General features: G+C 40.7%; 37 protein-coding genes (1 of these 37 running past the window's edge). 16 read left to right on the forward strand and 21 right to left on the reverse strand.

From position 1 onward, the window contains the following. The 4 genes from BM291_RS14790 to BM291_RS14805 all read left to right on the forward strand — a co-directional run. Nucleotides 1-833, forward strand: the 3' portion of a protein-coding gene (locus BM291_RS14790; protein ID WP_092898781.1) for an AMP-binding protein. The gene continues 232 nt to the left of window position 1, outside the view; the window shows 833 of its 1065 coding nt (coding positions 233-1065); its start codon lies beyond the left edge, outside the window; the stop codon is at nt 831-833. 56 nt (nt 834-889) lie between these two features. Next, nucleotides 890-1258 (forward strand): DUF2141 domain-containing protein, encoded by a 369-nt coding sequence (locus BM291_RS14795; RefSeq protein WP_175499715.1) that lies wholly within the window; start codon nt 890-892, stop codon nt 1256-1258. A gap of 34 nt (nt 1259-1292) precedes the next feature. Beyond that, nucleotides 1293-2054: a hypothetical protein gene (locus tag BM291_RS14800; RefSeq protein WP_092898785.1), complete on the forward strand. Its 762-nt coding sequence runs from the start codon at nt 1293-1295 to the stop codon at nt 2052-2054. A 70-nt stretch (nt 2055-2124) separates the two neighbouring features. Beyond that, nucleotides 2125-3189: a toll/interleukin-1 receptor domain-containing protein gene (locus BM291_RS14805; protein ID WP_092898787.1), complete on the forward strand. Its 1065-nt coding sequence runs from the start codon at nt 2125-2127 to the stop codon at nt 3187-3189. On the opposite strand, the gene BM291_RS14810 is transcribed toward BM291_RS14805, so the two are convergent. Both BM291_RS14810 and BM291_RS14815 read right to left on the reverse strand, forming a co-directional pair. Then, nucleotides 3186-3959 carry an XRE family transcriptional regulator gene (locus BM291_RS14810; RefSeq protein ID WP_092898789.1) on the reverse strand — a complete coding sequence of 258 codons (774 nt, stop codon included), beginning with the start codon at nt 3957-3959 and terminating at the stop codon, nt 3186-3188. The two genes, BM291_RS14805 and BM291_RS14810, sit on opposite strands and share 4 nt — an antisense overlap. Beyond that, nucleotides 3956-4213, reverse strand: a complete 258-nt coding sequence (locus BM291_RS14815; RefSeq protein ID WP_092898863.1) for a hypothetical protein — start codon at nt 4211-4213, stop codon at nt 3956-3958. Before BM291_RS14815 ends, BM291_RS14810 begins: the two co-directional genes overlap by 4 nt. A 501-nt stretch (nt 4214-4714) precedes the next feature. On the opposite strand from BM291_RS14815, the gene BM291_RS14820 reads away from it, so the two are divergent. After that, on the forward strand, nt 4715-7456 hold the full coding sequence (locus BM291_RS14820; RefSeq protein WP_092898791.1) for an outer membrane beta-barrel protein: 2742 nt from the start codon (nt 4715-4717) through the stop codon (nt 7454-7456). Nucleotides 7457-7551: 95 nt separating this feature from the next. Here BM291_RS14820 and BM291_RS14825 read toward each other — a convergent pair whose 3' ends face one another. Next, nucleotides 7552-7788, reverse strand: a complete 237-nt coding sequence (locus BM291_RS14825; protein ID WP_092898793.1) for a hypothetical protein — start codon at nt 7786-7788, stop codon at nt 7552-7554. 498 nt (nt 7789-8286) lie between these two features. Here BM291_RS14825 and BM291_RS14830 point away from each other — a divergent pair, with 498 nt between their 5' ends. From BM291_RS14830 to BM291_RS14850, 5 genes are all read left to right on the forward strand, one after another. Then, nucleotides 8287-11103, forward strand: a complete 2817-nt coding sequence (locus BM291_RS14830) for a TonB-dependent receptor domain-containing protein (RefSeq protein WP_092898795.1) — start codon at nt 8287-8289, stop codon at nt 11101-11103. A 276-nt stretch (nt 11104-11379) separates the two neighbouring features. Continuing rightward, on the forward strand, nt 11380-12123 hold the full coding sequence (locus BM291_RS14835) for a GLPGLI family protein (protein ID WP_092898797.1): 744 nt from the start codon (nt 11380-11382) through the stop codon (nt 12121-12123). 1072 nt (nt 12124-13195) lie between these two features. Further along, nucleotides 13196-14188, forward strand: a complete 993-nt coding sequence (locus BM291_RS14840) for an LLM class flavin-dependent oxidoreductase (protein WP_092898799.1) — start codon at nt 13196-13198, stop codon at nt 14186-14188. Nucleotides 14189-14411: 223 nt separating this feature from the next. Continuing rightward, nucleotides 14412-15002 carry a Crp/Fnr family transcriptional regulator gene (locus BM291_RS14845; protein WP_092898865.1) on the forward strand — a complete coding sequence of 197 codons (591 nt, stop codon included), beginning with the start codon at nt 14412-14414 and terminating at the stop codon, nt 15000-15002. 236 nt (nt 15003-15238) lie between these two features. Further along, nucleotides 15239-16117 (forward strand): pirin family protein, encoded by an 879-nt coding sequence (locus BM291_RS14850; RefSeq protein ID WP_092898801.1) that lies wholly within the window; start codon nt 15239-15241, stop codon nt 16115-16117. A 264-nt stretch (nt 16118-16381) separates the two neighbouring features. On the opposite strand, the gene BM291_RS14855 is transcribed toward BM291_RS14850, so the two are convergent. Both BM291_RS14855 and BM291_RS14865 read right to left on the reverse strand, forming a co-directional pair. Beyond that, nucleotides 16382-18799, reverse strand: a complete 2418-nt coding sequence (locus BM291_RS14855; RefSeq protein WP_092898803.1) for an ABC transporter permease — start codon at nt 18797-18799, stop codon at nt 16382-16384. Between the two features lie 1167 nt (nt 18800-19966). Beyond that, the gene (locus tag BM291_RS14865) at nt 19967-20704 is read right to left on the reverse strand and encodes a YoaK family protein (protein ID WP_092898807.1); all 738 of its coding nucleotides are present in this window, start codon (nt 20702-20704) and stop codon (nt 19967-19969) included. Between the two features lie 547 nt (nt 20705-21251). Between BM291_RS14865 and BM291_RS21940 the strand changes: the two genes are divergently transcribed. After that, complete coding sequence (locus BM291_RS21940; protein WP_139229105.1) at nt 21252-21398, forward strand: lmo0937 family membrane protein; 147 nt, start codon at nt 21252-21254, stop codon at nt 21396-21398. A 298-nt stretch (nt 21399-21696) separates the two neighbouring features. On the opposite strand, the gene BM291_RS14870 is transcribed toward BM291_RS21940, so the two are convergent. From BM291_RS14870 to BM291_RS14880, 3 genes are read right to left on the reverse strand one after another with little or no spacing between them, the layout of a single operon-like run. Then, nucleotides 21697-23961, reverse strand: a complete 2265-nt coding sequence (locus BM291_RS14870; RefSeq protein ID WP_092898809.1) for an ATP-binding protein — start codon at nt 23959-23961, stop codon at nt 21697-21699. Between the two features lie 2 nt (nt 23962-23963). After that, a complete protein-coding gene (locus BM291_RS14875) occupies nt 23964-24569 on the reverse strand; it encodes a biliverdin-producing heme oxygenase (RefSeq protein WP_092898811.1) in 606 nt (201 codons plus the stop codon). A 6-nt stretch (nt 24570-24575) separates the two neighbouring features. Further along, nucleotides 24576-25013, reverse strand: a complete 438-nt coding sequence (locus tag BM291_RS14880; protein WP_092898813.1) for a response regulator — start codon at nt 25011-25013, stop codon at nt 24576-24578. Nucleotides 25014-27227: 2214 nt separating this feature from the next. Between BM291_RS14880 and BM291_RS14885 the strand changes: the two genes are divergently transcribed. Then, the gene (locus BM291_RS14885) at nt 27228-28682 is read left to right on the forward strand and encodes an MBOAT family O-acyltransferase (RefSeq protein ID WP_092898815.1); all 1455 of its coding nucleotides are present in this window, start codon (nt 27228-27230) and stop codon (nt 28680-28682) included. Between the two features lies 1 nt (nt 28683). After that, a complete protein-coding gene (locus BM291_RS14890; protein WP_245786889.1) occupies nt 28684-29577 on the forward strand; it encodes a hypothetical protein in 894 nt (297 codons plus the stop codon). 1533 nt (nt 29578-31110) lie between these two features. On the opposite strand, the gene BM291_RS22160 is transcribed toward BM291_RS14890, so the two are convergent. Further along, the gene (locus BM291_RS22160; RefSeq protein WP_217647325.1) at nt 31111-32724 is read right to left on the reverse strand and encodes an eCIS core domain-containing protein; all 1614 of its coding nucleotides are present in this window, start codon (nt 32722-32724) and stop codon (nt 31111-31113) included. A gap of 161 nt (nt 32725-32885) precedes the next feature. On the opposite strand from BM291_RS22160, the gene BM291_RS22065 reads away from it, so the two are divergent. Continuing rightward, entirely contained in the window at nt 32886-33110 is a 225-nt protein-coding gene (locus tag BM291_RS22065; protein WP_175499716.1) for a hypothetical protein, read from the forward strand. 129 nt (nt 33111-33239) lie between these two features. Here BM291_RS22065 and BM291_RS14915 read toward each other — a convergent pair whose 3' ends face one another. From BM291_RS14915 to BM291_RS14955, 9 genes are all read right to left on the reverse strand, one after another. Beyond that, on the reverse strand, nt 33240-34082 hold the full coding sequence (locus BM291_RS14915; protein WP_092898823.1) for an endonuclease/exonuclease/phosphatase family protein: 843 nt from the start codon (nt 34080-34082) through the stop codon (nt 33240-33242). A gap of 76 nt (nt 34083-34158) precedes the next feature. Next, nucleotides 34159-35925 carry a RagB/SusD family nutrient uptake outer membrane protein gene (locus tag BM291_RS14920; RefSeq protein WP_092898825.1) on the reverse strand — a complete coding sequence of 589 codons (1767 nt, stop codon included), beginning with the start codon at nt 35923-35925 and terminating at the stop codon, nt 34159-34161. Between the two features lie 11 nt (nt 35926-35936). Next, on the reverse strand, nt 35937-39479 hold the full coding sequence (locus BM291_RS14925; RefSeq protein WP_245786890.1) for a SusC/RagA family TonB-linked outer membrane protein: 3543 nt from the start codon (nt 39477-39479) through the stop codon (nt 35937-35939). A 146-nt stretch (nt 39480-39625) separates the two neighbouring features. Next, nucleotides 39626-40639 carry a FecR family protein gene (locus BM291_RS14930; RefSeq protein WP_092898827.1) on the reverse strand — a complete coding sequence of 338 codons (1014 nt, stop codon included), beginning with the start codon at nt 40637-40639 and terminating at the stop codon, nt 39626-39628. A gap of 107 nt (nt 40640-40746) precedes the next feature. After that, the gene (locus tag BM291_RS14935) at nt 40747-41391 is read right to left on the reverse strand and encodes an RNA polymerase sigma factor (RefSeq protein WP_092898829.1); all 645 of its coding nucleotides are present in this window, start codon (nt 41389-41391) and stop codon (nt 40747-40749) included. Nucleotides 41392-42349: 958 nt separating this feature from the next. Then, nucleotides 42350-42592 (reverse strand): hypothetical protein, encoded by a 243-nt coding sequence (locus BM291_RS14940; RefSeq protein WP_092897962.1) that lies wholly within the window; start codon nt 42590-42592, stop codon nt 42350-42352. Between the two features lie 110 nt (nt 42593-42702). Continuing rightward, entirely contained in the window at nt 42703-42921 is a 219-nt protein-coding gene (locus BM291_RS14945; protein WP_175499718.1) for a hypothetical protein, read from the reverse strand. Continuing rightward, a complete protein-coding gene (locus BM291_RS14950; protein WP_092898833.1) occupies nt 42921-43367 on the reverse strand; it encodes a DUF5675 family protein in 447 nt (148 codons plus the stop codon). Before BM291_RS14950 ends, BM291_RS14945 begins: the two co-directional genes overlap by 1 nt. Nucleotides 43368-43369: 2 nt before the next feature. Further along, the gene (locus BM291_RS14955) at nt 43370-44116 is read right to left on the reverse strand and encodes a hypothetical protein (protein WP_092898835.1); all 747 of its coding nucleotides are present in this window, start codon (nt 44114-44116) and stop codon (nt 43370-43372) included. Nucleotides 44117-44887: 771 nt separating this feature from the next. On the opposite strand from BM291_RS14955, the gene BM291_RS14960 reads away from it, so the two are divergent. Continuing rightward, the gene (locus BM291_RS14960) at nt 44888-47497 is read left to right on the forward strand and encodes a lantibiotic dehydratase (protein ID WP_092898837.1); all 2610 of its coding nucleotides are present in this window, start codon (nt 44888-44890) and stop codon (nt 47495-47497) included. Between the two features lie 27 nt (nt 47498-47524). Here the strand turns inward: BM291_RS14960 and BM291_RS14965 are convergent, their stop codons facing one another. The 3 genes from BM291_RS14965 to BM291_RS14975 form a co-directional block, all read right to left on the reverse strand. Beyond that, nucleotides 47525-48253 carry a LytR/AlgR family response regulator transcription factor gene (locus BM291_RS14965; RefSeq protein WP_092898839.1) on the reverse strand — a complete coding sequence of 243 codons (729 nt, stop codon included), beginning with the start codon at nt 48251-48253 and terminating at the stop codon, nt 47525-47527. Further along, entirely contained in the window at nt 48216-49334 is a 1119-nt protein-coding gene (locus tag BM291_RS22530) for a histidine kinase (protein ID WP_092898841.1), read from the reverse strand. The genes BM291_RS14965 and BM291_RS22530 overlap by 38 nt, the downstream gene beginning before the upstream one ends. A 334-nt stretch (nt 49335-49668) precedes the next feature. After that, nucleotides 49669-49872 carry a hypothetical protein gene (locus BM291_RS14975; RefSeq protein ID WP_092898843.1) on the reverse strand — a complete coding sequence of 68 codons (204 nt, stop codon included), beginning with the start codon at nt 49870-49872 and terminating at the stop codon, nt 49669-49671. Between the two features lie 908 nt (nt 49873-50780). Here BM291_RS14975 and BM291_RS14985 point away from each other — a divergent pair. Continuing rightward, on the forward strand, nt 50781-51170 hold the full coding sequence (locus tag BM291_RS14985) for a MauE/DoxX family redox-associated membrane protein (protein WP_175499719.1): 390 nt from the start codon (nt 50781-50783) through the stop codon (nt 51168-51170). Nucleotides 51171-51294: the final 124 nt, after the last annotated feature.

The following is a 51294-nucleotide window of genomic DNA, read 5'->3' on the forward strand; positions in this document are numbered from 1 at the left end:
AAACCGACAAAGAAACCAGTTTACTTTGCTGTCTAGATCCAAGCTATATCGCCGGAAAAATGATGCTGGTTCGGGCACTCGTTTGGCAGAGTACGATTCAACTGATAGAGCCTACGTCAAATCCTCTCCTAGATCTCAATGTTATTCCCGACTTTGTAGCCATGGTGCCACTACAAGTAGAAGCTTGTTTACAGGATAAAGCGACTGCACAGAAACTTCAAAAAGTCAAGCAACTAATTATAGGTGGAGCCCCTATTAGTTCTGGTTTGAAAAATCAGCTTATCGCCACCGGCATCCAAGCTTACCAGACTTATGGCATGACTGAGACCGTTTCCCATATCGCCTTGGCTAAAATCCAACCTGGAGAATCAACCTACAAAATGCTTCCTGGAGTTGAATTTGGTGTGGACAGAAGAAAAGCACTTTGGGTAAAATCAGCTGCAAGTAATAATGAGGTGGTGCAGACAAATGATTTGGTTGAATTTATTGAACAAGATTCCTTTCGCTGGTTAGGACGAGCAGACTTTGTGATTAATTCCGGAGGAGTAAAGCTCCACCCAGAACTATTGGAAGCAAGGGCAGAGCAGCTTATTCATACTTTTTACCCTAACTCAGCATTTTTCTTTTTTGGTATGAAAGATGAGAAACTAGGAGAGAAACTATGCTTGGTGATAGAACATCAGGATTCATTAATAAATGAGAATCAGCTTCTAGCAAAGCTAAAATTGGAAATGGAAAAATATGAAGTACCTAAAAACATTTTCGTAATCCCAGAGTTCACTAGGACAAGCAATGGAAAAGTAAACAGACCTAAAACCGTAGAAAAGCTATGAGACTGGCATTCTTAAGCCTTATATTTTTTATAAACATCTCCCAAGTTCAAACTAATTTGGGAACTATAGAGATGGTGATTTCAGAAACTTCTACCGATAATGGCGTGATTCAGATTCTGATTTTTGATGAGGATAAGGGCTGGCCAGAATCACTTGATGATGCATGGAAGATGGTAACTATTCCAGTGAAAAACGGAATAGCAAAGAAGTCTATCCTGGATGTGCCAGCTGGAAATTATGCGATAACGGTTTTTCACGATCAGGATGAGGATGGGCAAATCAGGAAAAACAAGATAGGATATCCGCTAGATGGCTTTGGCTTTTCCAACAATCCAAGCCTAATTTTTGGCGTTCCTTCCTTTGCAAAGTGCAGCAAAAAAGTCAATCCAGGTAGAACGACAGTTTTCGAAATTAGCCTACGCTAAGAAATTTTGAGGTAAAAGACCTACTTTTGCAGCAATGAAAAAGAGTAACGACCACACAAGCGGAATCGTAATTGAATTCGACTCAGGAATTATCCCAGCTCCTTATAGCCATGTATATAGACTAGCGCTTGACTGGAGCGGCTCTGAGCTGAACGCAGAATTGGAACTGCATTATACGGATAGAGAGGATTTGACCATTGACGAAATCGTCGATGAAGGATTCACGGCAAAGGATGATTTCAGCTATAAAGGAACACTTGACTACGTTTGGAAAAAGGTAGTATCCATAGAATTTGAGAAAACTAAATGGAGCGGTAGGCACTTAGACGAGGGCGGACTGACACTTGCAGCTTTGGAAGATGGTAAAACTGGCACTGCTAAAGCTCCTACAGATCAAGAAGCTTGGCAAATGCTGGCTCAAGATGTGATTCAAGCGATCTATGAGACTTCGAAGAAAGAAGCTCCACTTACTGTGAATTACCGTCAGGTAACAAATGAAGAAAGCTTAGACTGCTCTATTACCATGAATTTCTCAAACCGTGAGGCTATATTAGTTTCCAAAGGAAATTCTAGAATTATCAATTGGGAATATGCAGTTCAGCTGATGAAATTGGTGTTCTCACCAGACTATAATTATGATATTGCTAAAGAATCGGCAGGCATCAAACGTGGTTCTTTTATAGAATGCGGAGATGGCTACTGGCATGAGCTCGGCAAGGGAGTAATCAACACTGACAATTCCTTTGACGCAGTTGGAAAGATAAAAGAGGGGTTTGAAAATCTTTTAGAAGAATAAAAATAACCCATTGCATTGCAATTAAGAACCTGATTCGCTTAACTTTAACTAGCTAGAATCAGGTTTTTTTATGGAAAAGAATAAAATTTTTCTCAGTCACAGGCATTCGGACACTCAAAGTGATTGTCATAGAATACGAGAAACATTAGAAGAGGAATTCGGGGAAGACGCTGTTTTCCTGGATATAGAAAACCTTGAACCCGGTATTCGTTTTGCCGATGCAATTGATAAAGCGCTAAAGGAAAGCAAAGTCGTTTTAGTAGCCATAGGACCTGATTGGTTTGGAGATCCAGATGAAGATGGAATTACCCGGCTTTTCAAGGAAAAAGACTGGGTTAGAAGAGAAGTTAGCGCAGCCTTGGCCAAGCCTGACACACGAGTGATTCCATTGTTACTCAAAGGAGCAACTAGACCCACGGCTGATCAATTACCCGCAGAACTTAAAGAACTTGCAGACCTTCAAACTTTTGAAATCTCTATTACTCGGTGGAAGTATGATTTGGGAGTATTGGTAGAGGCTCTGGCCAAGCTGATTCCAAGAAAAAAGAAACCCGTCAACCCTAATCCTTACAGACCTAATCCAGTTGCCAAACCTAAAAGCTGGTGGGCAAAAAATTACATCTGGGTCCTCCTAGTATTGATAGTCATAATTATTATAAGCTTGATTCCTGATGAGGAAACCTACTATGATGAAAACTATGATGATGGTGGTGTACAGGTGGAGAATGAGCTTAGCCAAGCAGACATTAATCAACTAAGAGAAGAGAACCCTACTGGCAACGAGATTTTTGAGAGTCTTCAACTTAATGATGAAGATGCTCCTCCTCCAGTGGAACAAGCTGTTTTTGATTATTCAGGCAAATGGTGGGTATGGCAAGATGGGGTAAGAATGGGCTATATTCTAATCAAACAGAATGGTTACTTTTTCACCTTTGACTATTACTATTTTGATCAGAAAACAGGTGAAGGCACGGGAGAATTCGATGGGACCTATCTTTACACAACCCAATTTAGAATGTATGGAGACTCTAATAACTACGGATTTTCATTTGGATCTAATGACGGCGGAGTAAACTGGTTTGGCCAGACATTCAATAACGGTTCGCCAGCAAATGCAGAGTTGAGAAAAAATTAACCCTTCAAAGTCCTTAGATCTGCCCGAATATCAGAGATCATTTCTCCAAGATCTTCCATGGTCAAGGGCTTTTTCTTATCGCCGGGATTTGGGAAATCTGTGCTGATAAAAGCTTTGGCCTCCCAAACCTCCACAACTTCCTCTCCCTTTACCTCATAGGGCTTGTATTGCTCATTATCAGAAACCAGAAAAAGCTTACCATTGTCACTCAGGTAGTTGAATACTCTTTTATAGACAACACCTTCGGAATCAGTCACGAGCACGTAGGTTTTGCCGCTTTTGATGTCTTTTAATTGGTCCACATAGGCTCCGATCACAATCGTACCTGAGGTAAGTGGAAGCATGGAATCTCCAGCCAACTCGAAGGCTCGGTAGGTAGCCTGCTTGGATAAGGTAGGGATTTGAAACTGAGGCAGGCTTTCCATGTATTCCGTATCTGCATAGCCATTCAGGTATCCTGCTGAGGCCTTATGTCCTACTAGGGTGATATTCTCTTTCTCATCCGCGTCGCAGGCAATCGTGAGAATACTGACACCTCTTTTCTGTATGGCTTTTCTACCTAGGTTCTCGATATCATGATTCAGAAGTTCCTCCAACCCTATTTCTAACACATCAGAAATCTTCCCTAGTGTCAAAAGCTTAGGTTCGGATCTACCATCTTCATAGGCAGAAATCATCGTGCGTTGCACATTCAGCTGATCCGCCAGTTCATTTTGGGTAATTCCTTTTTGCTTGCGCAAAAACCGAAGGTTGGAAGCAAGGTATTTCATGCGGAATACAGGTAAAAGTTATGATCCTCGGGAGTAGCAGGGATAGGAAAAAATGGATTCATGTTCAATGAAGCACTTCTTCTTCTCTCCATTCGTTGTTTTATCTCGTCAATGATTTCTCCAACCGGCTTTGGGCCATTTACGAGTAAGTAACCGTACTGTGGTTTTGCCTCATCTTCGATGAAAAATTTCACTTGGCAATTACCTGATGCCAAGGTTTTTGTAGTGATGCTGATCTTTTCTTGATTTTCCATAACTGATTCTTTTAACATCAGCTAAGATAGAAATGTTGTTTTTATAAACATATCAATGTTCTAAAAATTAACATTATTTTATGACGCTTACTGTCAAAGAGTAGTATTTGGAGAAGGAAATAGGTTTTGGGAAACGGGAGACAGGAGACGGGAGACGGGAGACGGGAGACAGAAGATGGAAGACGGGAGACGGGAGGCGGAAGATAGCTGCCCGTTTGCAGGCGGGGAAGACCGGAGACTGAAGTGGCCTAAATCTTAGTATTTACCAAAGTCTCTAGTGCTTAAGTCCCGCTACGGGCAGACCTGTTACTATAGAGAAACAGATAGACAAATGGCCTATGTACTACTCAGTACAGCATATGACCGCTTAGCCAATTATTGCTCCTTTTCCTGCCTAGAACTTCCTTCCTTTGATGTAAGGTTCACTTCGACCCTGCCACCAAATTTCTCCCTATAAATGAGAGAAGCGCTTTTTACAGAAGCTCCCAACTAGCCTACACAATGAAATATTACCTTTACCTATTCTTTACGCTATTATCAATTTCTCAATTATCTGCCCAGAACTATTCTATTAAAGGAAAAGTAAAACAAGCAGGTACGGAGATCACCATTCCCAACGCAACCATTTTGATTCAAAATCTACCCGACTCTGTGCAGGTGGAGGGCATGATATCAGATTTAGATGGTGAATTTGAAATTAAAAACATCAAATCCGGAGAGTATCTTCTTAAGATTCAATATCTGGGTTACCAAAATTTCTATAAGAGCATCCATATCACTCAAGACTTAGATTTAGGCGTTTTGGGTATAAAGGAGCAAGCCACAGATCTGGATGAGGTAACTATCAGTGCTGCTAGGTCCCAAGGAGAACAAAGAGGCGACACTACTCTATACAACGCTGATGCTTTCAAAACCATGAGAGATGCCAGTGCACAGACCTTAATTCAAAAACTTCCAGGTGTAATTTCCCAAGATGGAACTCTACAAGCTCAGGGCGAAGCGATCACTCAGATTTTAGTGGATGGCAAGCCGTTCTTTGGAGGTGATATTAATACAGCTTTGCAAAATCTCCCTGCGGAGGTAATACAGGGAATAGAAATCTTTGATCAAAAAAGTGACAAAGCCCTACTAAGTGGATTCGATGATGGTGAGCGTATGAAGACCATCAACATCATCACCAAGCCAAATAGAAGAAAAGGCCAATTTGGAAAAACTACTGCAGGATTCGGAACAGATGAACGCTACCTAGCTGGAGCAAGTATCAACTCCTTCAATGAAGACCAACGAATTACCTTCACTGGTCTTAGTAATAACATCAATGTGCTGGATTATTCCAGTGATGCAAATGCTCAAAGCAACAACCGCCCTCAAAACGGACTTATCACCACGAATATTTTGGGCTTAAACTATTCAGATAATTGGGGAGAGAAAGTAAAAATCAGCGGTAGTTATCTCTACAACAACCGGAAAAACACAAGTCAGTCCAGCCTCATCAGAGAATATGTAACCGGATCCTCTTCAGATCAATTCTATACGGAGGAAAGTAGAGAAACACGAACTAGCCAGGATCATAGATTTGACATGAGACTGGAATACAACATCAATGAAAACAACAGGATCTTGTATAGACCTAGATTCTCTGCATCTCGAGAAAACGAGAATTCCGGATTCTTTGGACAAAGTGTAAATGATGCAGGTCCATTGAACCAAACAGAAAATACGCGTACCGCAAATAATAAGGATTTTGACATGTTCCATAGGCTTTTCTACAGTCATAAGTTTGGAAAAGAAGGAAGAAGTCTAACACTAAGTGCCAATACAGGACTTCATGGAGACAATGATGCTTCCTTCCGTAATGCGACTAATTTTTATTATCAGCCAGAGGAGCGTAAGGAATTAATTAATCAGGAGATCACTCGAGACAGATCAGGATCTGACTGGGAAACAGGTATCTCCTACACAGAACCACTTGGTAAAAATGGCCAGCTGGAATTGGAATACGAAATAGGAAATAGGATTAACGAGTCAGATCAGTTGACATTTAACATCTTAAATGATGAAGTAAGCAACCCTGACCTATCTCTGGACACAGCTTTGAGTAACTCTTTTGAAAGCAAATATCTTCGTCAGGAATTGGAGCTAGGCTATCAGTACACACTGGAGAAAATTAAGTTTCAGGCCGAAGTTCAATATCAAAACGCTACGCTTAAAAACGAGCAGTTCTTTCCAGCTACGGAATCACTGGATAGAACATTCCAAAGCTTCCTTCCAACCGTTCGATTTGACTACACCATTTCAGACAATACCAATTTTGAACTCGACTATGATACTGATGTAGATGCTCCTTCTGTGGGTCAACTTCAAAATGCCATAGACAACTCCAATCCACTGCAGTTGAAAACAGGTAACCCTAACCTAAATCAATCCTACTCAAATAGATTAAGGCTTCGTTTCAGAAGCAATAACCCTGAGAACGATAGATCTTGGTTTGTTTTTGCTCAATACAACTTGGTAAATGATGCCGTTTCCAACAGCACATTCACCGCAGAGGAAGCGACTGAACTTCCGGGAGGAATTATCCTGGAAAAAGGATCTCAGCTTTTCAAGCCTGTCAATTTGGATGGATCCAAGGACTTCAGGTCTTGGGTGAGTTATGGCATTCCACTGAAATTCATCAAGTCAAATTTCAATCTGAATGGTGGATATAGCAGCACCATAAGACCAGGACAGGTAAACAATCAATTGAGCTTTAACAACTCTTCCAGAATCAGCACTGGGATATCCTTGAGTAGTAATATCTCAGATCAGATAGACTTCAATATCTCTACACGTTTTTCCTACAATGATGTGGAAAACACGCTAAATTCTAACCTGAATAATCAGTACTATAATCAGCGCTCTAGACTGAATTTAAGTTGGATAATTTGGGAAGGATTTGTTTACAGATTGGATGTAAATCATCAGTTGAACTCAGGACTATCCGAAGGATACGATGCGAATGTAGTTTTGATGAATATGAGCATAGGTAAAAAGGTGTTCGGTAATCAGCGGGGTGAAATCGCTCTGAATGTCTATGATCTACTGGGACAAAACAGAAGTGTATACAGAAATGTAACTGATGCCTATATAGAGGATGGCCAAAACAACGTGATGCAGCGCTACTTCATGCTTTCTTTCTCCTACAATATCCGCCACTTCAACAAAGGAACGGACATGGATGACTACAACGAGATCTATAATTAATCAATAGGATTATCTGCAAAGATGCCAGTAGCCAAAACTTCTTTGCTCACCCGGTCATCCCGATAGCCATCGGGAGACCGAAGACGGCAACCCGGCTACTGACGGGGGTGACCGAAGAGGCCTAAATTCTTGAGTTGACCAAATCCTATTATGCTTTTGGTTCTTTTATTGGTAACAAAGTGGATATGTGTTTTTTGAATTTCAATAATTGTAATTGAATCAGGCGGTTCTTTGCCGAACTGAAGTAAACTAGGTGTTTTTGAGTTTGGATTAATTGCACTGATTGGCAAGGGAAAAACAAGCGGTTTTTTTTTCCACTTGAGTGAAATCATTTTTTCAATAATTCACCTATTATCAGGATGTATTTGTCACTTTTTACCTTGGGATTATTTCCATATCACACATTCCCATAACATTATTTAACAAATTAGTTTGCTGGTTTTATTCAAATCATTACTATTATCGTACTAGTAAAGTAGTCATTAGTACTAGTAATTAAGTATTTGCCAATTTTTTGTTGAATGGCACTACTTGATAGAAGGAATTTTTGATTTGTTTAAAAAGATAACTATTCGAAGTGGAGAGAAGTGAAGGGGCATATACTATTAGAATTTGAGGCTTAAGAGTACTATTTAAAAAGGTCGAATAAGGGTTGCAATAAGTAAAAGTCGCTCATCTTCAACTTTTTAGCTGGATTGAAAATCTATGCAAATAATCCTGAGCCCGCCATCTCACATTACCAATTCAATCTGTTAAGATGAATTGGTAATAATTAGTGGGATAATTTTTAGTCAAGGAAATTATTGTTAAAAATATAAACTGAAAAAAAAATGAAATTCCTCATTTCATACCTTCTTTTGGCGGCCATCACTTTGGCTTCGCATGCCCAATCCAAACTTACTATCCGGGGAGTGGTGAAAGACACCACGAATATACCGCTCGACTACACCTCAGTGCTACTTCTTAGCCCAAAAGACTCGGCCTTGGTGGCCTACACTCTGACTAATAAAGACGGAGAGTACCAATTCAAAAACGTAGAAAAGCAACCGCTGCTCATTAAAGCCACCTATATGGGCTACCTCCCCATTCAGAAAGAACTGGTTCTTCCCGCAACAGGTGACTTGGAAGTCGATGAGATTCAGTTGATGCCCATCTTACAGGAACTCTATGAGGTGGTGGTGAAAGCCGCCAAAGCACCGTTGATGATGCGTGGAGACACGCTAGAGTACGATGCAAGCAAATTTAAAGTGCCCCCTGGAGCGAGCCTGGAAGAATTGCTCCGCAAGCTGCCCGGAATAGAAATCGACAAGGATGGAAATATAGTTGCACAAGGGCAACAAGTACAGAAAGTAACTGTAGATGGAAGGCGTTTTTTTGGAGGAAACACCAAAATGGCTACGCAAAACTTGAATGCTGAGTCAATAAGCAAGCTTCAGCTATACGATGACAAGTCAGAACAGTCCAAGCTCACAGGTGTGGAAGATGGAGTGAAGGAAAAAACCTTAAACGTTCAGCTGAAGGAGGAAGCGAAAAAGGGAGGTTTTGGCAAGCTTTCAGCTGCAGGGGGTACAGACGGAAGATGGTCTTCAAATGCTTCTTTCAATAAATTTGACAAAGTAAATCAATTTTCGATCATCGGCTATGGCAATAATATCAACCAATCCGGTCTGAGCTGGGATGACCTGCAGGAGTTTAAAGGGAGCAGTGCTTTCCAGTTTGGTGACACCGGCGACTTTGGCTTTAATGGAAGTGGTGGGATGAATTTTATTTCCTTTTCAGGCGGGTCCAATGATGAATCTTTCGAAATCCCCTTCAACAATCTTAACTCTGGCTATTCCAACAACCAAGCCATCGGCATCAATTACAATTACTTGAAGAACAAGAAGGATTTCAGTAGCAATTACTTCTATAGCCGCAGTGATCAAACGATAGAGAGCTTCAATAGCAGAACAAACTTTCTGCAGGACAACACATCCTTCACTTCAACTGACCAAAGCTTACAAAATAACATGGCAGGTCACCATAGGGTAAACCTTCGTTTTCAAAACGAATTAGACAGCGCCAACACCATCACCATAAACGCAAAAGGAAGGCTAAGTTCACTTACTACAGCCTTGGCCAGCCATCAGGAGCTGATTCGCAGTAGCACGGAGCAAAGCCAAATGGATAGGAACAACCAATCGGATAAATGGTCAGGAGCCTTTCAGGGCACTGCAATTTACAGGCATAAATTCCAAAAAAACGGGCGAAACTTTGCTGCCAGTATCAGTGATACGTATAGTAAGGCAGACCAAAATGGCATACAAAAATCCGTTGTAGATCTTATGAACTCAACGGACCCAAATACCTATTTCCGAAACTTGGATCAATTGAACGAGGCACTGAATAGCTCTAACCAGATCAAGTCAAGCCTACTCTTTGTAGAACCCATCAAAAAAATATTTTTCTGGGAAACTTTCTACAATTTCAGCCAATCCAAAAGCGAAACAAACCGAAAAGTATTCGATGTGGAGGCAAGTGATACTCAAGAGCTAAATCCAGATCTTAGTAGGTTTTTTGATAACACAATCACCTACAACAGGTTCGGTTCCAGCATCCGATATGCTAACAAAGGCTCAAATTTAAGTGTGGGTTTAGCCGCTTCCAACTACCGATTGAACGGGCAGTTTTCAGTGGTAGAAGCTAGTGAGATATTAGGCCGAGTGGATAAGAACTACCTCAATTTCACTCCTAATGTGTCCTACTGGAAAACAATGAAAGGCAATAAGCGTATCAACGCAAGCTATGCCATGGGCGTCACTCCGCCAAATATCGCAGACCTACAGCCATTCAAGGACATATCAAATCCATTGTATATACGGGAAGGAAATCCTGATCTACAGCCCGAAGTATCCCACTCTTTCAATACAGGATACGATATGTATGATCCTGCCACGTTTATAAATTTGCGTTTTTCATTCAATTCAACATTCTATCAGAATCAAGTCGTTCAAAACCAAACCATAGACCCAGAAACCTTTGTCACTACTTATAAGGCTGGAAATGTTTCCGGGGGACAGCGTTATTACCCATACCTAGGTTTTGGATTTCCTATCGTAAAAACCAAGGCTACCGCGTATTTTTCAGCAAATCCATCCTATTCTAAAAGTCTCTCCCTAATCAACTCAATTGAGACAGAGACCAAAACTTATAGCAATAACTTTGGGGTGAATTTAAATCTGACCCCTTTAGAATGGTTCAGCCTATATACAGGGTCATCCTTCCGACTTAGCAAAACCAAATACGAACAGAACCCCGCCCAAAACCAGGATATAATAAATTGGAGTGCCTATAGTAATATGAACATCAAATTCCCAAAAGATTTTTACCTAGATGTGAAATTCAACTATAATCGATATGAAAACGAAAGTTTTGGATTTGATCAGAAAGTACCTATCCTCAATGCATTCGTTTATAAACTACTCGGCGAGGCTAAAAAATGGGAAATCAGGCTTTCCGCTTATGATATCTTCAAGCAAAATCAAACCATAAGCCAGTTTGCTGGCCAAAACTATGTTTCCACTGGAAGGATTGAAACGCTGTCAAGATATTTCCTACTTGGAGTGACCTACAATATGCGGGGAGTAGAAGTGAAAAAATATAGATAGCATAATAGGTGGTAAAGGGGGAAGTTCTAGAGTCGTAAAGTCACCGATAGGTAAGTCTATTAAATGGGATAGTGACTTCTCCCCCACTCCGTTAACCGTTTCGGTATGTAGTCGTCGCGGTAGAATTCAAACCTACATTTCAAGAAATACAAACCACCAAGTTTACCAATAAAAAAAGCCGTTGATTCCTCCCTATTCACCAAGGAATATGTAGTTAAAAAAAGATAGGTTTCAATGTAATATTCTGATTCAGCCAATTCTTAAATCATCAAAACAATGAAATTAAAATACCTAAAGACCCTTATCCTAATATTAATTTCTACAGGACTAAGAGCCCAAAATATTGTGGGTGAGGTGGAATACCGATACCGCATATTCTATGATAAAATCTATTCCAACCTGCCCAACATTACCCAGCAGGAAAAGGATAGGATCCAACTTACTTGGAGTAATCCTGATGGCTACAGCACTCGGATGAAACTTCAGTTTTGGCCAGAAAAAAGTCTCTACACTTTCGGAGAACCCTATCAGGTCCAAAGTTACTCTTGGCAAGTGGAGGACTATTTCATTGAAAACAATTTTGAAGACCAGACCTATCTGAAATACATGGATCAAATGGGCAAAACTTATATCGTTCGTGACAGCCTAAATACGCCAAAATGGAGGGTAATGAACGAAATACGGGATATCCTGGGACACATGTGTATGAAAGCTGTTTCTGAAGACAGCATTAAAGGCCAAAAGATCACTGCTTGGTTTGCCTCAGACATTCCTGTTCCTATGGGTCCAGAGGAACAATTCGGGCTTCCAGGTTTGATTTTGGCTTATGACATTAACGACGGTATGCTCATCGTAGAAGCCGAGAAAATCACTTTTGGAGAACCGGAAGAAATCATCACCCTGCCAAAAAAATTAAAAGGACGAGAAGTATCGGGCACAAAATATCAGGACATAGTTCGAGAGTTTATCCAGACTTCCAACAAAAGCAAGCAAGCTTGGATGTGGGGTATCAGATATTGAGTAGGTTGTAGAGCGTACAAAGGTGAAAAGTAAAAAGGTTTGAAAATTGCCTGGAGATGTACAATCCTCGCGAACTGTAAAATCAAATCTGATTATCTGTAATGATGCCAGTAGCCTTATTTTCTTTGGTTTACTGGCTGGAAGACCGAAGCCCGACTACTGGCGAGGGTAACCGAAGTAGCCTAAATTCTTGAGTTGACCAAATCCTATTATGCTTTTGGTTCTTTACTGGTAACAAATCGGATATACATATTAAATAAGTAAGGGGCTGATAGATTAACCATCAGCCCCTTGTTTATTTTATACAGGTATAGTAAAGAATCTATCCAATGACAGACTAATTTTTAACGATTTAATCCAGAAGAGTTTCGCATTCAGCGATACACTCACGGCACGAGTCTGCACATTCCTGACAAGCATCATGATCGTGCTTTTCACATTCGTTAGCACAATTGTAACAAGCATCCAAACATTGTTGCATAGAAATATCACGGTCAAGCGCGCTACTATCTGAGGCAGCAATACAATCCTTGCATGCGTCTATGCATCGTTCGCAAAGCAATATGCATTGCTCCATGCCCTTCATTTGTTGACATGATTCTATGCAGGCTAGACAATCAGTAATACACTTCTCACAAGCTGCGATACAGCTGTTCTTAACTTGGGTTAGTGAGTTCATAAGGTAATATTTAAGTTTAATAATAAGCTTTACTCATTTGCCACATTCAAAAATTGAAGTACCTAATACTTAAAACATTAGAGGTAATTATTTCAATTTTCACTAGCATGGCTATTTGTATACTTCCAATAAACAAGCCAGCGAGTGAACTTTCCCTTATGATCGCCTTTAAAGCACTATTGGACTATTCCAAGATGGTTTAGTTTATCAATTCTGCTGAATGACACGTAAATACGGGGTGTAATTATCTCATTGTGGGGAAGCCAAATGAATTTATTGAAAGTAGCAGCCTCGCAAGAAACTTTCTGCGTGATTTTTCTATTAGCATACAAGGAAAACATCCAACCTAGATGAATACAATTTCCTATTACGAAAAGTAAAAAACCAGCTATTTTGAATACTACCAAACCCTATTCCCTACTCGATCTTGCTATTGTACGTGAAGGCTTTGATGCCAAAGATGCATACATAAGAAGCTTGCAAGTTGCCCAGCATGCTGAGAAACTTGGCTACACCAGAATGTGGCTAGCTGAGCATCACAACATGGCAAACGTAGGAAGCTCCTCTCCTCAGATTCTAATAGGCTACTTAGCCAATGGTACTTCTACGATTCGTTTGGGATCTGGAGGAATCATGCTTCCAAACCATAGCCCACTAGTTATCGCAGAGCAATTTGGAACGCTCGCTACACTTTACCCCAACCGCATTGATCTAGGACTTGGCAGAGCACCGGGAACAGATCAGACCACCGCGACAGCTTTGAGAAGAGGCAGACATGAGTCAGTTCAAGAATTCCCAAGCGATCTCGATGATCTTCGTCGTTATTTCTCTGAAGATAATATAGACTCCAAAGTTCGGGCATTCCCAGCCGAGGGAATAGATGTGCCTATTTACTTGCTAGGTTCGAGCATGAGTTCTGCTGTGCTTGCCGCAGAAAAAGGTTTGCCCTACGCATTCGCCAGTCACTTTGCTCCAGGGTATTTGATCAATGCTTCTAGACATTATAGAGGAAACTTCCAGCCTTCTGAAAAACTTTCAAGTCCATACTTTATCTCCTGTGTGAATGTGATCGCTGCAGATACGGATGAGGAAGCACATTACCTGGCAACTTCCTTTTATCAGACCGCTTTGGGGATCATACGTGGAAAATCTTATCCTATGAAAAAACCTGTGAAAAGCATGGACGGTATCTGGTCAGAACCTGAAGCTGCGGCGATTCAGAATATGATGGCTTGTACATTCATAGGGACAAAAGAATCCCTCAAACCACAATTCGAAAGCTTCTTCAAGCAGGTAGAGGTGGATGAGTTGATGGTATCTACGAATATATACGATACCGACAAGCGATTGAAATCCTTGGAAATCACTGCCGAGGTTTTAGGATAAACTAGTTGGAAGACCGGAGACAGAAGACTGGAGACGGGAGACGGGAGACGGGAGACCGGAGACTGGAGACGGGAGACAGGAGACCGAAGACAGGAGACAGGAGACCGATGTGACCTCAATGCTTAGGTTTGCCAAATTTTATGATGCATTTATCTCATTACTGTAAGAAAAGCAGATAAGCATATTGATCATTTTGATTATTTTGAAGCCTAAACTCCCTGTCGTGCTAGATAATTTTAAGCTCTATTTAAGTGAAAAAAGTGACCTTACGGAAGCTGCTATTGATAAAATCCTGAAAGAGGTAAGAGTAGAAAGCATCCAAAAGGGTGAATTTCTACTCTCTGCCGGGGATGTCTGCAAGCATGCATTTTTCACCGAGAAAGGGCTTCTTCGGGCATTCACTGTGGATGAATCGGGTAAGGAACACATTATTCAATTCGCTCCTGAAAACTGGCTAATTTCCGACCGAAGTAGTATTTACTTCAATGCCCCTTCGGACCTCTTTATAGAAGCTATAGAAAACAGCACGGTGATTTTCATCAGTACCGAATTTATGGGAGTGGTCTCAGAGATGAGTTCTAAATTCCGTAAAGCAAATGATCGGGCACTTCAGAGCCATATCCGCCAACTCCAACATCGAATCAACCAATTGCTTGGAGCTACGGCGGAAGAACGCTACTTAACTTTCATCCAGAAATATCCAGATCTGCTACTCCGAGTACCACTTTGGATGATAGCTTCCTATCTGGGCATCACTCCAGAGTCACTAAGTAGAGTGAGGAAAGATCTTGCGAAAAAGAATTTCAAGTCCTGATTAGATCTTACCATACATCAAGGCACAGGTGCCAGTCCATGTTGATATTTGTTCTATCATTTAATGGTTATCCGCAATGATGCCAGCGACCAAAGTTTCTTTGCTTCCCCGGACGGAAGTCCAAAGACAGGGGACCGAAGTGGCCTAAATGCTAATGTTAACCAAATCTTGTAATGCTTTAGTCTCTTTACTGGTAGAAAAGCGGATATAAATATCTCATTTAAACAAACATCATCATGGCAACCAAAAACATAGAAATCATCGTCAATCCACCAGCACCTCATTTTGTAGGTGATGGATTCAGAGTTCACAATTTCATTCCAAGTGGATATCATCTGGATATGCAGCGCATGTCTCCTTTTATCATGCTGGATTACAATTCCAAGTTTCACTTCCCTCCTTCTAATGAACCAAAGGGAGTTGGGGTACATCCACATAGAGGTTTTGAGACGGTGACTATCGCCTACAAAGGAAAGGTAGCTCATCATGATAGCACCGGAAATACCGGAGTAATCGGTGAAGGTGATGTGCAGTGGATGACTGCTGCTTCAGGTATTTTACACAAGGAATACCACGAGGAGGAATTCAGCCGTACAGGTGGAGAGTTTCAGATGGTGCAGCTTTGGGTGAATCTTCCTGCTAAAGACAAAATGAGTACTCCCAAATATCAGGGCATCACTAATGATCAGATTCAGAAATTCACTTTGGCGGATAATGCTGGAGAAATAGAAGTGATAGCTGGAGAATACCAAGGACTAAAAGGCTCTGCAAGTACGTTCACGAAGGTAAATCTGATGAATGCGAAGTTGAAAAAAGACGGAGTCGCTAACTTCTCTTTCCCAGCCCATTTCAATACAGCATTGCTTGTGATCGAAGGAGCTATAGAAGTGAATGGAAAAGAGAACGTGGGAACCGACAAGTTCGCATTATTCGAAACAGAAGGAGAAAGCTTCGAAATCAAAGCAAGTGAAGATGCTGTAGTATTGGTTTTGAGCGGTGAACCTATCAATGAGCCTATCGCATCTCATGGTCCTTTTGTAATGAATACAAAGGAGGAATTGATGGAAGCATTTAATGACTTCAACGTAGGGAAATTCGGGTATTTGGAGGATTAATTCCTTCGTGAACCATAAAACAGAAGCCCCTGGATCAATGTGATTTAGGGGCATTTCTATTATTTTCGCGAAGGTATTCTCCCGCAGATTTACACGGATAACTATCGCAGATTCTCGCAGATTAGGGTTCATGTTCCATTCAGTTATTTGCACAAAAAAATCAGCGTCAATCTGCGAGTCTTTTCTGCGAAGATTTGCGGGAAACTTTCTACTTTATTTTATCAGACATCATCTGCGGGAAACAATTTTAAGAAAACCTAAGCGCTATTCATCCGTCAAACTATCCACGGGATTTGCTAAGGCAGCTTTCACGGCTCTAAAACCCACAGTGGCTGCGGTGATCAAAAGAGAAACTGCAATCACGAGTACATACAGTGCGATTGGCACAGAAGTTTTATAAGAGAAATTCTGTAACCACTGATCCGTGAGGTAATAACCCAGAGGAACGGCGATCGCAAAGGCGATGAACACGAGGTAAATAAATTCCTTAGAAAGCAGGAAGGTGATCTGAGGAATTGACGCACCCAGAACCTTTCTGATGCCTATTTCCTTAAGCTTCTGCCCTACCAAGAAGGAAATCAGTCCATACAGACCGATGGAAGAAATCACTATAGAAAGAACAGCGAAGATTTTATAAACCAGCGCCAGTTGATTTTCTCTTTGATAGAAATTGGCAATGCTTTCATCCCAAAAGGTTCCGGAGTAGATCGCATCTGGATACACCTTCTTAAATTCTTCCTCTATGCTTGCCAGGGTTTCTTTTCCTGCATTTTTATCCAGTTTCAATCCTAGAACGCCATACTGGGATTTTCTGGTTGCAATAATAAATGGCTTCACTTCATCGCGTAGTGAGTTCTGCGCAAAGTCCTTCACTACACCTGTAATGGTCATCCAAGGCCCACCTCCACCAATGGTAATCGTTTTTCCTAGGGCTGCGTCCGGACTAGCTATATTCAGTTTCTTGGCCATGGTCTCATTAATTACGGCTTCCTTCAGGGTATCGCTTTCCGAAAAGCCAGTTCCAGCAGCAAACTGCAACCCGTAATTTTCGAAGTAATCCGCATCCCCATATTTCAAGGAAGTCATAAACTGCACATCTTCCCTTTTGCCGTCAAACCAAAAATTGGAACCCCAATTATTATCTGAGGAAGGCACATCGCTGGACAGACTCACACTTTTGATCTGAGAATTACTTTGTAGTCTTTGTTTGAGCACTTCTAGCCTACCGTCTTTGACCTCATCGCTAGGTATGTCAAAATAGTAAACAGCATCTTTTGAAAAACCCAAATCTGCCGACTGGATCTCCGTCATTTGCTTCACTGCGATCACCGTTGCTATCATCAGAATTTGAGCAATGGCAAATTGCATCACCACCAAACTTCTACGGAGGGAAACCCCACCCACCTGTGCCAGTTGAATCTTATTTTTTAAGGCCTGAATTGGCTGAAAACCAGAAAGAATTATCGCCGGATATAGACCTGAAAGTAAAGTGACTCCTATAACTATAGCACTAGAAAAAAGCAAAAATGAAGGAGTAATCAATCTAATAGAGTCAGGCACCTCTGCTACTTTGCCCAAGTAAGGAAGCAAAACTGTAGCAACAAGGGTAGAAGTAATCGCGGAGACAAAAACAATAATAAATGTTTCTCCGAAGGATTGTCCAATTACCTGAAGGCGACTACCACCCATTACTTTCCTAATTCCAACTTCCTTGCTTTTGCCGATAGCTTGAGCGGTGGAGAGGTTTACGAAATTAATAGATGCCATGATCAAAATGAAAACTCCAATCAGAGCCAAGGTATAAATGGTTGCTTTTCGGATCATCTCCCCGCTGATTGGTTCAAATCGACTATCAAAGTGGATTTCATGCATTGCCTGCAAGAAAAATGATTTCTTGGAACTCCCACGATCCTTGTAATTCTTCTCTGCAAAAGCCACTAGCTGTTGATCGATTTGATCTGCACTACTTTCCTTGGGGAGCATTACATACAGTTGAAAGTTACTTCCGAAGCTCCCCCATTCTTCAAAATTGTATTCAAAGACCTCCACATTACTTTTCAAAGTCTGGTAAGAGGCAAGCATATTGAACCGGAAATTACTGTTGTCAGGAATGTCTGCTACGATAGCCGCTACGCTAGCTTCCACACGTTTTGCTAGAAGAATAGATTTACCAAAAGCATTCTCCCAAGTTCCAAATAGCTTTTTGGCTTCTGACTCTGTCAACACCACTTGCCCAGGTTTATCCAAAGCTTTCAGATCACCTGCCAGCACCTCCACATCAAAAAGTTGAGCATAGCCGCTATCCGTAAAAAATGCGTCTTCCACAATAAACTTATTATCTCCAGTGTTGGTGACCGCATTATCTATGGTAACAAAGAGGGAGGAATTAATTACTGGAACTAATGCGTCAATGCCAGTGAGGTCATTTTTCAATGCATCCGGCATAGGTGGTGAAACTCCTGGATTAAAGGCTAAGCCATCTGAGTATTCATCCTGAGTTACTACTCGATAGATCCTATCCGAATTGGACTGAAAGTCGTCGTAGCTCAGTTCGTAACTGACAACTGTAAAAAGCATAAATGCAGCTGTGATCCCAAGGGTCAATCCGAAAATATTGATCAGCGTCACTCGCTTTCCTTTCTTAAGATTGCGCCAGGCGATTTTGGAGTATATTTTCCACATAAGTATCGTAGTCAAAAATGCAGTTCTGGCACTCAACTATCCAAGATCAAACCAAAATTAATCGATTCCAAACGGGCTGTAGCGAGGATTTCTATCAAATAACCGGTATTACTCCGATCATTTTTGTTCGTATTCGGGCGAAGAGAGGGTTGGTTGGTTAGGTGTTGGTTTTTAGGTGTTGGTTGTTAGGTGTTGGTTGGTGGTTGGTGGTTGGTGGTTGGTGGTTGGTGAATTTAAAATGAGGGGAATTGAGGAGTCGGGAAGTTGGAAACGGATCTAACTCCCCCTTGGAGTAGGAGTTTTGAATGTTGAATATCGAATGATGAAGGTGGAGGCAGGCCGGAAGATTTGCGCTAGAGGAGATTAGGTAGCAATGCCGTAGGCATGACAGATTTATAGCTACGGGTTTTAACCCGTAGTAAATGAAGAAATAGGCTATTTCCCTCGGTCCTAGGGCATAATGGGATAGGGATGTTTGTACCGAGGATGGAAAGGAAATATCCAACACGTCCAGCTTCTGGAGAAGCAGGACAGCGGACAGGCAAAAGACGGAAACGTAACCTTGCGGGATGTCGAATTTTGGATGTCGGTAAGTTCGAATGATGAATGTTGAATATCGAATATCGAATGATGAATGATGAAGTTGGAATGCAGTCAGGAGACTGCACTATCAAAAGCACAAGTCATGAGACTTTGCGCTAGATCAGGCTTAATCAGGAACTTGCTATGGTAAGGGCGAATGATGATTCGCCCCTACATGGATACGGTTTTCACATTGATCCAAAAGGTCAGAATGGTAGGAAGCCTGCCGTAGGTAGGCATCGTTTGTAGCCCAGGGTTTTAACCCTGGGTAATAAAGATAATTGGCCATTTCCCTCGGTCCTAGGTCATAATGGGATAGGGATGTTTGTACCGAGGATGGAAAGGAATCCAAATGGGGAAATGGAGACTCGCTAGAGGGTATCCGATTGAAAAATTAGGAGATTGCTGTACGTTGACTGGTGTTGGTTGTTGGTTGTTGGTTGTTGGTTGTTCGTTGTTGGTTGTTCGCTTTTGGGTGTTCGTTGTTGGTTCCGCTTCGGAGGATAGGTGTGAGTGAATTTAAAATGGGAGAATTGATAATTAATAGAGGTAAAAAGATCTCTATGCTTATGTTGTCGCCTTTAATCAAGAATGCTTTTTAGAAAACTTACGTCTAGCTTTTAAAAGTCTATACCTGAAGTCATCATAGAACAAACTCACCAGCAAAATCATCGCTGCTATTACCAGGGTGTTTAATTCCATCTGAAGTTTGGAATAGAAAAACCCTCCTGCCAGTCCACCCCCAAAAAAGAAGGATATAATGAATATCCGCAATTTGATAGTCGCATGTAGCTTCACTTTATGTGGATATACCTTTGGGAAAAACAATTGGGAAATCTCTATCCCCAAATCTGTAAAAAGTCCCGTAAGATGAGTGGTTCGTACGATGGCATTGGAAATCTTCGTTACATAGGAATTCTGCATCCCCATGGCAAATAGCAGCAAACAGGCAATCAAATCTGCATGCTGAACTTCAACAAAATAAGCATACATGGCAATCGCTATCAGAAGCAGACTTTCTATTATTCCGGGTAATACAAAAACATTGAGTCTTTTGTTCTCTCTGAATTTCTCTATCAAAAGACTTGCGAAAAAGGAGCCTAGGAAAAAGGATAAAATGTAAATGAAATAAATTGTTCCTCTCCAAAAATCCAGATTTGCTACATCGTTAATGAACAGCGCAAAGTGTCCAGTGACATTAGTAGTCAACTGCTTAAATGCCAAAAACCCGGTAACATTCACAATCCCCGCCACAAAAGACAGTACGGAGGCCAGAAGGAGATTATGCTTGAAGGTTCTACTCTTACCCTGATGTCTAAACATTGACTTTTTATTTATCCTGAAACATGCATGCTATCATCTACTATGGTCCTAAACCATTTAAAAATCAGATGTTTCACTTCACCTATCCTCATTCCTCGCAAGAGGCTGTTGTAACTCTTACTACCCATACCAAGTAAAATAGCTTCTGAATTTTTAAGGCTATACAGGTGACTTAGCATTTTTCGTGTAACTGCGAATTTACCGATTTGAAATACAGTTAGCACCACCTCCCGTCACTTAAAGGGCATATTCCACAGGCTTGCATCCTAGCAAGAATGATATATATGACATCATTCTTCTACTAGCCTATTGAAGGTAAAACTGGGAGTAAACCTCCTATTCGCTTTTAAGAAAACAGCACAACTATACATTATTTAATGCCCGCTATGGGATTTAAATTTCCCAAAAAATTAGAGAAAGATCAGATATAATTGGCAAAACCTCCATTTAAAGCCATTTAGAGCGGATAATGCTAGATGGCATAAGGATTGAAAATCTAAAAAAATAGTATTAATCACTTTCTAATCACATTTAAAACAACAAAATCATGAGTTCTTTATTATATATAATTGCGGTAATTCTATTAATCGGCTGGTTAGTGGGAGTTTTCATCTATAGCGTAACAGGACTGATACACATACTTCTTGTTCTTGCACTAGTTGCTGTCATCTTCAGATTTATAGGCGGTAGGTAGAGTTAGGATCCTAAAAACTTGGCGTTTTGAGCTACATCGTAGTTCGGAACGCCATTTTTTTTTGTTTAAATGAAGAATGAATAATTTAAAATTTAAAATGAAGAATTATAAATTCTGAATGGAGAATGATGAATGATGAATGATTAATTTAAAATGTAAAATTTAAAATGGGGAATGGAGAAATTGATTCGCCCCTACTTATGAATTCTTGGTGATAGATATGTGGGCGAATGTTGATTCGCCCCTACTTATGAATTCTTGGTGATAGATATGTGGGCGAATGTTGATTCGCCCCTACTTATGAATTCCTGGTGATAGGGAAATACAAGCTAATGGTCGTTCCTTCACCGATAGAGCTGTTGGCTTTGATATAGCCATTGTGTTTTTGCATGATCTTTTTGCACAGGGCTAGCCCCATACCTGAGCCGGAATATTCAGATGAAATATGAAGCTTAGTAAAAATGTTGAAAATGGATTCCGCATATTCCTGATCGAAGCCAATACCATTATCCTGCACTGTAATCACGTGGAAGAGCGCATTCGAATGAGGCGTAAAGGCTTTAGGAGTCGCTGAGGAGCAGATTTTTATTTTAGGAGTATGGTCTGCTTTGGCATATTTGAGGGAGTTGGAAATCAGATTTGCAAATAATTGCTTGACCAAGAATTTCACTCCATAGATTTCAGGCAGTGTACCTATTTTAATGTTCATTTTTAAATCCGAACTACCTATCTCATCATCACTTACCTCTTGAATAAGTTCTTGCAAACCAAGCATTTCAAAGGGATCATCATTCTTCTTCAAACGGGTGTATTGGAGTATATCCCCCAGCAAATCCTGCATTCTCTCTGCAGAAAAATTCAGACGTGTTAGCATATGCATCACATGAGGTGGCAAATCCTGTTCTGCCATCAAATGTGAAGAGATCAATTGAAGTTTTCTTAGTGGCTCTTGCAGATCATGGGAACTTATCCAGTTGATATTTTCCAGTTCAGCATTTGCCTCTTTCAGCATTTCACTGAGGGTACGGTATTTCTCTTCCTCCTTCATCACCAGAATCATATTTAGCTGACGCTGAAGACTAAAAGCATAAGATGCAGTTGCATCCAGTTCAGACTGAAACCAGGGTTTACTGGTACAGTCTACGATCTCTTTCCACAGGTTAAATGAGTTTCTAGGAGACAATCCCTTCTTATCTTTAATAATTGACTTACTGGGATCACCTGCCCAAAGCACCTCGGATTTGGTTTCAGGTCTGTACCATATAATGCAATTGTTGCTATCCAGATCCAGAGAATGGTAGATCAGTCCAGCAGTCTTTTCACAGAGACTTTTATAATTTGGTAATTGATTTAGGAGTTTATCAGTACTGAAACTGGTATTGATGCTATGCTCGGTGAGGAAATCAGCCAAAAAAACCACCTCTTCATCGGAGTGTTCAACTCCGTGCTTGTACACATTTCCATCCACAATCAGAGAAACTCCAGAGGCATTACAAATCTCCAACAACTCAGGCTGTCTGATAAATTCTTCGAAGGATTCCTTATCTGCTGATAAGTTAAATGTATCGATCTTATCGAAAGCGCTATTGACCTTTCTGGACACTTCATATTCTGCGTGAGATTGTCTTAGGCCTATCTGAGAAGTAATGAAATGCCCCTGCAGAAGTGCAGCTCTTCTAATTTCCGGAGTTAAATTCTTTGGAGAATAATGATGGCAGGCAATCAGTCCCCAGAGCTTTTGCTTGTAAATAAGGGAAATAGTAAGCGTAGCCCCCACTCCCATGTTGTGCAGGTATTGCACATGTATAGGCGAGGTACTTCTCAGAATGGAAAGACTTAGATCCAGGTTTTTCCCTGGCACATCATCAACCGTAAAAACAGGAACAGGAGTATAATCCACGTCAGCTATAAGCCTGAGTAGATTTTTCATATACAGTTCTCTAGCCTGAGCTGGAATATCTGTATGCGGATAATGCAGGCCTAAAAACGGTTCCAAATCATCTCTACGACTTTCTGCATATACTTCCCCATTGTAATGGCTATCAAAACGATAAATCATTACTCGGTCATAGCCCGTCACTTCTCTGGTACCCTTGGCTACTAAGCTGCACAGATCCTGCATGCTGTGGGTGGAATGCATGTAGGTAAGAAACTGCGAAGTATGATCGTATACTTCATTGGGCATTCTGTGGCTTGGGTTTGCAGGCTCAAGTTCAAGAATATATACTTCCCCACTTCTGTGCACTGTACATACAAATTCGCTACCCAAAAGCGTCATTTTCAGAAGGGATGACGAGAGCATTTGTTGGGTAGTGATGTAGTCCAAAAGGGACTTCATGGCTTCAGGGCCAAATACATCTTCAAATGTTTTCCCTAAAATCATTGTATGAGAGGCCTCAATAAAATCAAGGGTATTCCCGCTACAATAATCTATTAAAAATGAATCTAGTTTTAGACCTATAAGAAACCCGTGTGGCTGTATGCTGCCGGGAATGTGAATGGGTTCTTGTTCACAATTAGTAAGGTTAACTAGATCACGATTAACAATGTCCTTTATCCTCATATTTAACTGTTTTCAAGAGTACCTTGAAAATGTTTGCTTATACTATCGAAAGCATGATTTGCACCGGAGATGATTTCATCTCCATTATGGTATTTCTGTTCGTGGGCTAATAATTGTGTCATAAACTCTTTCCAAAGCAATCCTGTGCGTTCTCCATAACCGGAAAAGTATGCTGCTCCAGAATCCGCTTCTAATCCCAATACTTTATTAATATGCTTAAAAATTACTCTGCCTCCAAGAGAAGAGCCTTCTATTACATAAAGGACACCCATAGCAAATCCAATGGAAATTCCTTGCTTCGAAAATCCAGTAAGCTTGAGCCTATTTTGTTTTTTAAAGCCTAAAACTTCAAAATCCTTCTCCAAGAGAGAAGTTTTCTTTCTCTGGTCCAGAGTGTTGATTTCAGTGCTGAGGATAGGAAAAACTGTGGTTTCCACAGCTACAATAACGTCATGCATTAAATCCAAATAGTGTAAGTACTCTTGGATAGCTACTTCAGGTGCCAGAATGGACTGAGAGACAGGCAAGGATTCTAGCTGCTCATGAAGTGGTGCTGTGGATTTCCTGAGTTCCTGAGTAAATTCTGAAGACAATAAAGGAACAGTCATTTAGGGTTAATTGCTTGAGTAGGTAAAATTAGAATGGTCGGGAATGAAAGTTTCCCAATTCATCTGTAGGGAGTGTTGTATGGATTGTTTCAGCTCATCAAACCGCGAGGATTTAGGAACGTAATAATTCGCGCCAAGAGCCAAGGATTGCTTAACAAAGGGTCCGTCTTTGGTGGTTGACAGCATGATGACTGGTAAATTCTTAAACTTATCAGACTCCCTTAATTTCTTCAATACCTCCAAACCATTCATTTTAGGCATATTAATATCCAAAAACACCAAATAGGGAGTTGGAGGAGGATTATTGATAGCTTCCAATAGTTCAAGCCCATCCGCATGAGTGACCACTTCATAATTACCGCCGATTTGTTTGATAATTAGTTTAAAAAACTCCAAATCATCCAAATCATCATCAGCATAAAATATTGTAAGTTTCTCGTTCATGGGAAGGTGAAAATTTGATCGGTAGTAGCAAATTGCTTGCAAATATACAGAAAATTATGCCTGTGTTGACAGGTCTGTTTGGGATAGTTCCGCAAAGCTGGCGGGGGTTGGCGGTTGTTGGTTGGTGGTTGTTGGTTGGTGGTTGTTGGTTGTTGGTTGTTGGTTGTTTCCGCTACGCCTTGGCGCACAGGCACGGCGGACAGGGGTTGGTGAATATAAAATGGGAGGAATTGAGTCGGGAAGTTGGAAACGGAGCTGACTCCCCCTTGGAGTAGGAGTTTGAATGGATGAAGATTGATGACCGGTGACCGGTGTCAGGTGTTGGTTGGTGGTTGTTGGTTATTGGTTGGTGGTTGGTGGTTGTTTCCGCCACAGGGGTTGGTGAATTTAAAATGGGAGGAATTTAAAATTTAAAATGAGGGAATTAGAAATTAAAAATTCATAAAAGTAGCGAAGTGTGAGTATCACCCTGAAGGGGTGAAACCATTAATAGCCATGGGTGAAACCCATGGTAAAGAAAGATTAAAGACCATTTCCCTCGGTCCTAGGTCATAATGGGATAGGGATGTTTGTACCGAGGATGGAAAGGAATCCATATGGAAAAGTGGAGACTTGCGCTTAATCAGGTAAGGGCGAATGATGATTCGCCCCTACATAGATTCGGTTTTCACATTGATCTAAAAGGTCAGAATGGTAGGAAGCCTGCCGTAGATAGGCATCGTTTGTAGCCCAGGGTTTTAACCCTGGGTTTAAAAAGACATTTAGGCCATTGCCCTCGGACCTGAGCCTTCTTTTGGAAAAGAATGTTTGTACCGAGGAATGGAAACGAGATGTCGGATCCATCCAGCTTCTGGAGAAGCAGGACAACAGAGAGATTGATATCCGTTGACTGGTGTCAGATGTTGGTTGTTGGTTATTGGTTGTTGGTTGTTGGTTATTGGTTGTTGGTGGTTGGTTGTTGGTTGTTGGTGGTTGGTGGTTGGTGGTTGGTGGTTATTAGTTATTAGTTGTTGGTTGTTGGTTGTTGGTTGGTGAATTTAAAATGAAAGGAATTGAAAATTTAAAATGGTAGGAATTGAGTCGGGAAGTTGGAAACGGAGCTGACTCTCCCTTGGAGTAGGAGTTTGAATGTTGAATATCGAATGATGAATGATGAATGATGAAGGTGGAGGCAGGCCGGAAGATTTGCGCTAGAGGAGATTAGGTAGCAATGCCGTAGGCATGACAGATTTATAGCTACGGGTTTTAACCCGTAGTAAATGTAGAAATAGGCCATTTCCCTCGGTCCTAGGTCATATTGGGATAGGGATGTTTGTACCGAGGATGGAAAGGAATCCATATGGGAAAATGGAGCGCTAGATCAGGCTTAATCAGGAACTTGCTATGGTAAGGGCGAATGATGATTCGCCCCTACATGGATACGGTTTTCACATTGATCCAAAAGGTCAGAATGGTAGGAAGCCTGCCGTAGGTAGGCATCGTTTGTAGCCCAGGGTTTTAACCCTGGGTAATAAAGATAATTGGCCATTTCCCTCGGTCCTAGGTCATAATGGGATAGGGATGTTTGTACCGAGGATGGAAAGGAAATATCCAACACGTCCAGCTTCTGGAGAAGCAGGACAACAGAGAGATTGATATCCGTTGACTGGTGTCAGATGTTGGTTGTTGGTTATTGGTTGTTGGTTGTTGGTTATTGGTTGTTGGTGGTTGGTTGTTGGTTGTTGGTGGTTGTTAGGGGGAATTTAAAATGAAGGATCCGACAGCTATAGGAATAAAATGAGGAGTAGGAAATTAGGAAGCCTGGCGTGAACGGACATGAGGTAGGTGAAGTAACATTTTTTAAGTCTAAGGAATGACAACTTTTAGTTTTTATCTTGCTACTTTTCGGATTCATGCATAAAGCCCAAGACTGATCTTTTCCCATCAAATTGCAGAGAGGAATCCCAACTGGATTAAGAAGGCAGGTGGTAACTCTGAAAAAATCCCTTTATTGGGAAAGCATATCTGAGAAGTAGGAATGAGAGGAATTAAGGAGGACTTGAGTGCAGCTATTTCGGAAGGAATTCATCTTTCTGAAGGTTATTTATCTCGAAAAATTAATACTATGAAAAGCTATTGTTTTGGTTATATATTTTAAAGAAGTGACTTATTTATATGTTTATAGATTAGCACCAGGAGTCAATAATTTTTTAATTCAGGAATAACCTATCATCTATGCTTTTCAATTCACTTGACTTTGCTGTCTTCCTCCCAATAGTCTTTGTACTCTATTGGTTTGTGTTCAAAAATAGCCTGAGATCACAGAATTTTCTGATTGTCATAGCGAGCTATTTTTTCTATGGTTGGTGGGATTGGAGGTTCTTGGCGCTGATAGTTTTCAGCACTTTAGTCGATTTTATAGTAGGAAAACAGCTGGACAAAGTTGAAGATCGTCATATACGAAAATGTCTTTTGGTTTTTAGTATTTTAATCAATATTGGCTTCCTAGGCTTTTTCAAGTACTACAATTTCTTTCTAGACAATTTTATCACTGCCTTCACCTTTATGGGTATGCCTATCAAGGCCAATACCCTTAATATTATTTTGCCTGTAGGCATCAGTTTCTATACTTTTCAAACGATGAGCTATTCTATAGATGTCTATAGAAGAAAATTAGTAGCCACGAAGGATCTGGTAGCGTTTTCAGCTTTCGTAAGTTTCTTCCCTCAGCTAGTGGCTGGGCCTATAGAGCGGGCATCCAATCTACTCCCTCAGTTTTTTGAAAGGAGAAAATTTGATTATTTACAAGCGAAGGATGGTTTGCGGCAGGTCTTATGGGGCTTATTCAAGAAGATTGTTATAGCTGATAATTGTGCAGAGTTTGCCAATACTATTTTCAACAACTCCTCCGATTATGGGGGCAGCACCTTAGTGCTGGGAGCTGTGTTTTTCACTTTCCAGATTTATGGGGATTTTTCAGGATATTCTGACATTGCCATAGGAACCTCCAGGTTATTTGGATTCAATTTGATGCAGAATTTTGCTTTCCCATATTTCTCCAGGGATATAGCCGAATTTTGGCGTCGCTGGCATATTTCACTTTCCACCTGGTTTAGAGATTATCTGTATATCCCTTTGGGAGGCAGCAAGGGAAGTAAGGGTCAGCAGATTAGAAATATCTTTATCATCTTCCTTGTCAGCGGTTTCTGGCATGGTGCAAATTGGACTTTTATAGTTTGGGGAGCGCTGAACGCTATTTATTTCATCCCATTGCTCTTATTTGGCACCAACAGAAAGAATCTAGAGACTGTAGCAATGGACAAGAAACGTCCGAGTTTGCGGGAATTCTCTTCTATTTTAGGCACATTTTCTTTGACGGTATTTGCATGGATATTCTTTAGGGCTGAGGATATGAGTCATGCCTTGAGCTACATTTCCGGAATCTTTACCACTCAGCTATTTCAAGTTCCTGATTTCTCTGTCTTCCCTGGAGCCCTTACCCTATTGCTCTTGATAGCGGGATTTCTATTGGTGGAATGGAAGGGCAGATTTGGTCAATATGCTATTTGCAGGATGCAGGCAATCCCAAGTAAAGCACGCCGGTGGTCCATTTATTTTCTGATTATCCTGATCATCGATATATTCGGGAATACTTCAGAAGAGATAGAATTTATTTACTTCCACTTTTGATATGATGATAAAACTGTTCCTCAAACAAGTTTCTATTTTTCTCTTGTTATTAGTGGTGCTCAATTTCTTGTTGTTCTTTTTAATCCGTGGATTTTATATTAAAGATTACGATGAAGTGGATTTAGGGTATTCAGAGTACCTACTTGCGGATTCGCATGGCACTCCTCTCGGTGATTTCACAGAAATCCATGAAGTTCATAATTTTTCGGGACAGAGTGATTCCTACCTAGACATGGAGCGTAAGTTGAGGTATCTGATACGTCATACCACAGTGAAAAAAATCTACCTCAGTGTGGATGACCATACCCTTTCACCAACACGAGAGAATCAAAATAACCTGGACAGATCTGCCTATTATACTGATAAGGAGGATTATTCAAGTTATAAGGAATTCATCTATGAAAAGTACCTTAGGTATTACTGTGTGTTTTTGAATGATAGGTACAGTTTGGTGATCAAGAATTTCCTACAGAATGAATTATTTGATTTTTCTAAGTGGGGCGGCAGTAGATCTAAGAGTTCCTGGGAGGATATGTCTGCTTTGCAGCAAGAGGAGATCAGTACAGATAGAATCAATAATTACTTTGAATCTACTTTCCCTTCAGTGATAATGTCCGGTTCCTTGGAGAGGATTATAGCTATATGTAAGGCAAATGACATAGAGTTAATAGGTTTGAGATTTCCCTTGACCAAGACATATTTAGACATTTTGGACAACGAAAGCTATAACGCTGATAGCATATTGACGATCAACAATTTACACATTATAGATTTTGACAGTTTGTATATGGAGCAGGACTATATGTTTAGAGATATGGATCATTTAGATAAAGAAGGCGGGGAGAAATTTGCAGATATTTTATTCGATAGCCTGGAGGAAAAGAAGGTTTATTGATTTGTTGGGTGTTGGGTGTTGGTTGGGTGTTGGTTGTTGGTGGTTGGTGGTTGGTGGTTGGTGGTTATTAGTTATTAGTTGTTGGTTGTTGGTTGTTGGTTGGTGAATTTAAAATGGGAGGAATTTAAAATTTAAAATTAATTTGCTGGACTTGGGCTTAGCAGTGACCCCCGACCCCTTCCCGATAGTTATCGCGGAGGGGAGAATGGAGTTGGGTGCTGGAGCGAAGAATTTAAAAAGAAGGAATTAGAAATTTAAAATATATAAAAGTAGAGAAGTGTGAGTATCACCCTGAAGGGGTGAAACCATTAATAGCCATGGGTGAAACCCATGGTAAAGAAAGATTAAAGACCATTTCCCTCGGTCCTAGGTCATAATGGGATAGGGATGTTTGTACCGAGGATGGAAAGGAATCCATATGGAAAAGTGGAGACTTGCGCTTAATCAGGTAAGGGCGAATGATGATTCGCCCCTACATAGATTCGGTTTTCACATTGATCTAAAAGGTCAGAATGGTAGGAAGCCTGCCGTAGATAGGCATCGTTTGTAGCCCAGGGTTTTAACCCTGGGTTTAAAAAGACATTTAGGCCATTGCCCTCGGACCTGAGCCTTCTTTTGGAAAAGAATGTTTGTACCGAGGAATGGAAACGAGATGTCGGATCCATCCAGCTTCTGGAGAAGCAGGACAACGGAGGGAATTAAAAATTAAAAATGAGAGGAAGTCGGAAAGCTGGTGGTGACCCCCGACCCCTAAAGGGGAGAATGGAGTTGGGTGCTGGAGCGAAGAATTTAAAATATATAAAAGTGGAGAAGTGTGAGTATCACCCTGAAGGGGTGAAACCATTAATAGCCATGGGTGAAACCCATGGTAAAGAAAGATTAAAGACCATTGCCCTCGGTCCTAGGTCATAATGGGATAGGGATGTTTGTACCGAGGAATGGAAAGGAAATATCCAACACGTCCAGCTTCTGGAGAAGCAGGACAACAGACAGGCAAAAGACGGAAACGTAACCTTGCGGGATGTCGAATTTCGGATGTCGGTAATTTCGAATGTTGAATATCGAATGATGAATGATGAATGATGAAGGTGGAGGCAGGCAGGTTTGAAGACTTGCGCTCAATCAGGAACTTGCTATGGTAAGGGCGAATGATGATTCGCCCCTACATGGATACGGTGTTCACATTGATCTAAAAGGTCAGAATGGTAGGAAGCCTGCCGTAGGTAGGCATCGTTTGTAGCCCAGGGTTTTAACCCTGGGTAATAAAGATAATTGGCCATTTCCCTCGGTCCTAGGTCATAATGGGATAGGGATGTTTGTACCGAGGATGGAAAGGAATCCATATCGGAAAGTGGAGACTTGCGCTAGAGGGTTGTTGGTTATTGGTTGGTTGTTGGTTATTGGTTGGTTGTTGGTTGTTGGTTGTTGGTTGTTGGTTGTTGGTTCCGCCACGGCGGACATGCAAGGGGGAAAAGAACCTTATGGGCAAATGGTATTTGAGACAGAGACTACGGTGGAGAATTTTATCTGTGATTACTTTACTAAGCCTTGCATAAAACTACCTCCACCTCCACCAAAGCCACCTCCGCCGCCGAAGCCATTACCTCCGCCGCCAAAAGGTCCTTTAGAAAATGGATGTTCGTTCGCCGGAGGCATGAAGTAAACCATAGAGGACACTTTTTTACCAGACTCATCTTTCACTTCAGCCAGGGCTGCCTCAAGGATTTCGTTCGGTAAACCAATATTCCTCAATCCTTCTGTAGCCATAGAGATCGCCACTGCAACAGGAGAATCAAACCCTGATGGGGTTTTAGCGGAGTCAAAGAATGGACCTACTACCCTTTGGTTGGTATGGGAATCTCCGAAGCCTACATTTCTTGGATTGTTGGACAATTGATTCACCACCTCATTTAGCTGTAGGGCTGTGGGATTTCCATTTTGCCCAGAAAGTATTTCAAGAATCTCATTAATCCCTTGACCTCCTGTGAGGGCTTGTGCCCAAGTTCTCACCCAATTGGATCCGAAGAATTGCCATTGCTCTCGGTTCTCGTGCAGCCATTGCACAATGATACGAATAGAACTATCAGATAAATGGTGAGTACGATCTAATCCTGCCCCTGAAAGGCTCATCCCAGAGGACATCTTGTCGTGTCCTTGATACTGTGAACTTTGCCCTGACTGCAACATCTCATCGGTGAACTTAGAGCGAAATTCAGTGCGGCTCAGGTTCAATCCCATGCCTACAGATTTGGCCGCTTCCCGATTTGTCCTATCTGATATAGTAGATGAGGTTGAGAATCCCTGCGGTAAGGAATAATGAAAGCCTCTATTACTTGGAGGGGCATATGGAACGATAGTGATATAACCTCCTCGAGCAAACTCGTTGACTATAAAAGAATTAATACTATCTCTACATTGTTGCAGTTCATTAGCCTGTATAGGGTAATTTTGCATGAACCTTAGTATCTCTGGCTGCGAAAGGGCAATCCCAAGTCCATCTACGAGTACTCTTTGAATGATTCCTTCAGACTTCTGCTGTATAGAATTGGCAGAGGAGCTATTCACAACTCTAGTAAATTGAGCTGCTTGTTGAACCTGAGGTGCTTTAGCACCCATCACATCCGCTTCTTTCTCCAGACCTTTATCATCATTCACATTCAGCTCCCCTTTCAACTGCATAGTAGGTCTTACTCTACCTTGTTTCTGCTGAATCACATGCCATGCTTCGTGAGGGAGGTGTTTTTCTTGCCCGGGTCCTAGATGAATTTCTTTCCCTTGGGCATAAGCATGTGCTTGCAATTGAGCAGGTTTGTCAGAATTACGATGCACTTTTACATCGTCTAAAGATATCCCAGATAGATTTTCCATTCCAGTTTTTAGCTTATCAGGTAAACCCGTATGGTTTTCTTTTTTTTGGATGGGCGGCTGTAGTTCAGCGGTATAGTTATCTGCGATAGTCTTAAATTGAACATTTTGCATGGGCTGCTGATTATTATCAGCCATCTCCTGCATTTTCCTTTGAGCAATTGCTTCTGGTCGGTTGTCTATAAATTGAAAAGCAGACTCGCTACTGCTTTGTTTTTGGGAAGCAGGATTTGCCACTGCTTGACTTCTATTTTTTTGCTTATTGTCTGCGTGAGTAAGCATAATTTAATGTTTTCCGATTCTGTTTTTGTCAACTACTTAGGGTCTTGTTTATTAATTGAACTTCAGAGAGGCTAAAAAAATATATACACCTAAGTTTCTATGTATCAAAGTAATGATTATTTCCAACTTAAAAAAGTAGTAGAAAGGAAAGGGGTTGTTGGATGTTAGTTATTGGTTATTGGTTGGTTGTTGGTTGTTGGTTATTGGTTATTGGTTGGTTGTTGGTTATTGGTTGTTGGTTGTTGGTTATTGGTTATTGGTTGGTTGTTGGTTATTGGTTGTTGGTTGTTGGTTGTTGGTTGGTTGTTGGTTGGTTGTTGGTTGGTTGTTGGTTGTTGGTTGGTTGTTGGTTGTTGGTTGTTGGTTATTGGTTGTTGAGAATTTAAAATGAGTAAAGTCTCGATCCAAGTGAAACTCAATTTGGTCAATAAGATAATGGCCACGACGACAGGTCCGCAACAAAAAAAGCCATTAAGGAATTCCTCAATGGCTTTCAAATCCCCTAATAAGGAATACTACTTTACGAAATGTACAGTGGCCACGACAGGTAGATGATCTGAGGGATAGCGTTGGTTTTTTGCATCCGTTAACACCGCATATTTAGACACCTCAAAGTCCTTACTTACATACACATAGTCGATCCGATTTTTCATCGGAGCAGTAAATTGAAAGGAATTAGTCGTTCCTACTGGTCCATATGGAGGCATTTTGGTAGCGGAGTAGGAATCATTGAGCAGCGCGGATAATGCTATTATTTGTTCGGTATCTGGAGTGGAATTGAAATCACCGGTGCATATTACCGGCTTGTTTTTGGCAATTTCTTTGATTTTTTGCACCATAAGCTTCCCGGACTCTTTCCTTGCTACTACACCTTGATGGTCAAAATGTGCATTGAAAACATAGAATTCCTTCATGGATTTTTTATCTTTAAACAAGACCCAAGAGGCAATTCTATTGCAGCAGGTGGCATCCCAACCCAATCCTGGTTTGTCTGGGGTCTCACTCAACCAGAAATCACCTGAATCAATTACGGTAAACCTATCAGTTTTATAAAATATCGCCGAGTGCTCACCGGCTGTTTTGCCATCATCTCGTCCCGCTCCTACAAAAGCAAAACCCGGCATTTCGAGTAGACCATTTAGTTGGTGAATAAATCCTTCTTGAGTACCTATAATATCAAAATTATGGTACTGAATTAAAGCCTTTACGTTTTCTTTCCTAAGTGGCCAAGCGTTCAGACTGTCCTTAGGAGTATCCATTCTGAGATTGTAGCTAGCAATCTTTATATCAGAATTTTCTTGGCTAAAACCAGATATGGATATTAGCAAAGCAAAAATAGTTGCTATATAAATTTTCATGAGATATGAGTTTAGTACACTCCGCAAGTCTTTGTTAGTAAGACTTGCGGAGGTCATTTGAATTGAACACTATAAGTTATTCCCAACCAGGATTTTGTCCTAGTGCAGGGTTTCGGATTAGGTCAGATTCAGGAATAGGATACAGGTATTTTTTTTCCATCCACTGTCTAACTCCTGGATTAAAGATTACTTCACCGGAAGTGCCATTAGAAAGCTGAAGCCTACCGGCAGCCGAAGAAGGGCTTACATCTACAAAAGCGATTGCAGGATTGGTGGACACTGGTTTAGTTCCTTGGTAGAACAATACATCCATTTTTCCATCACTATTGAGATCATATTCTCCCAATCCAGGGACATACATCCCATTCATAGGGGAATCTTCAAATAGCTCACCGATATGCCACCTTCTCAAATCATCTGGACGAAGTCCTTCAAATACCAATTCAACCGCTCTTTCTCTAAATACTTCCAGTAGAACAGGATCTGTAAACTTACCCTTGTAGTAATTAGCCATATAAGGATCTGCTACAGAGGGAAGTGTAGTCAAGGTGGATCCTGTGATTCCGGCCCGGGCACGAAGTGCTCCGATAGTCTCAGTCCATTGGCCTGGAGTCATAGTACCCAACTCAGCCAATGCTTCTGCCTTATTTAATAAAACTTCAGCATACCTCATGATAATATGCGCGTTATCATTTCTACTTTCGTCATCATATGGAAAACGCTCATCATAGGACCATTTGATTGGCTGATATCCTGTAAATGTCTGGTTGAAGTTTGGCGGAGCTACTACTGGGACACCATTCTCCGTACGATGATAATCTCCCAGACGAACCGTTTGCTTCAAACGTAGATCCCTGTTCTTCACTTCCTCTACAAATGGTGTAGTCTTGTATTCAGGGTTGTTGGTAAACGGGGTTCCGTCTAACTTCAAGTAAGTGTTGACAAAATTACGGGTCAGACTAGGTCTGTTGCCAAAAGTCGGACTAATAAAACGGCGATTGGCTGAGCTGAACACCTGAAGACTGGCATCCAAAGCCACGGCCAAAATGGTCTCATCTGCAAATGGCGTTTTAGTAATGAAAATCTCCCTGTAAGAGCGATCGCCCAAAGCTCCTTGATGTAGAGTAAAACCAGTGATTTCGTTGGCTGTGTTTACCACTTCTTGGTACCATGCATCAGCAGTACCCTGCATACCATACTCAGCATGGTATTTTCTATAGGATGCTTCAAATAACGCAATTCTAGTTTTATAAGCTCTCGCTACATGTTTGGTGATCCTAGTGGATGAGGCATCAGAGGTCAAGGTTATATTTTCGATAGCAAAGTCTAGATCCTCCAATACTTTATCCATAACCATAAATCTATCATCTCTTGATCCATAGAGGGTCACACTATCTGTAATCTCAATGGTTTGGTCAATCCATGGAACATCTCCAAAACGTTTTACTTTATCGAAATAAAACAAGGCTCTAAAGAATCGGGCCATTCCTATATAATGGTTCTTTTCTATTACGGAGCTTTTTTCAGCATTTTCGATAAAATAGTTGATATTTCGCAGATCTGACCAGGACCAACCCGAACTAGTAATTGGACTCAGTGCGTTTACAGCAAGGTAATTATCTACCCCATTTCTGGCTACAAGATCTGAAACATCATCTCCTTGAAAAACCCCTACATCAGTACCGGGTAAAATATTATAAAAGGAATTGCTGTAAAGTTCTAACCCATTGGCAGAACCAAATATTGCTTGGTTGCTAGCAGTATCCACTGGAAATTCATCCAGATTGCAGGAAGTGACTGCAGCAAATAAAATGATTGATACTATATATTGAATATTCTTCATGACTGTTCGAATTAGAAGTTAACTGTAAGTCCTGCTGAAATAGCCTTTAGCATAGGATAATTGTACCCATCTCCGCTACCTCCTCCGCTCAGATCACGGTCAGACCCATAGATACTTGTCACGTCCGTGTCTTTTGTTCGTTTATATAAAGAAGACCAAGTCCAGAGATTTTCAGCAGAAAGGTAAATCTTCACATCATTTGCTTTGATTTTTGAGGTCAAATGCTGCGGCAAGGTATAGCCAACCTGAATGTTTCGCAGACGGATATAAGCAACATTCTGCATGTATCGGTCATTAGGCATATTGAGTGCTCTTCCTGTTCCTTGTGCGATGTATCCTACTAACCTCGGAAGGTATGCATCAAAATTCCCCAGTTCCTCTCTGAACATATTGTCTTCATGCCAGCTGGGATATTGATTGTAAGGACGGTTGTATTGTCCCCAGAATCGGGATTCACCAGAAGGATACCAGTCCTGCTTCAATACACCTTGGAAGAAAGCTCCTATAAAGAATCCGTTCCAATCTGCGTTCAAGTTAATACCATAAGTATATCTTGGTTCTGAGTTACCGATGATTGATTTGTCACCGGAATCCCCCACCCGATTAGATCCATGATAGATTTCATCATCACCATCTAAGTTTCTAAATTTCAAGTCACCCACATAATTTTTTCGGGTATTGGTGTTAGGGATATTTGCCTGCGATGGGGAGTTCAGGATTTCCTCTTCTGAGCGAAACAATCCCTCCACCTGATAACCCCAGATTTCACCGATTCTTTGGCCTTCATAATAATCTGTAAGATTCTTGTCTGGATTGTTGTATTTGGTGATATATGCCTTATAATCAGACATGGTCAGTCTGACATTATAATTGAAAGGTTTCTCAGCCACTGTAAAATTATCATTCCAGGTAACAGTTGCTTCCCAACCTGTGGTCTCGAGGTCTGCATAGTTACCTTTAGGTACGGTGGTACCATAGATTCCAGGCAAAGTTGGACCTACTGTAAACATATCAGTTGTCCAGCGACGATACCAGTCAGCTGTAAATTGAAGCTTATTGTTTATGCTGGCAAAATCCAGTCCGATGTCTCCAGTGGTAGAAGTTTCCCATGTAAGGCCCTGAGGAACCACACCAGGCATACTGGTAGCTTGTGGGCGTTGGCCGTCGATAATTCTACCCATTTGAGAAATTGAGAAATTCTCGGTAAAGGAATAAGGGTTGATATTACCATTGCCCAAAGAGCCATAGGAAGCGCGGATTTTCAGACTAGTCAAAAGACTAGGTTTCACTTCCCAAAACTTTTCTTCAGACACAGCCCAACCTACAGAAGCAGAAGGAAAGTATGCCCACTGCTGGTCAGTTGGGAATTTGGAAGAGCCATCATAGCGTCCGTTAATTTCCACGAGGTAGCGGCCCATGTAGTCATAATTCACACGGAAAAAAGAACCTGCAATTGCCCACTTCTGGTAACCTCCGTTGGTCACGATACTTTGTCCCAATGCAAGGTTGAGATCCTCAGCATCTGGGAATACGATGCCGTTTCGTCTGGTGGTCAGGTTGTCATACACCGATGTCTCATAATTGAATCCCACCAAAAGGCCCAAATTGTGGGCATCTTTAAATGTATTCAGGTAGTTGGCATAAAGATTTGTGGCATAATAGTTAGTAGTATTTCTTCGATCCTGGAGATCGTTTGTATTGGTACCGGTGTATCCTGTCACTCCTTCATATCTGCTGTATGGCACCTGCACCCGTTTCTGAAAGTAGCTGTTATCATTGGACTGAAAGGTAAAGTTTCCGTTGAGGGTGAGCTTCTTATCAAATAACTCTGCCTTTGCGGCAAACCGATTTTTCAGGAAGCGCTGTACCTGGTCCACAGCATTTCTTCCTATGTAAGAGTCCCCTACTGTATAGGCTGCTGGAAATGACAAGGAACCGTCTGGGTTCAACAAAGGAGCAAGCGGGTGGCCTTCATCCGCAATATTCCGCCATATACCACTGCCTTCACCCACGTTCAAAGGCTGATGATAAGACATTCGGGAGTAATCTGTGTTGTTTTCCACCTGTAACCAAGGGGTGACTTGAATAGTCCCTTTAGCACGGAGGTTATACATGGCATACTTATCTGTGTTGTATCGGAATAGTCCGTCTTGTCCATTGTATCTACCACTTACATAATAGGAAGTTTTTTCATCGCCACCAGTCAAGGCCAAGTTATGGTCTTGGGCTATAAAGCTGTCTTTATACAATTCTTTATACCAGTCAGTACTGTAATAATATTCGTATTGTCCGGTAGAAGGGTTGACCTCCACCCTTGGTAAGGATGGATCTTCCCATCTCTTTTTTATTTCCTCCAGATAGGCAGGAGAGAATGGCAAGGTTTTATTGATCGCTGTAGGTGTATTTCCGTTGTCATTCCAATTTGACCAGGCATCGCTGAATCCCTTCGCCCAGGGGTAAGATTCGGTAATATTGTCAGGGATGGAGGTCGGAGATTTAGAAGAAAAATTAGAAGAATAGGTAACGGAAACCTTACCTGAAGTGGCCGATTTGGTGGTAATCAAGACTACCCCAAATGCTGCTCTTGCGCCGTAAATGGAAGCAGAAGCGGCATCTTTAAGGACAGTAACACTAGCTATATCATTAGGATTAAGCATTTTGGGATCACCTTCTACTCCATCTATCAGCACCAAGGCACTCCCCTGTTGACCGATGGAAGTAGTTCCTCGCACATTAAAGGAGGGAGATTGGGTAGGCTTACCATCCAACATTTTGATGTTTAGGTTAGGTATAGCCCCAACTAAACCCTGGGCGATATTAGAAATAGGTCTGTTTTCGAAGACTTCAGAATCTACCTGATCTACAGCGCCGGTCAGATTGGCCTTACGTTGCTGCCCATAACCTACTACAACTACTTCATCAAGGCTATTTTCGGACTGGGTCAGAACTACATTAACCACTGTGGCCGTACCTACCGTTAGTTCATATTTTTCATATCCAATAAAGGAAAACAATAATATTTGCCCCGGAGCGACATCCAAGGTATAGGCTCCATCTACATCTGTGACCGTACCTGTAGTAGTACCTTTTACTAAAATGGAGACTCCTGGCATAGGTTCGCCGAATTGATCCCTCACTACACCGGAAATTTTTTCAATTACCAGATTCTTAGCTATTAATTCATCCTGTGTCTCTTTTTGTATAATAACACTGATTGTGTTATTCACCTGCTTAAACCGTAAGTTGGTTTGCTTAGCAACATAGTAAAGATGTTGCTCTACAGTGCTTATAGACTGGAGGTATTCAATATCTCCAGCGTTTTTTAAGGCATCTTCTGTATAGAAAAATTTGAACTCCGAATTTTTCTCAATTGCTTTAAAAAACTGAAGCAAAGATTTTGGCTGCGTTTCCAACACTACTGACACCTCATCTATACCTTTTACCTGGGCTTTAGAAGAGTTTGCGAAGAGAGGACTTACAGTGAGGCATAACATTGCAATACCCCTGGCCAATAGTTTGATAGACATTGCTATAAACGGTAATATTTTTTGCATAATTTTGAATTGAAAGATTGAAACATGGCTCTACCCGAATTCAGAGTGCAATACTGGTAGATTCAGGTGAGCATAACTTGTTTTGATTTCGCAGGAGCGTATTCGTAGTACGTTCCTGTTTTTTGTTTTTATCTATGTCATAGGCACTAGTTAAAATTTAGAGTTATTAACTGATCATTTATTACAAATTCAAATTCCAGAGTTTTGCTCATAACGTTCAACACGTTTCGCAGAGACTCTTGATTATCAAAAACACCAGATGATTTTAAAGCTTTTGGCTGTCCATTTACTCTAATTGTCACCCCATACCATCGCTCCAGTATCTCTACCATTTCATCCAAGGAGGCTTCATCAAACTTCAGTATTCCCTGAGTCCAGAGCACTCTGTCCTCTGACAATACTTTATATTTTTCCAACTCCAGAAACTCAACCGAGAGCATAGATTCTTCACCTGGATTAAGCTCTATAAATTCCTTATTTCCATATTGGTTAAGTTTCACTTTACCAGTGAGTAAGGTTACAGCTACCATTTGGTTTTTATTAAAAGTGGAGATATTAAATGAGGTCCCTAATGCGGTAGTAATGATTCCGTTGGCTTCCACTTCAAATGGATGATCTGGATCCTTTACTACTTCAAAGAATGCTTCTCCTTCGAGTTGAATAGATCGGTTAGATTTAAAATTTTTAGGATAGGTAATAGTACTTTGAGAATTGAGATATACTACTGACCCATCTTCAAGCATTACTTTCGTTTTTTCACCTTTCTGATTGGAATTGGTTATAAAAATATCATCTAACTCTAGCGTATAGCTTTGATCATTTTCTTGACGGCTAAGGATGAAGAAGATAGAAGTAAGCCCAAGGACAAAAAACACCACTGCAGCCCTGAGCCAGGTAAGTCTGGAAATTTTTCTGACTTTAGGTTCCTTTTGCAAGAAAGGTGCAGCGCTGCCCTCCATCTTTTGGTTGATTTTTTTCCAGAGTTCATTATTATCCAAGGACATTTCCCCCTCTTTGATTATCTCAGACCAATGCAGTATTATTTCTGTGGACAGAATCTCTTCAGCCTCTTTTCCATCAAGAAATTCCAAAAATTCTTTTGCCTCTGATTGGGTGAGTTTTCCTTCATAAAACTCCTTGCGCCTATTTTTAAAATCCATTCTATGCTAGTTTCAAAGTTATATAGCCTCAGGATGCAGAAACTACTCACTTGAACTGCGAAAAAATTTGGAAATTAATTGTTAAGCATCTTGATAATTCTTAACAATCACTTAACAATAGAATCAAAAAGTGTCACAACAGGAAAAAGCCAAATACTTACAGAAATGATTTCCAGTAATGCCAGCTTTTTTTTAACCCATTTAGTAGCACGGAAAGATTGATTTTCTACGGTTCGTTGGGAGACATTTAATTTCCCTGCTATCTCTTCAAAAGATTTATTTTCCATATGTCTCATTTTAAAAACCTGCTTTTGAACTGGAGGTAATTTTTCGATGATCTCCATAGAAAGACTGTGGAATTCAGAATATATCAGCTCATCATCAGGAATATGATCAGACACTAGTTCGATCAATGGGATTTGGTATTGCTGAAAGGCAAAAAATCTGGCCTCTTTTCTGTTTTTCTTGATAACCAGGGACCTGACAATGGCAATCATGTAGGCATTGACAGAAAGTGCGGGGTCAAGTTTTACTCTGTTTTTCCAAATATTTAAAAATACTTCCTGAACAATTTCCTCAGCCTCCTCATGGGTCAGCCTCATTTTCTTGGAGATATTATAAATCTTTTGAGAAAATATCCTGAATAATCCCTCAAAGGAAGATTCATCCCCTTGAGAAACTCTTCTAACTAGCTGTTGTAAAAAAAGGGGGTCAATGTTTTTCAAAGTAGTAAATGAATTAAAGCGAGTCAAAGTAAATTATTTGAAGTCCCTCTTCAAAGCTCATATTCAATCTGTAATGAAATGATAATATGAATTTAAAGGAAACTTCTTTGAAAAAAACTTGCATTTTTTCGAATAAATAGAAAACAATTAATCAGGAACTTGCTATGGTAAGGGCGAATGATGATTCGCCCCTACATGGGTACGGTTTTCACATTGATCTAAAAGGTCAGAATGGTAGGAAGCCTGCCGTAGGTAGGCATCGTTTGTAGCCCAGGGTTTTAACCCTGGGTTTAAAAAGACATTTAGGCCATTGCCCTCGGACCTGAGCCTTCTTTTGGAAAAGAATGTTAGTTCCGAGGGATGGAAACGAGATGTCGGATCCGTCCAGCTTCTGGAGAAGCAGAACAACAGACAGGCAAAAGACGGAAAAGTAACCTTGCGGGATGTCGAATTTCGGATGTCGCTAAGTTCGAATGTTGAATGATGAATGTTGAATGTTGAATGATGAATGTTGAATGATGAAGTTGGAGGCAGTCAGTTGACTGCAATATCAAATGCACAAGCCTAAAGGAGGCAGGCAGGTCGGAAGACTTGCGCTAGATCAGGAACTTGCTATGGTAAGGGCGAATGATGATTCGCCCCTACTGGCCTGAAAGGTCAGAATAACCTAGCGATGGGTGCAGCCCATCGCTGAATGTAGAAATGGAATTCCAAGCCCTGAAAGGGCGCAATACAAAATCAATTTGAACCGTGACCATTGGCACAAACGGTGGCAAGGAATTTATAAATTAAAAACCTTCGATGATCCTTGGATTTCGAGAACCTCCAAATTCTCAGGGTAGCACCCAAAATGTCAAAAGGGCGAATGATGATTCGCCCCTACATGGATAGGTGTTCACATTGGCCTGAGAGGTCAGAATGGGTTAGAAACACAAAAAAACCGGAGAGAAATCCCCTCCGGTTTAATATTATCAATAGATTCTAATTAATTCATCAACAGCTTCTCAAATGCTCCGTCATCGACGGTTAATTGAGAGATGGTGACCAAGACAGTTCCGGCTGTCACGGCATATCCAGCGTAGGCGAGCAATACAGCAGGCACCAATCCTGGTGCTGTCAGCACTGCGGTGCCAATAGCTGCGATGATCAATCCGGCCTTTTTCACTTTCTGGAAAAACGGCGGTGTAGGGGCTAATGCCCGGTCTTTTATTTCAGTTAGTATGTTCATTTTTAGTTTTTGGTTGCCAGTTGTTTTTTGAAAAGAGACCGAAGACGGGAGACAGAAGACGGAAGTGTGTCCGGTGTCTGGTGTGCGGTGTCGGATTCAACAAACTGATTTTAATCCCATTTGAGAGGTCGGTTGCGGGAAGTGGACTTGGTATTCCTTTGAAGGATAGCCTTCATCAGTATTTGTTCTGCTTCCAATCGGATAAACGATTCTTTCATTCGGGACAGCTCGGTATTCATCTGCCTGGAGTCCTGAATCAGGAGTTTCAGAAAATAGGCGATGACAGTAAGGAGGAGCGCAATTACTCCTCCCGTAACTGACTGAAACATCAATCCATCCATTCTATTTGATGGCAAGTGAGGTTTAGGGCATGTTCTGGATAGCTCCTTATCTCCAGTGTAGCCTTTTCCCCTCTCTTAAGTGCCTGATCTACCAGATGAAGAAGTTCATCCAAGGCTTTTTGGCTTGGGACTCCCCTACCTTCTCCTGTAATTTCTGACACGAGGACGATGTTTCGGTGCAGTGGCAAGACTCCGATTTCTACCTGAGGCGAAATTGCCTGTTTGATTCCATTTGGAGTTCGAAACAAGTAGAGCCCAGCTTTTCTATTGATGTAGAGGCGCTCCACTTGGTAGACAGCTTCTGGGCAACAGGCAACTGCAGGTTTAAAATGGGCAGAAGGCTTCTCAATAGTGCGACTGAGGATCTGTCCATCATGCAGCAGAGTACCATTGGTACCTCCAGGCCAGCATTCCCGTTCCAAAACCAAGTCCATGACTAGATTACAGAAAGGATGTAAGCAGGATTTTGCGATACATCATTGAGGTCATACTGGTTGCCGTTGACTTGGACCAAAAACTCCAATGTCAATGCATAGAAGTAGTTTTCTCCTTCGACATCAGGTTTGGGAAGAGTCAACGTGACTTCAGGGGCAGTCTGATTATTGATCAGTCTAGGCACTATCGTTGCAATATCCGTATAGAAGGTATTGGCGGTAAAATTTACCGCAGCTCTTATCAGAGATAGCCTGTAGTGCGTAGACCCCTTTGAATACAGCAGGTATTTGGTAGGCACTAGTTCGGGAATGGTTGCGAAAACCGATGTTGCGTCCTCCGAAACCTGTAGCTGCTTTTTCATGACGTTTCCAAATACAGACTTTTCAGAAAACTCAAATCCCTTTAGTAGGCTCATATCACCCAATTCGAATCTTCGCTCGCCTCTGTCGGAAAGAGGGTCTGACTTGACTACTTTCATTGCGATGGAATACAATCTGTTGTGCAGCTTGCCTCCATTGGACTTTAATTCTATTTCCCGGAAAGCATTCTTAAGGAATTTGGCTGCAGTAGCCGCTACTGAGAATTCTTGCATATTTTCCCGAGTACGTTGAAACTTGGGATCATTGAGAAGGCGCTCTTTACTTACTCCTCCTTTGCGCCTGGCAATAAAATTACCATCGCGGTTTTTGTAGAATGAAAGGTCACCTATGGTGCCTTCCAGCTTAATATATCCAGCTTGTTTTGCCATGTGTTCTTTGATTTAATTGTGAAACATGGACGAAATCTGGAGGTATCTATCTGAAAATCAAAACGAAAGTGGAATCCTCGGATTCTATGGATTCTGTATACTCTATGGAATGTATGAACAATGTGGAAAATAGAGAATAGCAGGAAAATACGGACAAAACCCCAAGTATCATGCGGGTATCATGGGGGTATCATGCCTTTATCATGCGGGTATCAATGGGATATCATGCGGGGAGTGACCCGCGAGCGCTTCCCGATAGCTATCGCGGAGGGGAGACAGTTGGGTGTTGGTTGTGGTTGTCCCGATAGCTATCGGGAGTTGTTGGGTGTTAGTTGTGGGTTGTTGGGTGTTAGTTATTGGTTGTTGGTTGTTGGGTGTTAGTTGTGGGTTGTTGGTTGTGGGTTGTTGGTTGGTTCAGCCACGCCAGGATTTGGATGTAGAGAATTTAAAATGAAGCAAGTTGGAATTAAGAAGCCTGCCGTAGAGCCAGTCCCGATTCTTTCTGGATAGGCTTCGTTTGTAGCTCCGCTACGGTGCACAGGCGAGGAATGGAAACGAATCCATATGGAAAAATGGTCTGTGTTGGCATCCCCACCTCTTCCCGATAGCTTTGAAGGAGGGGAGAACGGACAATATTGTTTCAGTTTGGTTTTTAGAGTGGTTAAAAATTAGGCTATGTTACTTTTTAAAGTGTCTGTAACATAAGGAGAGGCGTCTATGTGATTTTCTTGAAAAGGATGATAAAAGCGAATAAAATAGAATCAAAAATCTATGAATTTTCTATTCCGCTCCCCATTATTTGACATTGATCCCAATGATGAAAAAGATATTGAAGAAAATTGGGAACAAGTCTTAGAAGCAATCTCTATTTCCTCCACAAGTTTATACCAGGAAATTGTCAGGACGGCGTATAGAAATCTCAGTCCCCAGTTAAAAAAGAAGGTATACAAGTATATTTTAAGGGGAAGATTCAGAGCTACCCCTTTCGGTAATTTTGCAGCAGTAGGTATAGGTGAGTTCAGTGATTACCCTAATTACAATTTAGATTTACGAGAAACTTCGGCACTACCCTCTTCAAGCAATACAAAAAAGGAGACCAGTTCTGCTACTACAAGTATTGAGTATTTTTATCTGGCTGAGGAGTGTTATGAAAAATGGGGAAGAATGCATTTCCTCTCCTACCTCCAAGAGCAGCAACACTGGGGACTTGTCAGTTTACCTCATACCAAATTATTAGAACTGGTTAAAGAGAAACTCAAAAAGCACAAAGCCATCACTTTCAAAGAATTCAATGGATGGTTTGAAAAACCTGAAAAAGAATTTGCAAAAGAGGTATGGGGGAAATTATTAGATCTCGGGATTCTAAATTCTGAAGCTAGGGTAAATTCTAGTAAGGAAAATTGGACACCAAGTATTGATCTAGTTTTCAACGAGAGCATCAGCATACCAAACAGTGTATTAATAACAATCGAGGATTTTGTGCAAAATGCTGGGCATTTATTTATTCCATCAGACAGTCCTTACTTAGATTCCTTAAAGGTTTGGTTTATTGACAAGTACGATGATCGTTTCCCAGCTCTAACGTTACTTTTAAAGGAATTTGAATTTATCAACAGTGCATTTCTAGGACATTCAAAAATCAGAAATGAAAGTGAAAGCTATTTTGATTTTCATCTCAATTTGGCCTCTACAGAAAATGTAGATTTAAAGGCTATCATTCCTCCCAAAAGCCTTGAAGGAAGTATTTTTGACTTACAATTAGTTTTCAAGTTAGATGAACAAAACACCATTCTAGTCGAGAATACGGTTTGTAATCGTCCTTTTGTCTATTTCGGTAGGTTTAATAGGGAAAAGCGTTTTTTTGATGAGGAGAAAAAAATCAAAGAGGCTATATACCAAGGGAATAGTGTAGTGTATGCAGAGCTGAGGCTATTTGAAACCGAATCTATAGGATCAATTTGTCATACTGAACAGCTCTTTGAATACTATATCACTCCTATTAAAGACTTCAGTCCATATGCAATTCAATTAGAAGACATTGAAATAGGACTAAGGGAGGATAGATTTATTCTGGTTCTCAAAGAGAGTGGAAAAAGAATAATTCCCGTAGTAACCCACCCCCTAAATGGTAAAGAAATCAGTCATCCTTTGATGCGACTGTTGTGGGAACTTGACCATGCTAATCCATATAGATTATTTACTTATAGCTATTCAAAATACCAGGAAAATAAATTCACCCCACAGTTAAATTGGGGTGAGATAATATTACAACCACGAAAATGGACAGTTATTTATTCAAGTTTCAATAGTAAAGATGATTTTAACCTGTGGGCTAAAAAGAACAATATCCCCAACCCGATCCTAGTGGGCTATATGGATAGGGAGTTGCTTTTAAATTGGAATAATGATGTAGATATAGAGATCCTGTGGGCTGAGCTAGGTAAATGGAAGAAAGTTACTTTGAGCGATCCGATTTGGATCAGAAGTACAGGGTATAGGTCGGGTAAAAATAAACCTATCTATCCTCAGTTTGTATACCATCATTCAAAGCCAAAGAAGGAGCAGGATATTTTTCAGTTTGTGAATTCGATAGGACGTAGAGCATCTGATTGCTTATACCTGCTATTTCGAATTCCAGAAGACGAATGTCTTGAATTTCTGAATTACCTATTCTGTCAGGAGGTAATGTATGTATTGAATAAGCAAGCAATTGTATGGTACTATTTAGTTTATCCTAGCCTGAATGACATGCAAGTTAGGGTGCGCTTTTTAAACCTAAATCAAAGCCAAAAAAATGTACTAATGACACTTGTAGCCAAAAAATCAGATGAATCTATTTTCCAGTATGAATTCCGCGATTATTACCCAGAAATCAAAAAGTATGGGTTAAAGGATTTTGTCAAATCTGAGAGAATTTTTAATCTGGAATCCTCTTTTTTAATGAATATAGATGGCAAGGACAGTGAAAAGGCACTTTTTCTTGACAGAGGCCAGAAGCTGGAGCTAATAAGTTGTCTATGGATGACGGTTATATCGCGGGTGAAATTAGTTTCGCCATTCTTTGAGTATGTGAAAAAAAAGATAAAATCCAGTTCAGTAAGTGAGTTAAAAAACGTCAGAAATGTATGGGCAAGCGTACCTACTCCACAAGACTTGGAAGTACCTTATTTAAACTGGATGGAAAACTATACAGAATTAATCTCATCCCATTCCTACATGAGTACTGATGGTAAGGTCTTTCCATTCATCTCAAACCATATCCACATGCAGATTAATCGATTTTTTCCAACTGAAAGAAAAACCATGGAAGACCTAGTTTATTATGTGTTATACAAGAAGTTGGGAAAGGCTATATATAGTGGGGAAAAAGATGGAGACTAGGTAATAGTTGTTGGATATGGGATTGAATCAAACAACTGTCTTAGTGTGGAGATAGGTAGTAAATTCCTTTCTAAACTCCTTACCAATAGGGATTTTATGACCTTTCTCCATGTAGCAGTATGCTTGATCGAGTGCTTTTATTTTCAAGTAATTGACAGCATATGAGCGGTGGACTCTGACTAAAAAAGGTCGATTCACTTTTTCCAAAGAGGAAGAGAATTTACTTCTAGTTTTAATTTCGTCTCCGGAATCCAGAAAAATTAAAGTGAATACGTCCTGTTGCTCCATGAACTGTATTTCGCGGGGTCTAAGCATAACATGCTTTAGATCAGTCTGTTGTTTGATTAGTATGATATCCTCATCGATATTAGCATTTGAAGTTGAAGATTTATCAATGGACATCTTTGCTTTGTAGAGTGCTTCGGATACATCAAAAAACTTTGGTGGTTTAAGTAAGTAATCGACGGCATTAACCTTAAAGCTATCTACCCCATATTTATCATAGACAGAGCAGAAGATTATAGGGATGTTTAAATGGGAGATTTTTTTGGCTAATTCCAGTCCAGATAAACCTGGCATTTTTATGTCTGTAATGAGGATATCAATACGTTGATTCAAAGCTTCGCTTAATGCCCAGAAAGGGTCATCTGTTGAAAATTGGATTGCAAATCCGGGGATTCCAGAAATGTGCTCAGCCAAGATTACTCTTGGCCCCAATTCATCGTCTAGTATGCCAATTTGTAAAATTTCCTTCATATTCAATGTATAAAAAGAGGTTGAATTCAGATGTATTTTCTGATATAAAGAGTTTATAATGATCCCTAAAATGAAAGTTTAAAATTCTATCTACCGTAGGTATCCCGAATTTAGTTGAGCTTTTATTAACTGATAATTCCGGGGAGTTGATAAGGGAAAATGCAAATACTATCATTCCATTTTGAAGAGGTTTGATTTTCATGGTAAGCATACATGGAAAATCGGCATGAAAGCAATTACCATGTTTGAAGACGTTTTCAAGAAACGTCATCAAAGTCCATTTTGGAATTGGGAGATTGCTGACTTGAGCATGGTTAAAGTCCTTTACAACCAAGAAATTGAGTTTGGTGTCAAATCGTTGTTTTTGGCAGAGGATATAGCTTTCAATAGCCAGAATTTCTTCAGAGAGAAAGTTTGATTCCTTGGGCTTTTTATAGCTGTAAGAAAGGACTGCAGTAAAATGCGTAAGATCATCAAATAGTGATTTTGACAAGTGAAGAATTGAAGCTGCAAAATCACTTACAAGATTGAGGACAAAATGAGGGCTTAGTTGTAAGGAATTGTGTTCGACTTGAAGTTTTTCAAATTCTAATTCTAGTTTATACTTATCAGTTTCCAGTTTGATAATAAAAAAGAAGGCCCAAATTATCGTAATAAATAGTAGGAACTTGAAAATTCTAACCAATTCAATTATCACGAAGCTGGAAATTGAGGTGCTTTGAAATTCCTCTGGCCCTAGAAGAAAATATTTAATCAAAAGGAAGATAAGAAAGCCTAAAAGGAAGATAATTACCTGGAGCCTCCATTTTTTCAAATAGACTAAGTTTGGCAGGAAAACGAAAAACCAAAATTGGTTAAACACACCACCTGCGAAATAATTCAGCGCAATAATTTTTATGAAAGTGAATGACATATTAGATGTGAATCTAACCAGTATATCAAGTCCCAAATAGGCAGTCCACAGTATCCAAATGAATGATACAGGATGACTATTTATCTTATTAAATAATCTTTCTACATCAAAACGGCTGTTGTTGGTGATAGTTTCTTGATTAAGAAACTGTCGTAGGATAGTTTTCATATTCACAAACCCCGATAAACATGATAAAAATAACTGAATGCAATCTTTTTGGACAGGCACTTTTACACAGCAAGGTGAAGCTTCTAAATAATCCCCAAAAGAGTGGGAGAAAAGTAGAAACCACCAGCTTCACGAGTGAGTGTTCAACTACTATTACAAGTTTTTAAAATAAGTACATCTTTAAAAGCATCCCTGATATCTGGAAATTGAAAGGATGCTATAAGATCAAATAAAAGTATCCCTATACTGCTGACCAAAAGCAACTAACCGGATCGTCAATCCGGCGGAGAAAAGCTCCAAAGTAAGGATCTGTATAAATTCAGATCCTTTTTTTTTAGCGTTTCTTAAATAAAATATCTGTCAACTCTTTGACGGGGATACGATGAAAATCGGCGAATTCCTGAATTGTAAGCAGATTATGCTTTGCCTTCCCTACTCCCTCCTTTACTTGCTTTAAAACTTTATAAGCATATGACTTACTTCGACCTGTAAAATTCATAATATCCTGAGCATAGATAATAATTCTATCGTTCAGCATTTATGGAAAACATAATAAACGGCTAAAGCATCCATGGTTGCTTAGGCCAAACGGTTACACTCGCAGCGGGAAAATTACATGTAATAAGATAAATATAGTTTCAAATAATTAAATTCCAAACAAACGCTGCTTTTTTTTCATACAATAATTAATTGTTACAATCTGGTTACTAGTAGGTTATGGTTGATTCCGCCATGGAGAACAGGGGTTGGTGACCCCCTACCCGACCCCCGACCCCTAAAGGGGAGCCAGTGATGGGAATTAGGTGTTGTGGGTTGATGGTTGTTGGTTGTTGGTTGTTGGTTGTTGGTTATTAGTTGTTGGTTGTTGGTTGTTGATTGTTGGTTATTAGTTGTTGGTTGTTGATTGTCCCGATAGCTATCGGGAGTTGTTGGTTCCACCACTGGGGATAAGTGTGTTTACGTCATTAATAGTGTTGTCTGCGCTATCAATTAGGAAGTTTTCTCTATTGTTATTGAAATTTGAGCAGGAATAAAGCAGGAATATGAATGTTTATGTTTCGGCTTATTGTAAGCTAAGTATAAGGGTCAATAAAGGGGAAGGATATGAGGGGAAGAGACAACATTGCTACATCAGCTTTACTATTTGTTTTTTTATATACAGGAATTGATAAGCTCCTAAGTCTTGAATCTAGGTGCCAAGCATTCTACCTCTACACCTCACCCCAACTCCCGATACGCTTCGCTTATCGGGACAGGCTCTTACCTCACCCCAACCCTCTCCTAGAGGAGAGGGAGTTAGTCAGTACTAAACAAAACGTTACGATTATGAACAGAATCTTAAGTACCATACTACCTCACCCCAGCTCCCGATACGCTTCGCTATACGGGACAGGCTCTCTCCTTAAGGAGAGGGAGCTTGTCAGTGCTAACTAAGATGATATGATTATGAACAGAATCTTAAGTACCATACTAATACTCCTCTGGACCTATACGGGTCTGGATAAGTTGATCCGATTTTCAGAAAGCAGAAAAGCATTTCATAACCAGACGTTTCCGGGAGAGTTGGCGGAGGTGCTGGCCTATGCAATACCGATAACTGAGTTGCTGCTTGCCCTGCTCCTGCTCTTTGCAGTTACTCGATGGTGGGGATACCTAGGAAGCATTTTGCTGCTGACGGTATTTACTACTTATGTGGGACTGATTTGGGTGGGAGCTTTTCCTAGAGTGCCGTGCAATTGTGCGGGGATACTGGAGAGTCTGGGTTGGGCGGAGCACTTCTGGATGAATTTGGGGTTTATAGGCGTGGCGGTTGCTGGTATTCGATTGGAAGATTGACCCCCGACCCCTAAAGGGGAGAATGGAGTTTGACTTGTCCTAGAATAGGTTTACACAAAACGTAAACTATGAAAAGACAGCAAAAGAAGATAAGAACAGGTGGTTCTTTGAGTTGGGAAGAACG

Origin of the sequence: Algoriphagus aquimarinus (assembly GCF_900112005.1) — a bacterium.
Taxonomy (GTDB): Bacteria; Bacteroidota; Bacteroidia; order Cytophagales; family Cyclobacteriaceae; genus Algoriphagus; species Algoriphagus aquimarinus.

What these genes read in the sequence shown, in the direction of transcription:
- BM291_RS14950 (WP_092898833.1), bottom strand. Translation starts at nt 43,367, where the DNA reads ATGGACTTGGTTTTGGAACGGGAATGCTGGCCTGGAGGTACCAATGGT.
- BM291_RS22065 (WP_175499716.1), top strand. Translation starts at nt 32,886, where the DNA reads ATGTTAGTTATTGGTTATTGGTTGGTTGTTGGTTGTTGGTTATTGGTT.
- BM291_RS14865 (WP_092898807.1), bottom strand. Translation starts at nt 20,704, where the DNA reads ATGTTTAGACATCAGGGTAAGAGTAGAACCTTCAAGCATAATCTCCTT.
- BM291_RS14940 (WP_092897962.1), bottom strand. Translation starts at nt 42,592, where the DNA reads ATGAACATACTAACTGAAATAAAAGACCGGGCATTAGCCCCTACACCG.
- BM291_RS14855 (WP_092898803.1), bottom strand. Translation starts at nt 18,799, where the DNA reads ATGTGGAAAATATACTCCAAAATCGCCTGGCGCAATCTTAAGAAAGGA.
- BM291_RS14870 (WP_092898809.1), bottom strand. Translation starts at nt 23,961, where the DNA reads ATGAGGATAAAGGACATTGTTAATCGTGATCTAGTTAACCTTACTAAT.
- BM291_RS14825 (WP_092898793.1), bottom strand. Translation starts at nt 7,788, where the DNA reads ATGATTTCACTCAAGTGGAAAAAAAAACCGCTTGTTTTTCCCTTGCCA.
- BM291_RS14880 (WP_092898813.1), bottom strand. Translation starts at nt 25,013, where the DNA reads ATGAACGAGAAACTTACAATATTTTATGCTGATGATGATTTGGATGAT.
- BM291_RS14920 (WP_092898825.1), bottom strand. Translation starts at nt 35,925, where the DNA reads ATGAAGAATATTCAATATATAGTATCAATCATTTTATTTGCTGCAGTC.
- BM291_RS14985 (WP_175499719.1), top strand. Translation starts at nt 50,781, where the DNA reads ATGAACAGAATCTTAAGTACCATACTAATACTCCTCTGGACCTATACG.
- BM291_RS14915 (WP_092898823.1), bottom strand. Translation starts at nt 34,082, where the DNA reads ATGAAAATTTATATAGCAACTATTTTTGCTTTGCTAATATCCATATCT.
- BM291_RS14830 (WP_092898795.1), top strand. Translation starts at nt 8,287, where the DNA reads ATGAAATTCCTCATTTCATACCTTCTTTTGGCGGCCATCACTTTGGCT.
- BM291_RS14810 (WP_092898789.1), bottom strand. Translation starts at nt 3,959, where the DNA reads ATGAAATACCTTGCTTCCAACCTTCGGTTTTTGCGCAAGCAAAAAGGA.
- BM291_RS14800 (WP_092898785.1), top strand. Translation starts at nt 1,293, where the DNA reads ATGAAAAAGAGTAACGACCACACAAGCGGAATCGTAATTGAATTCGAC.
- BM291_RS14945 (WP_175499718.1), bottom strand. Translation starts at nt 42,921, where the DNA reads ATGTTTCAGTCAGTTACGGGAGGAGTAATTGCGCTCCTCCTTACTGTC.
- BM291_RS14885 (WP_092898815.1), top strand. Translation starts at nt 27,228, where the DNA reads ATGCTTTTCAATTCACTTGACTTTGCTGTCTTCCTCCCAATAGTCTTT.
- BM291_RS14960 (WP_092898837.1), top strand. Translation starts at nt 44,888, where the DNA reads ATGAATTTTCTATTCCGCTCCCCATTATTTGACATTGATCCCAATGAT.
- BM291_RS14820 (WP_092898791.1), top strand. Translation starts at nt 4,715, where the DNA reads ATGAAATATTACCTTTACCTATTCTTTACGCTATTATCAATTTCTCAA.
- BM291_RS14965 (WP_092898839.1), bottom strand. Translation starts at nt 48,253, where the DNA reads ATGAAGGAAATTTTACAAATTGGCATACTAGACGATGAATTGGGGCCA.
- BM291_RS14955 (WP_092898835.1), bottom strand. Translation starts at nt 44,116, where the DNA reads ATGGCAAAACAAGCTGGATATATTAAGCTGGAAGGCACCATAGGTGAC.
- BM291_RS14930 (WP_092898827.1), bottom strand. Translation starts at nt 40,639, where the DNA reads ATGGATTTTAAAAATAGGCGCAAGGAGTTTTATGAAGGAAAACTCACC.
- BM291_RS14835 (WP_092898797.1), top strand. Translation starts at nt 11,380, where the DNA reads ATGAAATTAAAATACCTAAAGACCCTTATCCTAATATTAATTTCTACA.
- BM291_RS14815 (WP_092898863.1), bottom strand. Translation starts at nt 4,213, where the DNA reads ATGGAAAATCAAGAAAAGATCAGCATCACTACAAAAACCTTGGCATCA.
- BM291_RS14805 (WP_092898787.1), top strand. Translation starts at nt 2,125, where the DNA reads ATGGAAAAGAATAAAATTTTTCTCAGTCACAGGCATTCGGACACTCAA.
- BM291_RS14975 (WP_092898843.1), bottom strand. Translation starts at nt 49,872, where the DNA reads ATGCTGAACGATAGAATTATTATCTATGCTCAGGATATTATGAATTTT.
- BM291_RS14875 (WP_092898811.1), bottom strand. Translation starts at nt 24,569, where the DNA reads ATGACTGTTCCTTTATTGTCTTCAGAATTTACTCAGGAACTCAGGAAA.
- BM291_RS14890 (WP_245786889.1), top strand. Translation starts at nt 28,684, where the DNA reads ATGATGATAAAACTGTTCCTCAAACAAGTTTCTATTTTTCTCTTGTTA.
- BM291_RS21940 (WP_139229105.1), top strand. Translation starts at nt 21,252, where the DNA reads ATGAGTTCTTTATTATATATAATTGCGGTAATTCTATTAATCGGCTGG.
- BM291_RS14925 (WP_245786890.1), bottom strand. Translation starts at nt 39,479, where the DNA reads ATGCAAAAAATATTACCGTTTATAGCAATGTCTATCAAACTATTGGCC.
- BM291_RS14850 (WP_092898801.1), top strand. Translation starts at nt 15,239, where the DNA reads ATGGCAACCAAAAACATAGAAATCATCGTCAATCCACCAGCACCTCAT.
- BM291_RS22160 (WP_217647325.1), bottom strand. Translation starts at nt 32,724, where the DNA reads ATGCTTACTCACGCAGACAATAAGCAAAAAAATAGAAGTCAAGCAGTG.
- BM291_RS22530 (WP_092898841.1), bottom strand. Translation starts at nt 49,334, where the DNA reads ATGAAAACTATCCTACGACAGTTTCTTAATCAAGAAACTATCACCAAC.